Here is a 57401-nt window from a genome sequence, read left to right on the forward strand (position 1 = left end):
GTATGTTTCATAGCATCACTCAAGGATGAACACATGATGAAGAAACTCGTTATCTTATTAGCGTGCTTAGGTCTGGCTTCTCAGGTCACAAGCTGTACGTCTAAAGACAACCAAGCTGATACAGAAGTCACTGCCGATTATGATTCTGCGGATCTAGAGAAACTAGAAGGCGACGAAGCCCTTGAAATCGCAGGTGACGATTCTTTAGCTAGCGATCAACTTCCTGAAGACGCGTTGGGTGAAACAGCGGCTGCTGAAACAACAACAACGACCGAAACTACAACAACTACTACTGAAACGACGCTGGGCGAAGATCAAGCGACAACAGAACAAACAGATGTTGCGACTTCTTCAGAAACTTTGCCGGCTGATCCATTTGCTGAAACTACAACGATGGATGCTCCTCCCGCAGCCTCAACAACTATCGTAGACACAGCTCCTCCAGCGACAACAGAAGACAACACAACCATGGTTGAAAGTTCCACAAGAACAGAGACTTCAACAACGGTTGTAGAATCTTCTTCTGAAGAAGCTCCGAAAAAAGCCAACGTTCCTTTGCAAAAAGTGGCGACAGCTCCTTGGCAGGTTGGAAAAACTTGGTACAACACAGTTTATTTCGCAAGACCTGGTGATTCTTTAGCAAGCATCAGCCAAATGATTTATGGAGCTGATAAAACAAAAGAATTGAAAAAGGGAAATCCTACTTTCAACTCGCGCGATGTTCGTGCGGGCGATAAAGTTTACTACAACTCTCCAAACCGTCCTGACGATTCTTCTAAAATCGTGACTTACTATGAAGATAACGGCATGGCTCCAGAAGTTTATGTGGCTAAAGCTGGGGATAACATCCGTAGTGTTTCAAAAGATCTTCTTGGTTATGACAATGCTTGGAAAGAAGTATGGTCAAGTAACTCTGTAGACTCTAAAGGTGCGATTGCTGAAGGTACGGAACTTCGTTACTGGAGAGGCGGCCAAATGGCGCAAGCTCCATCCGCTCCTCAACAGCAACAACAAGCTCCTGCACAACATCAAGAAGTTGCAGGATCTATGCAGCAACCGCCGCAAGATTTCCCACCACCTCCACCTCAAGGTGATATGGCTCCGCCTCCACAGGATTTTGCTCAAGGAGAAATTCCTCCTCCGCCAATGCCTGACCAACAGATGGAAATGGCTCCGCCACCTCCACCACCACAGGATTTTGCAGAGCAAGCGCCACCACCACCGCCTCCTCCAATGGAAGCTGTCAACCCACCGGCTCCTCAACAAGCAGCTGCTGATGAAGCTCCAACTGGAATGGATAACGACACAACAGTCGCTTTGGGTGTTGTTGGTTTGGCAGCAGCCGGTCTAGCAATCTTGATCGTGCTTAGAAAGAAAAGAAAACAAAAAGAGCTTGAACAACAAGCTATGGACAACACTCACGTTGGTACGTAGGCCGGCAGGCCGCAGAGCGGAGGGCCTGAGGGCCCGAAGCTGAAGCAGCACTAACCTAAAATAAAAAAGAGCGAGTTCAAAACTCGCTCTTCTTAATTTTAAAAGCCAAAATTTAAATACCTAGCTGCCCCAACACAGCTGGTATTCTACGATTAGCCCACCTTTTTAAAGATCGTGTCCATCACGGAACGACGATCTTCGCGACTGTTCTCGACGAAATAAATTAAATCGTCGACGATCTGCACGTCGCGGTTATTTACAGGCATGAATTTCACTCCACAACCTGCAGAGTTTGTCCAGATCACGTGAGCCGCAACTTTGCGCTCGCGACCTGCGACGACAAACACCAGATGTAACTTCTCGTTGGCGCGGACCTCGCCACCCATAAACTCCAAAAAGGCTCCTGTGATGCTGATATTCTTAAGCGTGCCTTTGGTTTCTTCGCGCGCGTAATTGCGTTTGAAAGAGACCTCAAGATTTAGAGGGGTTCTTGGTGCCGGAACATTAACTGTGTCCTCCACGTTAGACTCCTTGTGCTTAACTAATTGGATACTATCCTTTCGGTATTACTTACGAAAAATTAATAGGGGGTCTGGCTGATTTTTATTAAAACCGCGCAAATGTTCGTGAAACCCGACCCTATCGGATCAAAGTTAAACACTTGAAAATACTTTCTTTTTTTACAACTTAATCTGTGCTTTAATAAGCTAACTTTAATTCGCAAAGGGACCCGATTGCCTGTTAAGTCTGGTTCAAACCCTGACTTAATCTCACTTTAAAACGCTTTAAATTTGATTTGAAAGCCCTTCCTGTCGTTTGGTTTTGAGTTGACAAGATCTGGACCCTTGGCGAAAGTTAGCTCAAGCACAACAGTTTAGTTCCAATCGGATCAAACTTCTTATCTTAAGATCCTCGTTTTCTTTTTTAATCCTACAAGGAGAATTTGTTTGTCTGACCCTAAAGATTCACAAGGCGTTGAAGTCGTTAAAAAGCGCACACGCACCAAACCTGTGGAAGAAACTCCGGCAGAGTCTGCTCCGGAAGCTGTAGCGGCCCCTGCGCCGGCACCTTCTGAACCACCTGCAGCAACTCCAGCCCCTGAAGCCACTGCTTCCTCAGCTCCCGCAGAAACCCCTTCTCAAGCTCCAAGACAAGAACGTCACCAAAACCAACAACGTCGCGAATTCAGACCTAATAGAGACAACCGTGATAATCGCGATCGTGACAATCGTGGGGACCGCAACGACCGCGGAGGCCATCGCCATGACAGAAACAACGGACCACGCCGAGATTTCCGTGGCGACAGAAACCGTGATGAAGGTCAGCCTGTAGGCGATGATTCACACGCATCAACTCCACCAGCCCAAACTCAAGAAGTTGATTTGGCGGATATCCAGCTTACTGATGAAGAAAAATCATGGCTTTCATCGAAAGACTTGAAATCCAAAAACATCACTCAATTAACTGAGCTTGCGACAAAATTGAAAATTGAAAATGCTGCCGGTCTTCGCCGTCAGGATATGATTTTTGAAATTTTGAAGCGCGCCGCGAAGTTGGGTCAGGACATTTATGGTTCTGGCGTTCTTGAAATCTTGCCTGACGGTTACGGTTTCTTGCGTTCTCCAGATTACAACTATCTTCCAGGTCCGGATGATATCTACGTCAGCCCATCACAAATTCGCCGCTTCGGTTTAAGAACGGGTGATACTGTGACGGGTACTGTTCGCCCTCCTAAAGAGGGTGAGCGTTACTTCGCTCTTCTTAAAGTTGATTCTTTGAACTTTGAGACGACTGAAAAGGGTAAAGATAAAATCCTTTTCGACAACTTAACCCCGCTTTATCCAAATGAAAGACTGAAACTTGAGCACAGCCCTGGCGAGTACACGACACGCGTTGTGGACTTGATGGCTCCGCTTGGAAAAGGTCAGCGTGCTTTGATCGTGGCACCTCCAAGAACTGGTAAAACAGTTTTGATGCAACAAATTGCTAATGCTATCACGCACAATCACCCCGAAGTGAAGTTGATCGTTCTTTTGATCGATGAACGTCCGGAAGAGGTGACTGACATGCAACGTACTGTAAAAGGTGAAGTTGTATCGTCAACATTCGACGAACCACCAACTCGCCACGTTCAAGTTGCAGAAATGGTTATCGAAAAAGCAAAACGTTTGGTTGAACACAAGCACGACGTTGTTATCTTGCTTGATTCCATCACTCGTCTTGCGCGCGCTTACAACACGGTTGTTCCTCCTTCAGGAAAAATCTTGTCGGGTGGTGTGGATTCCAATGCCCTTCACAAACCAAAACGTTTCTTCGGTGCCGCTCGTAACATTGAAGAAGGTGGATCTTTGACTATCATCGCAACAGCGTTGATCGACACGGGTTCTCGTATGGACGAGGTTATCTTCGAAGAATTTAAAGGTACTGGTAATGCCGAGATCCACTTGGATCGTAAGCTTATGGAAAAACGTATCTTCCCATGCATGGACATCAACAAATCAGGCACTCGTAAAGAGGACTTGCTAGTTGATAGAGGCGACTTGAACCGTCTATGGGTTCTTCGTAAAGTTCTTGCTCCGATGAACGTTGTCGACGCGATGGAATTCTTGATCGACAAAGTTCAAGGTACAAAAACGAACACAGATTTCCTTAAAGCGATGTCGGGCCCAGGCTAGATAGAAATTGGAAATTTGAATATTGAAAAGGGAGTCAAAAGACTCCCTTTTTTTATTTGTTAAAGCTACCGTCGGCTTTGAATGACATGATCAATCCGTCTTCGCCTAAGTTGGTCGTGTATAAAAAACTTCCGTCGTTCTTCATTAACAAAGTTCCGTAATTACTTAATTCAAAATAAGGATGAGACACGACGTTGTTTGAATTTCCGAAACCAGTGTCCCTTGTTCCATCCGCATTCAGTCGCAAGAATACCAACTCAGAAAGCCAAGTTTCTTTTTTCAGTCTTCCTACGATAAGAATTTTTCCATCGGAGGTCAGGTTGATTTTGTTAGCCAGAAAAGCATCGTAACCTGCGGGCAAATTGTCGATTAAAGTGACGCCCGCTGTCCCAAAAGACGAATCAAGGTTTCCCGCCTCATCGAAACGGAACGCAGCATACTGTGTTGGTCCAAAAGCATCTGTTTCAGCTAAGACCACCAGGCGGTTGTTTTCATCGACGAGGTTCGCCTTGGCATTATAGCTTTTACCGGCAACGGGATTGAACTTCAAAATACCACTATTCCCGAAACTTGAGTTGGGTACTCCCGCAAGGTCCAATTTGATGGCGGCGATTGCCAAGTCGCCAGAGACGTCGGCATTCAACGAAACATAGATAAAATCTTCTGTTACATGCAGTCCCTTAACATAACTTAGATTGTCGGCCATATTGCTGAGCCAATATCCATCTCCTCCACCGAAAGAAAGATCTAAACTTCCTGAGGGAAGAAACTTTGCGATAACAACATGCACATCCGAAGCTATTGTCAGTTCGCCGGCAATATAAAAGCTGCCATCGGCGAGTAGCTTCAGCTGATCAAAATAGAGTTCAGAAAGAGCATCGAGTTTCAATTCGCCATTAACACCAAAACTCGTATCAACGCTTCCCGATGTTAGATATCTTTGAAGAACAGGATAACTTGTGAAACCGTCATTGCTGTGAAAGTGCACCAGCAACTTTCCATCGGGGCCCTGATATAGATTGAGGATGTCCGTGATTTCATTGTCTGTTGTAAGTTCTGCCACACCACTAACACCAAAGGATGAATCTAAAGAGCCATCGGGATTGTGTCGGACTATTTTGTAAGTGGTATCGTCGTCGTTTCGAACCGAAAGAAGAGAAATGATTTTTCCGTCAGAAGAAAGCTGAGTAGAAAAAATGTATTCTTGAATATTAGAAAAATATGTTCTTAATGTACCTGAACTGCCGTAACTCCCATCAAATCCCGCTGTCACAGTCGACTTCACATTGAAAGAAACCCAGATGCTATTTATGTCCGTTCCCCCACCAATAATAATGACACTGTCATCTGGTAGAAGATATGAGCTGACAATGCCGTCAGAAACGGTGAGGTCGACCGATTGAAGCTTGTAACCAGAGACATGAAATCCTGAATCAATCGAACCGTCAGAATTAAGGCGTGCGCGAAAAACATCGCCAGACATCGTACCTATGAGGTCAATCTTCCCATTAGAGAGAATGTGTATGCGGTGACCTTTGACCACCGCCCCCGTAGTTAAAGGCGCATAACCATCCCCTGAAAATGAAGTGTCCGGCGTTCCGTCGCTATTGAAGCGATAGAGAAAAGGAACATCACTGACGTATTCATCAAAAATTCCTGCCATGATAATTTTGCCGTTGTTATCTATTTCAACATCATAAGCGGTGGATAAAATTCCTGGTGTTTGGAAAGTGATGGCTCCGTCACCTCCCCCAAAGCTTGTGTCTAAAACGCCGTCGGAAGAAATTTTTGCAACGCAGGCTGAGAACTCTCCGCCGGTCCATTGATAGCCGGCCAAGTAGAGTGAGCCGTTGCGCTGTTTTATTCGTAGGGGCGAATTGCCGGCAGTGGCGTAGCTTAGGATCAACTTTCCGGTGCCATTATTAAAACTCGAATCATAAGTGCCGTCGAGATTGATACGTTGGAAAACGTACTCAGAATTAATTGTTCCCGCGATAACAATACGGCCATCGGATTGAATCACGGTGCTTTTAATTTGTTTATCATCAGAGTTATCAATAAAGACTGTTCCGTTATTGCCAAAATCCAGATCGGGCAAACCCGATTCCGTGAACTGGTGCAAAGTATTCTGGGAATTACTTTCTTTCGCCGTGATCACGACGATTTTTCCGTCAGGTTTTAAATTCACAAAAATCTGGGTGCTTTCAGGAATGTCGAAGGTGGTAACTCCGTTTTTCTCACCAAAACTAGAGTCGATTGTGCCGTCAGCCTGATAACGGACTATAAAAGCCACGGAGGGAGAAAAGCCTACTGCCACGATTTTTCCATCTGTGGTTCTTGCGGTGTCGGCGATTTGTCCGTCGGCGTGATCGGTGTTTATAAAATCTTCGCGATATTTAACCCAACCGAATTTATGAAAGCTTGCAGGATCTAAAATTTCTGTCGATGGAGATGTCGTCGTCTTCAATGAGAGCTGGCGAAGATTCGCCTCGATGGTGCACCCCAAATTAAGGAGTAACCCTAATGTAATTCCGAAATGTACAAAAAAGCTTCGCATGACAAACTTATCGGTACGTCAGAACTCGCTCCTGACATACCTTACAGAGCTGTCATGAAAAAATCCCAATTTGAGCTGATAACAGCAATACTTCTGTTCCCTTTTAAATTGGAGGGAGCGTTTAAGGCATCCTCTTTTTCAAAGAGTCTGTTTCACAACCACCATACAGTTGTTCACTGATCACGCCCTCGAAAGGATAAATGAAATCACTCATTCCATCCGAACCTTCTTTATTCAGATACAAATCGAGATATTGCGTCAGTCCTTCGACTTCGAAACGGATGACTCCGCCCAGTTTGTATTTCACGATCGCATTAAGCTCCGCACCGCCATTATCAGGAGAAGTGATCTTAACTTTATTCGTGTCGCTGTTATAGCTGACCGATAGAAAAGGTTCCGTGAATGTGCAGTAAATGCTTTCGGCTTGAGCTGATGTGACTGAAAGCATAAGGGCTGCGCTTAAAATAACCGACTTCATAAGTCCTCCGTTATGCGCCTATGTTTAAAAGCGTCGCGCTAACTAAGCAACTTTCACCTTGTTAATGTAGAGAATATTGAGTCTGTGTAGAGGGAGTAGAGCCGGCCTCGGAATGGACCCTTTGGCCTCCTTTTGTTTATTGAAAGGTCCGGAAATTTGCGGAAGATTCAGACTAAAACGGAAGAATCTAAGAAAAACGGCATATCATAAAGCATTGATATGATTGGTTAATTTTGGTTAATTCTGCGGGTGTTGATCCATGAATCCCTGCCGAAAAAAGCAGCGATTAGTACTCGACACTAGGGACCCACTGTGTTAAACCAATCAATCTTACAGACCCATAGGTTAAATTATTTAGAAGGAATCAGGTCATGAAACAAAACCTACATCCAAAAGTAAATACAGTTGTATTTAAAGATATCTCTTGCGACTTCTCGTTCTTGGGAACATCTACTCTTCACTCTAACGAAACAGTTAAATGGGAAGACGGCAAAGAATATCCATTGATCAAAGTTGAGATCTCTTCTGCATCTCACCCATTCTTCACTGGAAAACAACGTGTGATGGATACTGAAGGTCGTATCGATCGTTTCAAAAAACGTTACGGCAAGAAATAAATTACGGCCCTCCGTTCGGAGGACGTTCTTGTATGAAATGCGGTTCACTCTTCGAACCGCATTTTATTTTTCGGTTCTGGCAATTTAAAAAATCATCCTGATGTACCAATAGATCTAGAGGCGGTTCGCATGTTCTCGAAGTTGAATGAGGTGGAATCTCGTTATGAAGAAGTCAATATGGCTCTTCAAAGACCCGATATTGCTTCCAATCAAACTCAATATCGCGCACTGATGAAAGAACTTGGCAATCTAGAGAAGATTGTACTGGTTTACCGAGACTTCAAAAAGAAAACAGAAAACTTAAAGGCCAGCAAAGAACTTTTGACTGCGGAACAAGACGCCGAAATGCGCGAGATGATCCGTGAAGAAGTGAAAGAGCTTGAAGCCGCTTTGCCAGAACTTGAGCACCAGCTAAAAATCCTTCTGATCCCGAAAGATCCTAACGATGATAAGAATATCATTCTAGAGATCCGCGCGGGTGCCGGTGGTGACGAGGCCGCTCTTTTTGCTGACGAACTTTTCCGTGGTTATGCTCACTATGCTTCTACTCAAGGCTGGAAAGTCGAAATGCTTTCTTATTCTGAAGGAAACGCCGGGGGAGCTAAAGAGATCATCGCTTCTATCACGGGCGAGTCTGTTTTCAGTAAGTTGAAATACGAATCCGGCGTTCACCGCGTTCAGCGTGTTCCTAAGACAGAAGCAGCCGGTCGTATTCATACCTCGACAGTCACGGTGGCGGTCATCCCTGAAGTGGAAGTGAACGAAATCAAGATTCCAATGACAGACGTGCGTATTGAGACCATGCGTTCTCAAGGTGCCGGCGGTCAGTCAGTCAATAGAACTGAGTCTGCAGTTCGTATCGTGCATCTTCCAACGGGCATCGATGTAAAGTGCCAAGAGGGTAAATCACAGTCTTCCAACCGTGAACGCGCCTTCCAGATCCTTTACGCGAAACTTCAACAAATCGAAGACGAAAAGGCTCGTAAAGAGGCTTCTGACACTCGTTTGGAGCAAATTGGGACAGGCGACCGTTCAGAGCGTATTCGCACTTACAACTTCCCGCAAACGCGCATCACCGATCATCGTATCGGCCTAACCATCCACCAATTGGACCAGGTTATGAATGGTTCTTTCGAGTATCTGATTGATCCATTGGTAGCGAACTTCCAAGCAGAAGCCCTCAAAAAACAAACCTCCGCTCAATAGGCGATTGAAAAAGGCCCATCGACTTCGTTGTCGGGCCTTTTGTTCCGCTCCTCCGCCTTGCGCTGAAACCTTTTTGAATCGCCTTCTTTCTTAGTTATTGAAATCCTTATAGATATTTTCGATGGCCTTCATTTTCCCCAACACTTCTTCTAAAAAGAGAGTAAGATGTGGGGGCATATATGAAGCTCAAAGAGATTCTTGATAAAACCACCGCCTTTTTTAAGGACAAGAAAATCGAGACCGCCCGTCTTGATGCCGAGCTTTTACTTGCGCACGGTTTGAAACTTGAACGCATTCAGCTTTACCTTAAATTCGACCAACCCATGAAAGATGATGAGCTCGTGATCTTGCGAGAGCTTGTTCGTCGTCGCGCATCTGGCGAACCCGTAGCTTATATCTTGGGATATCGCGATTTCTTTAAATATCGTTTTGAAGTTTCTCCGGCCGTATTAATTCCTCGCCCCGAAACCGAACACATCATTGAAGAAGTTCTTTCTTGGAATTCTGATAAAGAATCCGCATTGGGCTTTATGGATTTGGGTTGCGGTTCGGGTTGCATTGGTCTGACTTTGTTAAAGGAATATCCTCAAGCAAAACTTTTGGCAGTGGATCTTTCCGAAAAAGCTTTGGAAGTCGCTTCAAGAAATGCGGAAGCTTTAGGTGTTGCTGATCGCGTGAAATTCCTGCACGCAGATGCCGCGCAAGAAGATGTGCTTATGTCGACCTACATGGGCTTTGTTGGAAAAAACAAAGTCGACGCGTTGGTCTCAAATCCTCCATACATTGCGCATCAAGATAATCAGGTGGAAGAAAACGTCAGAAAGTTTGAACCTAATTCGGCTCTTTATGCGGATGATAATGGTTTAGCTCTTTTGAAAAGTTGGTCGCGAATCTATGGAAATCACTTGAGTCCTTCCGGACTGATGTTGATGGAAATGGGAATGTCACAAGGTGCGGCGATGAAAGAGCACTTTAATAGCTTAAAAATATTTAACGAAATCAATGTCGTCAAAGACCTCGCAAGTCATGATAGAGTCATTCGTGGAGTAACACATGGATAAAATGGTCGTCGTGGGCAATGGCCCTCTTCAAGGTACAGTATCTGCGAGTGGCGCAAAAAATGCGGCACTTCCAATTCTTTTTTCAACTCTTTTGGCTGAAGGTGAACACGTCTTCTCGAATATGCCAAAGCTTAAAGATATCGAGTCAACTGCGGCTTTACTTGAAAGCTTGGGCTGTGAAACTCGTTGGGATGGCGATAAGTTCATCGTTAAAGTGAGCCGCATCCAGTCTTATGAAGCGAGCTATGACCTTGTTCGTAAGATGCGCGCAAGCTTCCTATGTATGGGTCCACTTCTTGCGAAGTACGGTGAAGCCGTGGTTTCTCAACCTGGTGGTTGTGCTATCGGAAGTCGTCCTATTGATCTTCACTTGGAAGGTTTCAAAGCCTTGGGTGCAGAGATCACGCAAAAAGAAGGTTACGTTCATGCGGCTTCAAAGCGCTTGCAAGGGGCGAACTTTTTATTTGAAACTGTGACTGTGGGCGGAACTGAAAACGTGATGATGGCCGCTGCTTTAGCTCAAGGGCGTACAGTTCTTGAGAATGCGGCGAAAGAGCCCGAGATCGTGGATCTTGCTGAATATCTAATTAAGATGGGCGCAAAGATCACAGGTCACGGAACAAGTGTGATCGTTATTGATGGTGTAGATAAATTGCATCCTGCCGAGCACTCAATCATGCCAGACCGTATTGAGGCTGGAACCCTTTTAATCGCGGGCGCTATCACTCACGGCCAAGTGACTGTTGAAAAGTGCGTCCCTGCGCATTTGGAAACTTTGATTTTGAAAATGCGCGAAGCGGGTTTCAAAGTCGACACGACAAAAGATTCTATGACAGTCTTTAAAACAGATTCTTGGAATGCTGTCGATATCACAACAGCTCCACACCCACTTTTTGCGACAGATCTTCAAGCTCAATTCATGGCTTTGATGACTGTGGCACGCGGAACAAGTGTTATCACTGAAACTGTTTTCGAAAATCGTTTCATGCACGTTCAAGAGTTGATTCGTTTGGGTGCAGATATCACACCAAAAACGCGTGTTGCAGTTGTTCGTGGTAAACCCGGTCAATTAACAGGCGCACCAGTGATGGCGACAGATCTTCGTGCAAGTGCTTCTTTGGTTCTTGCGGGCCTAGTAGCTAGCGGAGAAACTGTCGTAAACCGTATCTATCACTTGGATCGCGGTTACGAAAAATTGGAAGACAAGCTTTCTTCTCTCGGCGCTAAGATCCGCCGTATCGATTAAAAAAACAAAAGCCCTGAGTAACATCAGGGCTTTTTAGTTTCGGGAGCTATAATCCTAAAGCATCCATCTTGTCTTTTTCGTATGTATCGTTTTCACCAGGATAGCGAAGGATGTTTTCAAACTTGCCGCTTTCCTTAGCTAATCCCCACAAGACACTTTGGCCTGAAGGCATGCTGTTGGGAAGCATTCCAAAAACAGGATCTTGAAAGGCCTTTTTGGCATCGACGACTTTCCAGCCCTGGCGCTTAAACATCGTTATCAAATCATCCAAAAAAAGCGCATTCAAAAGATTGTAGTGAACAAGAAGAGTATGTGTGACTTCTCGGCCCATGACCTTCTTTGAAAGATCATTGTAGTACTGTGCGCGTTCCCACATGTGTTGAAGATAAAAGTCTTTAAATTTATTAAGGTCAAATTTCGGGTCTGCTTGTAGCTTCTGGCGCAATCGCTGATCGATGTACCAATCGGAAGCATCAATCGTCACATGGCCAAAACGATAATCGTTTTTCTTTAACCAATCACGAACGGCATCGCGCTTCTCTACGGTGTCTCCTTCGGCAAGCATGGGGAAGCGGAATATTTTAACGTAACCCGCTTCGCCTTTAAGTCGGTCATGGCAAGCCTGAATATCGTTGATTTCATCTTCGACCAGAACTTTGGCGTCAAATTTTTTATGATTTACCGTGTGGCTGCCAACTATGTGGCCTGCTATCGCCCAATCTCTAAGAAGATTTTGATCTCGATCTGTTTTTAAGTGCTTGCAAGCCACGAACATTGCGGCCTTCGTGCGGTGCTTTTTTAAAATCGATAGTAGCTTCTTATTTCTTTCAGGCGCCGTGAGTAAAGTTTCTTCATGAACGTTGAAGTCGTCCATGGTGATACTGATCTTTGCGGCAAAAGAAGAAGACGTAAAAACCAAAAGGAAAACAAATAACAACTGTTGCATGCATCAAGACTAAAACAGGAATGATGTGAGGGCAAAAAAGAAAAAGGCCTACAAGGAGGGGGATCCGTAGGCCTTTTTTAGAGAAAAAAACTAGTCTCAGCCCGCGGAGGGGATGGGGCTGAGACCCTATGATCAGAGGTTATTATCTAACCTCGCTGATACCGAACACAAAGAAGACGACTGCTTTGTTCCCAGAACCGAAACTAGGGAGGGGGTCCACAGTTTCAAGCTCGAAGTTGGGAGCAAGTTGATGTTCAAGTTCAATACCGCTAACCATAACTTTAGAACCAACAAAAGGTGTAAGTTCGATTTGTGACTTCAATACGAAGAATGTCTGCTGATCTTCCATCGCCAACACAAGCGATCCATCAGCCAAAGCCACGATCTCACCAACGTGTGTTTTGAAGTTGTAGTTTTGAAGTTCCGTAGAAGTGATGTCTTCACCAAGAGCATTATTTGGAAGAACCCCTGCGCGAGCTACTGCTGAAATCGCAAGAACAACCAAGATGTAGACAGCAATCAATGCGTTACGAATCACTTACGTACTCCCCAAAAGTAACAACTAACGAAAGTCTATAAAGCAAGTCGTGTGCCAAACTGAGACAGTCCTGAAAGTGCTTTAATTTCGATTTGGAATCCGGTGGTTGTAAGTACCCAACTCAAATCGGAACCAAAGGTAATTCCATTCTGGAACGGGGGTTCTATTCTGGAACCATTTTAGAGGTATTTCCGGGACTAAAGCACAGACCTTGAGTCCTGGTCCCCAGGGCCATAGTCCTTTGTCAAAAACCTCAGTATAATCAGGTGTCTATGTCGCGCATACAAGTCACTTGGGTCGTAAAAACACGGAATGGTCAGGTTAAGGGACCGTATTCCACTGAAGCCATTCTTCGCATGATTGGTGAGGGTGTTTTTTCGGGTCAAGAGATGATCTCGAAATTACCTGATGGTCAGTGGACATTGATTTCGAAAGAGCCTGCATTTTACGACAAACTTCTTGAAGCTCTGGAAGGCATCGTCGATGTCGATCCAAAAAAAGCGCAGAAGATGGAAGCTGAAACTGTCATTGTGCAGCCTCCCCGTCCTTCAGCAAAAACGAATACACAAATTCCAACTCCGACACCGGATAGTTTTGCGAATATTAAAATCGATAAGCCAAAGCAGCAGGTGGATATCTATGAAACTCCGGCTTATGTGCCACCGGCAGCGAAAATTTCTTCGGTTTCAAACGCAGGCTCTGGAAAATCTGATTCTGTTATTGAGTTATCCAATGTCGATAACATGGAAGGCGGAGAGCTTCGTAAAAACTTAAAGCTGCCATTTATTATTCTTATTGCAGTCGTTGTGATTGGTGGAGCTTTATTATTCTGGGATTCCGGTCCCGATGATGGATCTAAAATTCATTTGTTAGCTCCGGGTAAGTCAGCAAATACGTTGTCTGATCAAGCTGTGAAAGAAAAATTAAACGAAGCTCTTTTCGCCATGGAGCAAGACACATTTGATTCTTACGTGTCGGCTCAAAATAAACTTGTCAGCCTTGTTGAGGGTGCGCCGATGAATATCGAAGTGCGTGCTCTTCTGTGCGTCGTTTATAAAGAGCTTTGGCCTTTTGCTGTTCAAGATGCTCAAGACATTAAGACTGTGGCCACAGCGACTCAATCGACGCGCGCTTTAAATGTCGTCAGTCCGTTTGGACAAGTTTGTGAAGCTGTAAAGCTTATGACTTCTGGAAGATACAAAGAAGCCAAAGGTGTTGTCGAAGCGACTCTTGAAAGCAGCGAACCGTTCTCTTTGCTTCCTGTATTGTACGCCTTCAAAGCGGAGTTGCTTGACGGCGAACGAGATTTTAACAATGCCATGCCTTACTACGAAAAAGCCGCCCAACTTTGGGATAAATGGCTAGGCCCCCAAGTAGCGCTGGGGAGAGTTTTCTTTGAGCAAGGTGACTTCACTTCGTCGTCAGCGATCTTAAATAACGTAATTAAGAAAAATCCTAAACATCGTGAAGCTAAAATCCTGTTAGGGATTGTTGAATATCGTGGTTTTAAAAAATCAGATACAGCCTACAGCTATTTAAGTACGGCATTAGATGCTAAGGGAAAAGTTTCTCAGCTTGTCGAAGCTGATGGTTATTCCGTTCTTTCAGAAATCTTCGTTCTTCGCGGGGAAAAGAAGAAAGCCCTAGAAGCGGCTCAAAAAGGTTTTGCGCTAAATCCTAATAATTCTGAACTTCGTCAACTCGTAATCCGCCTAGGTGGTTCTGACAAAGTGAAGGGCGACAAAGGCCGTAACAACGAGCTTCTTTATTTGGGTGACCAATACGTGCGCCAGGGGGACTTCTTGGCGGCGCAAGCGGAGTTCAAAGCGGCATTTGAGGTAGATCCTAAGAACGGAACTGCGGCAATGAAAGCGGCGAAATGTTTGTGGCAATTAAATCAAAGCTTTGAGGCGATTGAGTGGTTGAATAAAGCCATCAAGGCCGAGCCGAAGCTTGTGTCAGCTTATGTTTTACAGGCTGACTATATGTCGCAAAGATTTGATTTCGTTGGGGCGACACAGATTCTAACAAATGCTATTCGCATTGCTCCTAATAACTATGAAGTTTTGCGTGGTTTAGCTCTTCTTGAATTTAGAAAAAACAATATGGTTGGCACTGTGAACTATGCTCTTCGTGCGGTGAAAGCATACGACGGTGATATCGAAACGCACATCTTGTTATCTAAAGCGAATGCTTTGCTAGCGCGTTCGATTATTCCTTTGAATAAAAAGGAAATTGAACGAAAAGAAAATGCCGCCAAAGATGCCATCCGCTATGCCACAAAAGCAGTAGAGATCGATGCGACGAACCCTGAGGCGCAGATCACTTATGCTAAAATGCTGGCGCAAACAAATGGTGTCGATTCAGGGATCAACTATTTGAACGAATTGATCAAACGATTCTCTTACACTTTGGATTACCGGGTGGCGCTTGCAGAAGTTTACAAATCAGAAGACCGCTACAGTCAGTCCAAAGAGATTTATGAGCGTGTTGTTGAAGCCGATCCTAAGAATAAAAAAGCGTGGCTAGGGCTTGGCGAAAGTGAAAAAGCTTTGGGCCTAAACGACAAAGCTCTGAAAGCTTTCTTAAGCGCGGCCGTTCTTGATCCCACTGATGGCGAAGCCTTGTTCCAAGCCGGGAAACTTTATTTGGAAACAAGTCGTTTCGAAGAAGCCATTCAGCAGTTTAAGCGGGTTCAACGTTTAAATCCGAATTACCCAAGAACGCATTATTATATTGGTAAAGCGGCCTTTTCTTCAGGTGACTTTACGACAGCTCTTGAGGCTTCGAAGTCTGAAAAGAAGCTGAATCCTAATGTCGCTGACTCTTATATTCTGGCGGCAGAGGTATACACTGCTCGCAAGCAGTTTGCAGAATGTGCGGCGGAATATTCTCAAGCCATGAAGCTTCGTCCTCAAGGTGCGGATATTTATGTGAAGTCCGCGACCTGCTATCGTCAGTCCGGTTCTTTGGAAGTGGCTGAAGACATGTTGGCTTTGGCTTCTAGCCGCGAAAGCGGCTTTGCAGAAATTTATCGTGAGCAAGGGGCGATCTACGAACTTAAAGGGGATGCTCGCTCTGCGGCGCAGGCTTATAATAAATATTTAGGCCTCTCGCCAAACGCTCCAGATCGTGTTGAAATAGAAAACAAACTTTCACGGCTCGGCAACTAAGGACGGACGTCAGGAGAAATTCAGCCATGGGAATCGGCGACAAAATGAGAGGGCTGGCAAGCAGCGCTCAAGAGGGAGTCAAATCTAGTACTCTTTCTTTCTTCCACTTCACTTTGCGATTTATCACAGGGATTCTTTTAGGCCTTGTTTTAGGTTTAATTGGCCAAGAATTAATGGGCTACGGAACATTTGCCCTTATTTTCGTAATGGTGGTGGTGACGGCGATTATTCTTAAACTCCAATCGAGTTGGAGCTTTGGGCAGATTTTGATCTTTGACTTGATATGCGTTCTTGTAGGGATGCTACTAAGAATGTATATATTAGTGGCTCCTTGAGCGGTCGTTGAAAAAGGCCCATCCGACTGCGTTGTCGGGCCTTGTCCTCGCTCCGACGTACTAAAAGTACGCCTGCGCTGCGGGAAGACCCTCCGCCTTGCGGCTGAACCTTTTTGAACGACCTTGACGGTGGTTCGGAAAGGATTATGAAGGGTCTAAATTCAATGACTACTATCTTGTAGCTGACTTTGTGGTTCGTTTTAATTCTTTTATAAATTGAATCACTTTTAAATTTTGATTTTGTGTTTGTTAAGTGAAGGACGTTGACGATGATTGATATTAAACTTCTTGAGAAAAAAGCTGAAAATGGGACTTCTTACTTTGATGAGTATAAGCAGGGGTTGATCAATCGTGGGGCTTCGACGGATGTGCTTGAGCAGATCATGGAGCTTAATAAAAAACGTAAAGAGATGATCACTCAGGCCGAAACAGCGAAGGCGAATCAGAATAAATTGAGTGGTGAGATTGGTAAGCTAAAGCGTGAAGGTAAAGATGCTTCTGCGGTTCTTGCGGAAGTTGATACTTTGAAAACTCAAGTGAAAGAGCTTGAGGCAAAAGCGGCTGAGGCGGATCAACAAGTTTATAACTTGGCTTTGATTATTCCTAATAAACCGAATGCTTCTGTGCCGGTGGGTTCTTCTGAAAAAGAAAATAAAGTTTTAAAAACTTGGGGTGAGCCTCCGAAGTTTTCTTTTAAGGCGAAAGAACACTGGGAGTTGGGCGAATCTTTAAACATCATTGATTTTGAGCGTGCAGGTAAAACTACCGGAACTCGCTTTGCCTTCCTTAAAGGGGCGGCAGCACAAATGGAGCGTGCATTAATTCAGTTCATGATGGACATGCACTCGACTCGTCATGGTTATATAGAGATGATTCCTCCGTTCATGGTGAACAGTAACAGTTTGTTGGGAACAGGGAACTTTCCGAAGTTTAAAGAAGATGTTTTCCACTTGGAAGGTTCTGATCTTTATCTGATTCCGACTGCAGAAGTTCCGGTGACGAATTACTTCAATAACGAAATTTTGGATGAAAAAGATCTTCCTGCTAGCTTCTGTGCTTACTCTCCTTGCTTCCGTTCTGAGGCAGGCAGTGCTGGCCGTGATACGAAGGGTTTGATTCGTCAGCATCAGTTCGACAAAGTGGAATTAATGACGTTCTGTCATCCGGATAAGTCTTATGAAGTGCACGAGGCTTTGACGTCTCATGCGGAACAAGTATTGATGGATCTTGAGCTTCCGTTCCGTCGTATGCTTCTTTGTACGGGAGATATGGGTTTTGGATCAGCAAAGACTCATGACCTTGAAGTTTGGTTGCCAGGTCAGAACACGTACCGCGAGATCAGCTCATGTTCTAACTTCGAAGACTTCCAAGCTCGTCGCGCCAACATCCGTTTCCGTTCTGCAGGTGGAAAACCTCAATTCGTTCATACTTTGAACGGATCTGCCTTAGCTGTAGGCAGAACACTGGTTGCGATCCTTGAAAACAACCAACGTGAAGATGGCTCCGTCGCGATTCCGAAAGCACTTCAGCCCTACATGGGCGGTCGCAAAGAAATCCGCTAAAAGGTGCCTGCTTCTTTTTAGTACTGTGATGCGTTAAGACCAACAACTGCTTGAAGTCTCACGTCAAAACCCATAAAACGGTCGACGGAGAGTTGGTAGAGTGGTTGAATACACCAGTCTTGAAAACTGGCAGCCCTTCGCGGGGCTCGAGGGTTCGAATCCCTCACTCTCCGCCATTTAGGGCTTCCAGTCCGATTTAAAATCCCAAAAAATTAATGACCTCTACTGATCGCAGAACCGGTTTTATCAATCGTTTCGTCAGTTCGTATGCGTTTTGAAATTACGGATCCTTTGTTCTGATCAAGAAACTTCGAAATTTCTGAATTCAGTTGTTGTTTGTGAGTGATGAATAGTCCGTGGGGAGCTCCATCATACTTTTTGAAAATCGCTTGGGGTACTAGCTTAGCGGCCGCCTCACCTGAGGTTTTCAAAGGAACGATCTTATCGTCAGTACCGTGAATAATAAGTGTTGGAATATCAAACGCCTTCATGTCTTTGCGAAAGTCAGTGTGGCCGAATGCCGTGACGCAATCTAAAGTCGCTTTCAGCGAAGCCATCATCGCCATGTTAAAACACCATTGTTGAGTTTCATCCGAGACAGGATGTTTTACCACGTTCACGCCGAAGAACATTTTCGTAAACTGGGCAAAGAATGCGGGGCGATCCTCTTCAATTTGCGAAATCATTTGTGCGAAGACTTTCGGCTCCACTCCGTCGGGATTGCTATCGTCTTGCAAAAGATAAGGAGTCACCGCTCCTAAAAGAACGGCACTAGAGATTTTGGAAGAGCCGTAACGACCTAAATATCTCGCGATTTCTCCTCCGCCCATTGAAAAACCGACAAGGGATACTTTTTCGAGTTTTAAGTGGTTGATTAAAGAATCCAGATCATCCGCATAAGTGTTGTAGTCATTTCCGCTTGGGGTTTGTTCGGATCGACCGAACCCGCGGCGGTCATAGGTAATAACTCTAAATCCTTTCTTTAAGAGATCTAAAGTTTGATATTCGAACATGTCGGCGTTCAGCGGCCATCCGTGAATCAAAATCACGGGCGCACCTTCACCCATGTCGCGGAAAAAAATGCGGGCTTGATCTTTTGCCTTAAAGAATTCCATGTGAGCTCCTCTGTTTTTCGATGAAAATAATTGTTATGCGAGTTACGCCGACATGCCATTAAGGCGCCTAATTTGTGAGTAATTACATTCTTGCTGTGCGAAAACATTGAGTTTCGCCACTAAGTTCGACAAACTGGCGGCTCAACGGAAGGGCGATAAATGGGAACACTCATCGATATTATTTTGCACTTAGATCAGCATCTTGTGGAATGGATGGCTTTGTTTGGTCCTTGGATCTATGTGATCATGTTCCTGATTATATTCTGTGAAACAGGATTGGTCGTAACACCGTTCTTGCCGGGGGACTCTTTGTTGTTCGCATTGGGTGCACTGACTACGGTTGAAGGTGGATTGAATCTTTGGATTTTGCTGGTGAGTTTAACTATTGCGGGAATTCTTGGCGATACCGTGAATTATCATATCGGCAAATATTTAGGACCGAAGGTTTTTGAATCAGACAGCCGCTTCTTTAAAAAACAATATCTACTGCAAACTCAAGAGTTTTACGCGAAGTGGGGAGCATTCACTATCGTTGCCGCTCGTTTTGCACCGATTGTAAGAACATTTGCGCCCTTTGTAGCTGGAATTGGTTCAATGAATTACCGTAAGTTTGTTTCTTACAACATTATTGGTGCTATTGCGTGGGTCTTTATCTTTATTCTTGCGGGGCACTTCTTCGGTAACTTGCCAGTTGTTAAGCGCAACTTCCACATCGTGATCTTTGGAGTCATCGGCGTTTCATTAATTCCGGTAGTATGGCCCATGGTTAATGGCTACTTGAAAAAACTAAAAGGCGCCAATCACTAGGCGGCCTTTGGTTTTCTTAATCCCTGCATTTTAATAAGGAACGGATTCGTTTTTAAATATACCGGATCCAGTTCCCCATAATATTTCAGAATACTTTCTAAAGCGAAATCCCCTGAACTTCGATGACTGGCTTGAGTACTTGATAACAATCTGTGTAGCGCATCCCAAACATCGGCGTTGAGCTGTTGTTTTGCGACTTCAACGATAGTGTCAGCCGCGACACGGTTGTTCTTAGAAAACATATTTTCCCAGATCTTTCTTGCTGGGTATCCGTACTTACCAAGAACCACGATGGTGTTAGCTTGAACGCGGTAATCGTCGTGATCAAGAAGCTTGGCTAATTGATCTTCTAAAGTTTTAGTCCAATGTTCTTTAGGAATGATTCTTCCAATAAGACTGACATAAGCAGACAGCACCTTTGTGCTAAGAAGCTTTTCTTGTTCGCCCGTAAAGAAAGAATGAAATGTTGTTTCTGCTTCCTTCGAAATTTCTTCCATGGTGGTTTCAAATTTATGAAAGCGAAGGGCGTGAAGAATCTTCACCAGATCATCATCCCTGCGAGTGATGGCCATCAGTCTTAACTTCTTTAAGGTAAATAGCATGTGGGCATCTGCGCGGAAGTACGAAAGACGATCCCACATTGAGGACTCAAAAATCCACTCAATCGAGTTGAAGTCGCGAGCGCGGCAGATCATGGATTCTTCTTTGAATCCTTTTAGTTGATTCACCTTGCGGTCAAAAACAAACAGTAGTCCTTCAGTGTCTTGAGAAGCGTCCTGGAAGAAAGTTAAAACCTGATGGCTTTTGTCGTCGACCAATGAAAGCAGCCTTACTGATTCAATAAGGGGAAGTCCGCTAAGAGCATGTCCTTCATCCAATTTAATGAAACGCATAAGTCCGTGAGCGAAAGAGCCTTTCAATTTGAAGTAGTGATTCGCTTCTTCAGGAAGGCCGTTCTCAATCACAGTGGCTTCATAAAACAAATCGCGAATACAAGCCGCAGCTAATGACTCAGTAGAAAGCCCTGGCGCCATATCGTCTTTAAAGTGAAATACAATTTCGTCCCCGACAAATTGATAAATCAACCCATCATAACGTTGAATGACTTCCCTGGCGCGAGCGAAGTACTGGTTCAAGATAGTAATTAGATAAGTGTTATCCTTTTCAAGGAACATCTGAGTGTATCCGTTCAGGTCCACTCGACACATGGTCGCTTCGAAGTTGTAAGGCGCTTCTTTACCACTTTTCAGTTCGTGAAGAATCGCCGGTCCTACAGTTTCGCTATAGACTTCACTTAGCTTTTCTAAACGTACGCGCTCGCCTTCAAGCCCCATAGAGGCTTGAAGAATGGTTTCGGCTTCTTTGGATGTGGTTTTGATTTCGGCAATTTCACCGCGAGAACGACCAGCTAAAGTTTTGCTTAATTGAATGATGTCTTTGAGTAAAAGAAATCCAATTAAACCCAACATGATCGTGACTATAGCGATATCTTTCCCAAAAAGAGGGAGCATGATCATAAGGGTTTCCCAGATGATCTCTGCTTTCCCCGAGAATGTGCCCGCTGTAAGTTTGAAATCCATGACTTTGATGGTTTTAAATGTCAGGTCATCTGAAGTTATAAATTCATTAAATCGTTTGTAATTATGATTTAGATCATCAACGTTGCCAGTATTGTTTTCAAAGAAAACAACTTCGTCGGCATTCTGTAAAATATAGAAATCTATGAGGTGGAGTTTTCGGGCTCGAGATAACCTGTCCTGTAGGCTTTCTGGTCGCTCTTGAACTAGAGCCCCTATGGATGACTGAAGTATATAATCAAGATTTTCCCTGCGGTTTTCGATTTCGCGATCAGCAAGTTTGGATGCCTGGGTAAAAAACTGGTAGCCAGTGAGTCCTACGTAAAAGACCCAAAAGCTGAAGACCAGCAAAAATAAAATAGATTTCTTATTTTTGCCGAACAAATCTGTCTCCTTGGTCTACAAAAATGATTTGTCCTTTTGAAGCTCCGTAACCATTTCCCGCCAGGTCTATGACGGTGATACTATTTTGCTTCAGAGTATTGATGAAGTTTTGATCTTTTAGCTTTGAGCGCGCTTGATTATATGAGCCGCTCGTAAAGAATGAAACAACCTCATCTTGGCTTGGTATATACACGGAGGCTGTTCCCCTTTGAGCATTAGACTTGTTTGCTTGTCGTGCTGGAATGGTGGAGCTGCCTAGTGATCCACCCGTATTGCCCGAACTGCCTGAGCCTGATGACGGAAGCGATGCAGAGGCCCCGCTGGACGAGCCAGAGTTACCGACTTCAGATGCAGAAACTACTGGTGAAATTTTCGAACCGGAAGTAGATGCTATACTTCTTTGATTCATTGAAGCTGATGGACGCGTTTCTTGATTCGGGGCTGATGCCACGTAAGATGTTCCGCGGGTCAGGTCAATCTCTTCTTTAATGTACTCTCCGGCACCTAAACCATCAGAACCCATCTTTTTAAGATTTCTTGCAGCAGCTACTTCTGATCCAGTGACAACTTTGGTGTTCAATTTGTATTCGCTGGCCGGAGAACGCGAAGATGTACTGCGACTACTCTTTTCGGAAGAGGAATCGGACCCTTCGTACGAAGAAGCATAGGAAGAGACGGAGCTATTTGAAGCTCTATAGCTTTCATTAGAGATGTTATCCGAAGTTGAACTCGAACTGCCGCCCCCACCACCTGATGAGGCTAATCCATTCACAGGCACTTCTGCGGCCACGGCTGGGGATCCCGCTAGTACTTTTTCAGCCATTCTTATAACCGGGCTAGTCTGTTGTTGGCTGGCTTCTTTAACCGATTTTGCTCCGCCGGCATCTGCCAGTCGATTCATATCAGTTGGTGAACCTGCTTTAGGGAGGTCAGCGGGAGCTTCTGCAACAGCTCTATCGATTTTTTGTGGAGCTTTTTCCGTGGCATTCTTACTACCGATATTAACAAAATTTTTATTTGCAAGGATGCTTCTAAATTGGGAAGTAGATTTAGAGACCTCTACGCGATGGGAGTTCGGACTACAAATTTTTGTTAACTCAATCGGCAATTTCTCGTCTTCAATTGACGATTTATGCAATACCTCATGGAATATCTTATCGCGGAAATCCGTTGCAGATAACTTTTTACCTTCAGGCAAATTAATTAGTATTAGACCTTTTTCAGAGGTTTGCATGATTGGCGCCTTAGATTCCTTATCGACAGCCTTACAGACGAATGCTGGTTCTTTATTTTTGCCTTCAGCGATAGAAATGATAGCATTCTTGAAGCCGACGATTGCTTTTTGATGATTAGTTAATCCCTCTTTCTCTCCTAAGATTCCCACGAATATTGCTTTAGCCTTCTCGCTTTCAAGGCATTTCAAATATTCGTTACCCTTATTGTTATTCGAGGGTGGCTTTAGTACGCTTTCAATAGATTCAACAAGCGCCGCCGGTTCGCCAACATTGAAACATTCTTCGCTTAAAAAATTCTCAATGTTTGATTGGATTTTCGCTCTGCCAATACTCGAAATATCCGAGAGAAATTTTTTCCAGGGTGTGTTGTCAGTTGTGCAGACGGGCCCTTCGGTAGTGAAGTTGAAATAGCGTATGGGTCTTTGGGAAGATTCGATTTCAAATAGATCTTCACCCTTTTGAAGAATTAATTTTTCGGTAACACCGGAATTAGCAAAGAGTCTTATTCGATATTGTTTTTCTGATTCCGAACTCGTCACATCGATCAGTAGATTTCCTTTCTTGATTCTCCAAAACTCAAGATTTTTGTCCTGATCAATATCAATACGGGTATCTTCGTAGTTTCCGTCGACATAGGTGAACGCAGTTCTTTTATTTTCTTGTGAAAAATATGGCGAAACCCAGGCAAATGCGCTGCCTGCATAATAAAAGGTTAACAGTAGTGATATAAATGCGGGTTTCATTCGAAGCTAATATCGGATTTTCTGCGGAGTTTGTTTAGTAGGGCTTAGGCCTAGGACAAGGTCAGGCATTTGGTCGAGGTAAACAGACTCTTCTTTCATTGTGCCGATTGAAAACGCATCATTAAAATATGAAATCATTCTTTCTATTAGTTTTGTTGCTGCCCGTATTTTCTTATGCACAAGATGCGGCATTTCGCGGAATCGACCAATCTTATTCAAACATAAAAAGCGAAACCGAAATTAAAAACATGCCTCGAATTACTTCGCAAGACGGATTAGGAATTTGTTATGCGCATGTAGCGGCAACTTTGATGCAAGCTGAAAATTGTCGAGTGTTGAAGCAAGAGTGCTCTTCGCTTCCAGAGGAGGAGTTATTTTCTCCCTTGGACGTTTCGAGATTTGGAACCGCAAGAGATGAAAGCGAACCCCAAGATTACAGATCTACCTATGAAGGACTACAAGGTGTTTTGAGTGGAGGAAACCCTCACAATGCAGCGATAATTGGCGCTTTGGCTGTAGGCAGCTCCGCAAATGAGGCGTGTGTATCCCTAGATAAAATACTTAGCAAAATGAATTCTAGAGGTGAAACGGCAGAGGCCCAAGTGGCCCTGTGGAATCGACTCAAGGAAAGCTTTGATAAATATAAAAAGAACAAAGACTGCCCTACTTGTTTGAATGATATTTATGCTACTGCGAAGTCAGATATTGACGAAAATCTCAACCTTACAAAAACGAACGAAGAAGTTTTGAAAGCTTTCGCACAAGATACCTATGATAAATTTCTAGACGATCTTCTTGGTGCAAAAAAATGTGTGAGAGCTAAGCAGCAAGCCTTTTTTGAGAACCGAAATGCGACTTACGAAACGTATCCGGAGTCAAATCCAAAGAATCCAAAGAAATTAAAATCCCCGGTGTCAGCGGCCCAAATCAAAGAAAAGATTAAAGAGATTCTAAGAGGAGGTCGACCTCTGGCATTAGCAGGAGTCTGTCTTGCTGACGGAAAGGTCAACTCCTGCCCAGACGAAGCAAATCACGCAGTTGTCGTTGCTGGGTATAGACAGATATGCAAAGCGGACGGTAAATGCCGAGAGTCTCTGAAAGTCGTAAATAGCTGGGGAAAAGCTTGGCAGGACGAATTCAATGGTGGATGGGTCGATGCAGATACTTTAATGGCTCACACACAAATCAAACCCGATGCTCTTGGCTGGTTCGCTGATGGGAAGAAACAACAATGATGAATCTATTTTTTGCGGCGGTTGCAGGCTTCGCATTTGCCGCTAATTCGCCTTTGAAGCTCCGATACTTTCAAAACGAATCCTATAAACAAATAGTCACTGAAAAGGTCGGCCAATTTAGAGTCGATGAAAAATGTGCGAAAAGTAGTTCATGTAAAAGCTTGCAGATAGCTAAAGGTGGACCTTACAAAATCCACAAAACGAAAGCATCATTTATCGGCAATCCCGCCGCAAACTATTGTTGGGACGTGGGTGCAAAGAACAGGGTCCTTAAAGACGAAAAGAATAATCAATACGATTATTGTGTTTTCGAAGATGGCTCAATAATAGACGCGTGGACTCTTTATAGCAGTCACTTCCCAAGAGAAAAAATAAAGTAGTCTACTGCTTCTCAACGTAGATATTTTTAATGTTGTGGAAGATCTTGCCAAACGTTCCGGGTGCGCCCTCGACACCTGGTTCGGGTATACCCTTGCGCTGGAAAATATAAGCGGAGAATTCTGTTTGCTTATCAATAAAGAAAGAAAGTAATCCTGTATGTCCGCCACTCCTTCCGGAGGCTCCAACCATAGCTATCATCAAATTTCCTTGTCCTGTTTGTGAAGTAATACTGAGAAAGGATCCTCGTACGTCAATGTCCTCTTTAATGGGATCACCTGGATAACGAGTAATGATGTGAGAAGCCATTAGTGTCATAGGGCGATGATCGTCCATGACGATTAGTTTTTTTGCGCTAATTGAAAGAGCATGTCCGTTAGTTTTAATTCGTCCGTTCCTTAAAAAATAAAAACGTCCGTCGATGGTGATCGTATGGTCCTTAGTAAGTTCTACGAGTTCACTCACGACAAAATCACTCGGAACTTTTTTATATAATTTGAGAATCGAGTAAGGCTCCGTATCGAGATCATTGTAAGCCATTAATTCAATCTCAACCGTTCGTCCTGATATGACAAATGCCGTGTGGCTATTCTGCAGATTATTAGAATTGTAATTCTCACGAATTTTTTTATTGATGGAAACTTGAACGTGCTTGATGTGCTCAGGCCATGAAATAATCATTTTATATTCCATTGGCTCCGGTAGTTCTTGGAACTCCACAGAAACATTTTTCTCTGATAGTTTGCTATTGATGACTGTCTTTTCCAGTGTCCTTGGGACAGTTTCAATAACTTCACCACCGGCAGGGCTTGCCGGGCTGTTGTAGCCAGCATCTTTCTGAGAAGAACATGCTTGGGATATTAAAGCTGAAACAATCATTAACAGAAGTCGCGATTCCATGAAAATCTCCAGGCATTGCCGCATAGACATTTTTGTCGGGGCCTTTTTAGTTTCTCGCAGAAGACTTAATATTTATTCTGAAATAACTTGAATGATAACGTTCCCAGTTATGGTCCCTAAGTTGCTTGGCTTCCCACCGATACCATTCTTGCCATTTTCCCCGGGAAGGCCGTCTAAACCTTTACTGGCAGTTCTACACGGATATTGTGATGCACCAGGTTCTCCACCTTTGCCTCCGGGGTGCCCAGAGGCCCCAAGTCCACCAACTCCTGGTAGGCCACGTCTCTGAAAAACTTGTAGCTTAAAGTTTAAATGATCCTCAATAAAGACGGATATGCTTCCCGTAGGGCCGCCGTCTTGTCCATTTTCTCCGTCTTCCCCTTTAGATCCCTGTTCGCCTGGCTCTCCATCTTGAGGCTGTTTCTTGCAGATAGTAGTTATAGGCTCGCACCCAGTGATGTCAGGACCCATTTTTTTGCATGGCTGTCTAAGAGTTTGAATTTCGCCTGCTGAACCAGGCTTGCCATTTTTGCTTGGATCAATTCTCTGAATATTTAATAAACGTTCAATATCAACGCCATTTCGACCGTCATTTCCGTCTGCACCAACTAGGCCGACTTTTAAAAGTCCAATCGCTGATTTAACCTTGATGATAATCGGTAAATCAAAGTTATCTTCATCCTTCTTAATTTTGACAGAAGGATGACGAGTCAAAATGTGAGAGGAAAGGATGCTATTATTTTGGTAGCTCTCGTCACTCAAAACAATCAACTGCTGCGCGTTTATCGTTAAGGCATATCCATTGGTATATAAAGTATGACCGTCCTTAAAAAAAACGCGTTCGGCGTTCATTGTCGTATTTTGAATTAGGTTTTTGGGGCGATCGAACAGATAATCCAAAGGAGGTGTCTTCGTAAGTAGTAAGGAGGATATCGGTCCGCCGCTTATCGAATCGAAAGCGATAAGATTGATCTTTTGTACTTCCTCGGACTTCACAAGCTTTTCGTAATAATTTTGATTATCAGCGAGAGAAATAATAACGGGTGCATCATCATTAATATCTAGTTGAATGCGTTTAATCTGTTTTGGCCAAGTAATGATCATTTTATATTGGAGTGGATGAGACTGTGGCTCAAACTTCACAGAAACATTCTGCTCCGTAAGCTTACCCTCAAAGGCTTGCTTTTCCTGTTCCTTCTGGATAGTTTCTATAACATCGTTATTAGCAGGAACTGCAGGCGAAGCTTCGCTATCGTCCTTCTTAAAAGAGCACGCTTGAATCAATAACGCAGAAATAATTAATGATAGAAGTCGCAATGCCATGAAATCCCCTAGCAGCAGAGTTATAAATCAAATTATGTGTTTGTTCCTACTGTCAGTATTTTGTACAGGTACTTAATTCAATACTGACAAAGCAGTGGTCATTTTAGAGGACCAGTGGTGGTAGACGGCGATTCTTTTTATTTAAGGGAATTTAATATTACTGGACCGGCAGAAACCTGAGGACAACTCAAGCCAGGTTGCGGGGTTGACTAATTCCCCGAGTCCCGCCAGTATGGGTCCCCTATGAAAAAGGAATTCATGCTTAGAGCTATTGAGCTCTCTAGAAAAAACATGCAGGCTGGCGCTGGGGGCCCATTCGGAGCTGTCATCGTCAAAGATGGTAAAGTTATCGGAGAAGGTTGGAACAAAGTAACCTCTTCGAACGATCCCACGGCCCACGCGGAAGTTGTGGCGATCCGTAACGCTTGCGAAAGCGCAAAAAACTTCAGCCTGGATGGCGCAGAAATCTATACAAGTTGTGAACCTTGCCCTATGTGCCTTTCGGCAATTTACTGGGCGCGCATCGGTAAAATCTATTACGCCAACACCAGAAAAGATGCGGCAGAAATCAATTTCGATGACGACTTCATCTATGAAGAGATCCCCAAAGCCATTTCAGACCGCAAAGTCCCTATGGAACAATGTGCTCATCAGGAAGCCCTAGCGGTATTCAAAGAGTGGCAAACAAAAGCAGACAAAGTGCCCTACTAAAGACGAGGAATAGGACTTTCAGGACTCCTGCCCTCACATTAGTTTAGAGACAATAGAGGAATGAAATCATTGAGTTCATTCCTCTTTCTATTTTTGAGCGTTGTTGTTTTAGGATCTTGCACTCACAAAGAAAAGCAGATTCCTCGTGATATCGCTTCTTTGCAGGCCTCGGGCGGCATGGAAGGTATCTGGTTTTTACAAGGAACTTCCTCTACGCGTGGACCTTATAATGGTGAATTAGAGCTTCGTAAATCGAACGACGGCACATTCAATGTTGTGCGTGTCGTGACTTACATCAATTACTTTTTTGATGGATTAAGAGTGCAGGAAGTGTGGACCGGGAAAGCCGTCGCTTCGGCAAACACGCTGACGATTTCCTATGACATCAAACAAGCCGACTTCATCACAAAATTGGGAACATTAAAAAGAGATCCATCTGAATTTCGCGCTCCCGTCAGCATTCTTTCTAGATTTGTTACTTCAGCTGCCGGTCTATCAACAAAGTTCAGTGATAAAAAAGAATCTGAATACTCGGAGTGGATTACCACTCGAAGAAATTTGGAAGCTCGTCCTTTGTGGGTGAATGAGCGTAAGAACTTGGATGCCAAAGGCAAATCTATCCCGATCGCAGTTCGTGGCGTGATTAAGCTGTTCAAGATGGATATCGGATACGACAAAGATCCGTTAGTAAAATCCTATAAGAATCGTTCTGAGTTTAAGGATGAACATCCTTATATTGTTTTTGATCCAACCGATTTTGAATTTTACCGTAACAACAAAGATATCATCCGCGTAACTAATAAAATTACGGATGACATTAGCATCACAGAGGCTGTCGTTAAGCGTAATGCATACTCTCCAACCCTTCCCGACAAAGCACATGGCTACGACAAAAATGCCAAAGACTTTCATATCAACGAAGCAGGAATGGTTTCTCATGCGGTCCTGGATGAACAAGGAAGATTTATCTCTTACAGTCCCGATGGTGATTCAGCTTTGTGGACAGGCATGTATGTGGCATCTCAAGCGATGCGCTACTTAGACACCAAAGAGTCTGAAGCTCTTCAGAACGTGCGTAAATCCGTTAAAGGTCTTATGACATTGATGGAGATCACGGGTGACAATAAAGAATTCGCCCGCACTCTTGCTATCTACAACCCGCAAAACCCAATTCCTCAGAAATGGCATCGCGGTAAGGGAAAGCATGAGAACCTTATTTGGCTCGAGGGCGGAAATAACGACATGGTCAAAGGAATTACACATGGATTTCTTTGGGCAAGCCTTGTTATTCCAACTTCCGATACAGAAATTTGGAACGAACTTCGCGAAAAATCTCGCCATCTTCCCGATTTAAGAATCATGTCGGAAAAGCCCCAGAATATGCCAGCGGCGCTAGGACTTGCAACACTGTTTACTGGCGAATCTTCTTTCAAAGAACGCTATCTAAAGTCGTTTGATAAATTGAAAGTAAAAGTAGGATTGAACTTCGATACAACGTTTTACTGGCATGGCTCTGCCGACTGGAGCGGAATCAACTTGAGTATGGTTGGCGATGTCACTGACATCATGATCGCGGACATGCTTAAGGAAACAGAGCTTCGCGACAAAATGCGCGAGCGCTTGATGGATGCGTGGGTCACTTATCAGCCCGCACGACGACATCTGCTTACAATCGCAGCTTACGGATTCGCATATAGACACGGAACTCGCGGTGGGGACTTCCGCAAAGAAAGCAGCGAAGTTCGTTTCAGTGAGGCACTAAGAGAATCCGTTTGGGGATTAAGAGAGATTCCTTATCCTCGTCCAAACTTAGATGTGAATATTGATCATTCACTTCGTCCAGATTGGTGTATGTCGCCAATCCCAAGACTTTTCTGGAAGTCGCTAAAGAAACCCGAACCACCAGTTTCTTATTTCTATCAAGGTCTTTACAGCTATCCGGTGTTTGAACTCAGTGCTTTTTCGAGCGGATTTCTTTGGAAGGATTCAGCGTTTGCTTATACCGAAGCTCACAACCGTGGAGTTGAGCAGGCGGGCGTCGATTACCTTTATGCTTATTGGTTAGCACGATATTCTGGAGTGAGGGATGTTCAGTAGAAAAATCGCCCTGGGAATTTTTGTAACGGCGATTTCAATTTCAGCTTTTGCAAAAAAAGAAATTGTTTTTTTCGGCGGCGGGGGCGAACCCGAAGGTCAAACCACCATCTTTGATGCGACCTATGGAAACTTTGCGCCTTTTAAAGAAGGTAGCGGATGGAAGGCACGCTCTTATTTCGATGGAGGACACCATATTTCTGAAGCTCTTGCTGAAGACATGTTTAAAGGCGCCAACAAACCCATGACCGCTCAGAATATGAAGGCCGAGATTGCTTCACTTAAGCAACGAATTCAAAGCGGAGACTTAAAATCGGGAGATCAGCTTCTCATTACGGTGGCCACTCATGGAGCCAAACAAAAAGACGGCCAACGCACTCATAGCGTCACCACAACCGATACTGACTTCGACATGGATGAACTAAAGACTCTTCGAGACCTTGCTGAAGCCAAGGGTGTTCAGTTGGGAATCGTAGATATGTCCTGTCATTCAGGTCCCGTAACTTCTCTTGGTTCGGACAAGACTTGCGTGGTTTCAATGGGCGGCGAAGGAGTCGCTTGGAATATCTCTGGAGATAAGTTTGGCCAGCTTTTAACGAAAGGAAATTCATTAGAGAATGCCTTTTTAACCAGTCGCAAAGATCAGCGAGCTTTAGTTTTAGGTGCTCCCCAAATTTCAACTGATGCTGGAAAAAGAGCCTTCAATGCGACGAAATTTTTAACAGAATCATTAATGGGTTCCGACCAACTTGCAGATATACCTTTGAGTGAGATATCTTGCTATGGCTCCAGCTCTCTTCCTTTCCTGCGGCTCGTGAGTGACCTCAAAAAAGTTGATAAAGCTGCCGGATTTCAAAGCTACTATAAGTACGCACGAGTGCAAGTGGGCCTTGATAAAAGCAAAAATCAACCAGTCATTGATAAAATGAAGGCCGCATTAGATGACTACAATGCTGCTCGAGACAAGCTTATTCAATCTCAAGAGGAAGCAGAAAAGCTCAACAAGCGCGAGTGTATTAATGTTGCCGATACGAAAATGTGTGGAACGAAAGAGCAGTTTATTTCTGGCGTGACGGCACTTACAGCAAAGAAAAAATCCAATGGTCTTAGTCCAAAAGAAGCTATCGAATTGGCGACGTACCAAAAGTACATCAACACTGCCTCGTTTAAAAAATGGCAAACACTTCGTTCAAGCTTCCGGAATGATAAGACTTTACATGATAAAGCGATGAATGTCGCGAAAGCCGAGCGTGAAGTTTACGATGAACTTTACAAAATATATTCAGCGGAAAATAAAAAACCTAATCCGTGTAGGGACTTTAAGTTATGAAAAAACACCTGTGGAAAAGTCTGTTGATGATGTGGATTCTTTGTTTATCCGGCATTACTAATGCAGATGAAAAATTCAAATGCGGCGAATATGAGTTCAAAGGAATTATAAAACAACACGAAGGGAAATTCGTCCTCAAGCTCTATGAAGGCTCTATGAGCGAGACAATATTCTCTTTGGCTCCGGACCTAGCCGAAGTAGCAAGTGTCTACAAAGACACTGCAGTCACTTTGAAGGGGAAACTTTTTGAACCCGTAAAAACCTATCGGGGAAAAATAGAGTCGACGAAGACCGCTGAAGAAATTAAAGAGCTTACTTCTGAAGATAAACCTTATACGGCTCGCTTTATGAGAGATGATATCAAGGAGCGAGTTCCAGATCCACTTCATCCAGACATGGATTCAGGAATGAAGCTCGTAAAAGAGGAAAGCTGTGATAGGAAGGCTGAAAAATCCTCTTCCAAGAAGCCTAAAAAGAAGTAAGGCATTGCTATTCATCACCCATTGCAATAAAAGAGCGCCTATGAAAAAGAAAACTGGCCGAGACGCAAAAGAACTAGCTAACTTCGCCTTAGGCGAAAACCAAACTCAATATCCAGAGACATATGCTCCTGAGATATTGGAAGCTTTCGATAATAAGAATCCAGGCAAAATTGCTTGGACGACATTTGTTTGTACCGAGTTCACTTCTTTGTGCCCAAAGACTCGCCAACCTGATTTCGCTAAAATTTTTGTTAACTACATCGCTGACAAAAAGATGGTCGAATCAAAGTCGTTGAAACTCTATCTTTTCAGCTTCCGCAATCACGGTGATTTCCACGAAGACTGTGTGCAAACAATTTGTGACGATCTTGTGGCGCTCATGAAACCGAAATATATCGAAGTCGTTGGGGAGTTCACTCCGCGCGGGGGAATCGCGATTTATCCTTACGCGAGCTACGCGGTTAAAGATAAGTTCTTCCAAGATTTGTATAAGAAACGTTTGAGCGAATATGCTCCAGGCAAGTACTCCATGGAGCTTTCAAAGCTTTATTAGAATCTAGTAGTGAGGCGGCTTTTCGTGACCACGAATCTCAAGGCCGCTTTCATCCGTCATCAGCTCTTTTAGTTTCGCAGTTAATCCTTGAACCATCTTTTCCAGTTGGTCGATCGTCTTTTGTTGTTGGTAAAGAACTTGGTTTAGTTCTTCCACGATCATTTCTTGGTGAGCCAATTTAGTTTCGATATCGATAAAACGTTGTTCGTCCATGCGAGGTTTATAAGGCCAATGGCTACGACATCAAAGTAGTTTGTGTGCCTTTTTTATAGCAGTGTTGTTTCTTCAGGGATGTAAATAGAGATAAAGAAAATGGCGGAAAGGGCGGGATTTGAACCCGCGGTACACCTTTTGAGTGTACGAGCGTTTAGCAAACGCTTGGTTTCAGCCACTCACCCACCTTTCCGCGGTCGGTTTTAATTCGACTGAGAAACCAAACTGCCATAGCGAGCCCCTTTAATCAAGGATTTGGCCTTATTCTTTTTGTAAATTTAGCAAGAATGCTTGATTTTTCCCTGGCCGCAGTCTATCTATACTTCTCTTTCACAGTGCACTCGTAGCTCAGCTGGATAGAGTACATGACTACGAATCATGTGGTCAGAGGTTCGAATCCTCTCGAGTGCACCATTTTTTCTCCCATATATCGAAAATACCCCTAAAATTGAATACTTAGAAAAATCAAACTCCGTTTGTAGCTTCATTTGCGAACCATTGCGAACCGTCTAGTACACCCGACATCTTTTCATCGAACTTGTTCTGAGTTTCTCTGATTTGATGGGTTCGTACTTTGGCGTATCTTTCTGTGGTCTTGATGCTCTGATGTCCCGCCAGAAACTTTGTTTGATTGAGGTCCCTAGAAGTCTCTTGTGCTTCCGTCAGTGATGCGTGGCGCAAAATGTGGGTTGCAGACTGATTTAGACCCGCTTTTTGAAGGGCTTGGCTGTAACGATATTCAATCAAGCGATAGCGCGGCCATGCGCCTTTAAAAGCGAATAGTGGGCCGCTTCTGATGCCTGAGCGGACAGTCCATTCTCTGAATGTTCGACTCGCCATCTCTGACATCGGAAGAATCTTACCGCCATTAGCTTTTGAACCAGAGACCAAAATAGTTTGTTCCTTATGACTTCTTCCAAACATGATTTTCTTGCTCAGAGTGATTTCATTTCGGGCAAAGTTGAAGTCTTCATAGTGCAAGGCTGTCGCCTCTTGGATGCGTAAATAAGTGAAATACTGCATGAGTGCGAGATAGTAGACGAACTCCCATTTCGTATTCAGGCATACTTCTTTAAGCGCCTCTAAAAACTTCTTAAGCTCTTCGGGAGTTAAGTCTTTCACGACTAAAGCGGGTGCCTTTACTTTGATAGCTGCTCTGTGCTCTTTAATAAAGGGCATTCGGAAGTTGCGATTGATACGCGAAGTATAGGTATTCAGAATATTACGAAGGACCGTAAACTCTGACTTAAAACTGCAACGTGTAGAATGTTGAGTTGCCAGATACTCGGGGCGCTTCAACCAGGCAATCCAGTTGTCGATCGTGATCGTATCGATGGTCTCCACAGACATGCCGTTAAAAAATGCAAGATGCTTCTTATAGTGATGATAACGGGTTTGTGTAGAGGCCGCCTTATTCGACAGCGTGGCTTTCTCGTAAAGGGCAATAGCATCTTCAAATGAGAAGAAGTTTTTCGATGGAGACTCTTCTGGTTTGTTTTGTAACGGTAGGGGGCTGGAAACAGGTTCGAGCTTTTGGCGAAAATTCTTTGCATCCTCAAAAGTACGAAAATGTTTTTTTGATCTTTGAAGTGATTCGCCGCCGCCTTCGTAACGAGAAGCTGCATATCTGCAACCTCTCGTTGGTTCTTTCCAAGACTTACCGTCCTCTGACACGAGAACTTTATAGATTCCCGTGTTGTTTTTGACTGCTTCGTATTTACGTTTCATTTGATCTCTCTTTCCGCAATCCACGCGTTAAGAGAAGAAACACGAAAGCGAATTCCTCTTCCGACTTCGACGAATGGGATTTTACCCTTCGCTTTGAGTTTACGAAGATAGACTTCACTCAGGCGCAAATACCGAGCAGCCTCCTTATAGCTGAACAATTGATTGTCAAAGAGCTTGATTGGAAAGGCTTCTAACGTGCCAATGGCCTGTTGTGAAGCTGATTCTTTGTTTTTATCAATAGTCACTGTGGGACCGACCTTAGGCTCCGATAGAAAAATATTCTCTCGGAGGTTGTGGTAGTTGAATCTCAGCGATGAATTCATTTCGCACCTCACATGCCATCATTGGTTGAAGGTTCATCGTCAGTTTGAGAATCCTGATATTCTTGAGAATCTTGCTGTTCTTGATCTTCTCGATCTGTTGCCGATTCATTCCAATAGGGTTTATTATGCTGGAAGTTGTGACCTTCAAAAAAAACGATCCAGTATTTGTCATCTTCTTGTATGACCAGTTTGGAAGCGACCTTTGGTTTAAGTTTTTTCTTCGCTCTATTTAGAGTGCTCTTTGAAATAAATCTACTTTCTGCCAAGGCATCGAGATCGGTTGATTTCATTGGCCCATTTTTTAGTACTTCAAGAAGAAAGTTACATGCGAGATCCATCGCTCCAGATTGTTCGTCCTTCGCGTTTAGAACCTCCTCCATTGTTCCGCCCCAGGAGAATTTGTCTTGCTTCAGAAAGTAGGTAAATGGCTTTCCTTTTGCGGCAATATTACATTTTACATGTTCTACCTGACGTAATGATTTGTCTTTTTGATCTGGAGCTGTAACTTGAACAATTGATCTCACAGCCGCTGCAATATCAATTGATCCCAATCCACGTGAAACACCTTTTTGTTCAGTGTTCTTCGCCAAGTGACGATTTACTACAATGGCACAGTGATATCGTTTGGCGATGCCAGTAAGGCGCTTAAAGAACGGACGCATATCAACTGCCTTATTAACATCTGTCCCAGCTTTTAAGAGGGGTGTCATTGGATCTAAAATTACAAATGAAGCCTTTTCTCTAACAATAAGCTTTTCCAGTAACTCGAAACCTTTATCATCTAACGTGAAGACGTCAGAAGGAGCAAAGATCTTTGAAAGATCAGCATTCATGTTAAGAAGTCTTGGCTTTACGGTGTCTCCTAACCCGTCCTCTGCACTCATCAGCAATGTTTTTTGAACAGGCAGCGTATTCTTATTGGCAGGTAAGTCGCCGCCGCCTTTGGAAATCGATGCTGCGATGGCCAATGAAAGAAAACTTTTACCGATCCCTGGTTCACCCTCAATTAGAGAAACCTTTCCTAGGGCAATGTAAGGCTCGAAGAGCCAATCGATTTTTTCAGCTTCAACTTCATTCATATATACAATGTCAGAATGTATTTTCGACTCTTCGATTAAAGTCAGAACTCCGTCTAATCCATAATTTTTAAGCTCGTCCTGCAAATCGTGACCAGTCGGTCTCTCGATCCATTCTGCGACATGGACTTTGCAACCGAGAGCAGTAATTGATTGGACCCTTAAATCTCTTCCAGTATCGCCAGCAGCATCGTTATCCATCAGAATAACTACAGCAATTCCAAGATCGATAATTTCTTTGATGGCGCTTGAAAAATCATCATCCCAAGATCCGGCGCCACAAGTGTTTGTGATGGCGGGTAATCCGTATGAGAGGGCTGAAAGTGCATCTAGCTCGCCCTCACAAATAACTAAAAGTGGTACAAATCGTTGAGTCGACAGACTTCCAAGGTCATCAACTTTGTCAAGAATCTCAAGCTTTTCAAGGTTGTCATGGTAGAATTTTGCCTTCTTCAGCCAAGTCAAAACTTGATACGGGAAAAGCTTACAGCTTGGGTCCGTATTTTCATCGGGCAGTATTTTTGGTGTCTTTTTTGTTCTTTTATGTTTTGGAAGATGAAGACGAATATCTTCAACCTTTCCATCAGCACCAAATACAGGAATACTTAGACGATCTCCTTTTTTTCCCAATCCAAATGATGTAACCGTCTTCTGAGAAATGCCCCGATCTGCAAGATATTCTAACATTTCAGGTGTCATGGATTGGAAATAGCTTTTAGCTCTCTGAGTAACTTCCTCAAGATTGATTTCTTTCAAGTTATCTTTTTCTTTTTTTGTATTACCTTTTTTTGTTTTCACGCTCTGATCCTTTTTTGAGTTCCAAAGGCCCTTTGCCGTCAGTGCTTCAATGACGTCAGATTGCGAGCATCCGCTGAGACATTTGAATAGCGGTTTACCATTAGGAGCCTCATTGATTGAAAATGATGGGTTTTGATCGTCGTGGGCAGGGCAGCGAGCTATATACCCACTGCCTGTCTTTTTAGCTCCGAGAGCTGAAATAAAGTCTTGAAAGTTCATTTAGAACCTCCGCTGTTATCTTTTTCAGCGAAGATTTTTTGAACGCGTGCACTCAAGCCTTTATCACCAAAGGCTCTCAAAATTCTTGAACGAATTGAATGCCAGTGGGGAGAATCGTTGAGTTCAAATTGAATGGTATGCAGTACAATCGAGCGGCATTCTTGAATTGCTTCCTCGATGAGGTCTGCTTTTTTATCTTTATTCATGCTTCCTGCCTTCTGGTAGTGAGGCAGGTGTAAAATAGAAGTGTTTCCCATCCCGCCATCCAGCTCTCACTACCGTGCGCTTCTTTGCGCAGAGTTATTTAAGAGAACTACTTGTTTAAGTTCGCTGAATTTCGGTTGCAGCGAGGTGTGCAATTCCATGCACGGGGACGCTATTTCGTCAGCGACGGGAATACGACCATTTCGGCGGAAGAAGAAAAGTATTTCGGCACTCTTCTTGGACTTGATGCTGTTACATCAAAGTAGGCATCGTCAATTGAGTTTTGTAAAATTAGCGTTTGATGATTTGCTCTAATCAATTTGAAGAAGACTTCTCGAGAGTTTTCGGAGTGTTAGTTAATAATTTTTTCAGCAGACCAAGGTCTGAGCACATGTAGTCATTGCCGAAAAAATTTTAGTGCGATGGACGGTTCAGTAGAAAATAAAGGGAAGGCTCACCCCTCCCCCCCCCTTGTTTGTGGAAAATTTCTGATAGCTATTTGGGAAGTCTATCCGAAAAATTTTCTCGCGATAGGCATTCTTATTTAACGCATTTATCTCGCGCTTGAATTGTTTTGTCGATGAGGGCTCTTGCATCCTTTGTGAGCTGATTGTATCCACCGTCCTCTTTGGGGGTAATTGTAAATGCAATGTACCTCACGAAGTCGACTCCAGAAGGGCGATTTTCCGTAACACAGGAACAGAATACATCATTGCCGAAGGCTTTTAAGCATTGGGTGTGGAAATTCTTGCTCATCGTTTCTATGGCGACCTTCGCTTTTTTAATCTTATCGATGGCGTCATCGAAAGCCTCAGTTCTTTCAATGTCTTTCAATTTTGGGCTTGTTGAGCTGCTGTCTTCATCGGGAGTAAAGTCGATACCATCGACAGATTCAGTTTTATTTGAGGAGGCTGTGTTCTTTTTTGCAAACGTGTAGTTGGAAGAAACTAGAAATATTAAAGACGCAAATAGAAATACTTTAAACATGATATCTCCTTTTGGATTATTTCAAACGACGAATTTTCATTTCAAAGATACCGGAGAACCAGTCCGTGCCAGTTAGTTGTGGTTCGTCGGATTGCGAATGCAAGCCACTTCCAAAGCAAAGGTGGTCAATGGTGGTATCAAGCGTTTCGGCAACGCTTTTGATTTGCTCTAACTTTCTTGGGCTGCCACCTGCGAGCCACAAAGAGATAACCTGCTTGCTGACGCCGCTTCTTTTCGATAGCTGCGTCGCAGACAGTTCTTTATGCTCTAAAAAAAGTTTTAGCTGGTTCTTTAAAATCATCGTTTGTCTATGTCGGCAAAGTTCTTTCAGTTTGAGGAGTCCTAATCAACGACTAGCCCTAATAAATCAACATCACTTGTTTTTAAGTCAATGCTGATTGATTTCCGCTACGGTCAGGGGTTTCCAAAACTAATGTTTTTTCAACCGTCGTTTTTAAAAATTCAGGTTTAGTATTTTCAATAGTTTGCAGAGTCGATTTTTTTAAGGTTTTGGAAACGGCTGACTTTGTTACTTTCAAGCGCTCTGCAATTTGTGATAGCGACAATCCTTGTCCTCGTAAAAGAAGAACTTGCTCGCTGTTAATGATTTTCGGGCGTCCCAGGATTTTTCCTTTTCTTCGGGCATTCTCGAGCCCTGCCATTACTCGTTCATTGATTAGCGATGCCTCAAACTCAGCGAATGCAGCTAGGAGATGGGTCATTAGGCGCCCCGACGCTGTTGTCATGTCAATACTGTCTTTAAGAGAAATGAACTCAATGCCAAGTTCATCAAACTCTTGTAGTGTGCCCACCAAATCTTTCAGAGAGCGAAATAGTCGGTCCATTTTCCAACATACAATGATGTCGTGCCTTCTTAGTCGTGCGTTTTTAAGCAGCTCCTTAAGAGCTGGACGAGTCGCCGTGGTTCCTGTGCATTTGTCTTCATAAACTTGATAATTACGCCAGCCGCGTGCCGCTAAGAAAGATTGAATTTCAGCGACCTGTAGTTCGGTATTTTGACCTTGGGTGGAAACTCGCAAATATATAGCAATACGTTTGTCCATATTTGGTGCTATATTCTTCGTATTTCATAAACACAATATAAAACGTATTGTATAAAAATATTGTACAAATTATCAGGAGGATAATATGAAAAAGGTCGTGTCTAAGGACGTGATTAGAAAAATTAAAGATAAAGAACAGGCGCAAAAGAAGTCGAACTATACCTTTCGATTGTCTGACTCCATGATGCAAGAGCTGAAAGCTAAGTGCGAAAAAAGTGGTGTTTCAATGGCGTCCGTAGTCGAGGAGCTTGTTCAATCATTTGTTGACGGAATCTAGCTGTGTAAAGGAATCAGTAAGGTCGTAATTACAATCTGAAGTAAGTCATTAGTTATTTCAGATAGTTAGATCAAACCCAATCAATTTTAAACTTGCTCTAGACTAGAGCGATAGACGGTCAACTGTCGCGCCATCGTCTAGGAAAGGAATAAATAATGGCACTTAAAGAGGATAGCGTTCTGCACTATAACCTGGGGAAACTCGCCTACTTTTCATCAAAGAAACTGTTTTCTGATCCGACTAGAAAAGACCAGGATGATTTTATTTTGTCGCTTTCACTTGCTCATAATGATTTCAAAGCACTTCTTTTTTTCTGGGAGGTTGTTGGTGAGTTTCCACCAAAGTCGCCAAATAATGGATATGTTTCTGCAAGATTTGGACAGTATTCGAGTTATAGATGGATGCTTTATCGCTATCTCGCAGGGGCTCTAAATGAAGTTCTTGTTTTGTTAGAGAAAAAGAAAGAGGTTCTGGAGGATTCAGAAATAGCGAGAGCGATGGCAAAATTAGATACTAGCTATCAGCATACATGGGAGCAACTTAAGAGCCTTGCAAGAAACATAGTTGATGAGCGTGATGAAGAAACTAAGCAGCTACGAAATAAGATTTCAAATGTAAGAGATAATATTTCTTTTCATTATTGTGATAACAGTCATTTATCGGATAATTATAAAAAAGCTTTTTTTAATTCAACTATCCGTCCCGACGGGCGAGCCTATTTTACGAATGGATCAAGTCTCGAGCAAATAAGTTTTCTTTTTGCGGATGCAGCCGTGGAAACTTTTTTGATTGAGAAAATGGGAATGACACCTTCAAATCCAGATACAGATCCGCTCCGGAAATTCGTAAAGGCAGCTTATATATCCATTGGACAATTAGTTCTTCAATATCTTAAGCAAGTACAGGCAGATGTTGTTACCCTTGGGCCATCTGACCGTGAATATGAGGTCGGAGAGCCCGTCTCATAGATGTTTTTAGTGCGCAGTGTTGTATCGTTAGCAGATATGCTTATATTTATCAGCACTAATGATGACTTTGCTACTAAAGGTCCAGAGATATTCACAACTGTTTTTTTTCAATGGACATAAAACAGCAAATTAAGTTTATTACGGGGCGTGAGGTTTTTGATGGAAAAAATTGTTTATAGAATTCTTTGCGATGAGAGTTGTCATCTTGAACACGATGATCAGCCTGCTATGGTTCTGGGAGCGCTTAAGGTTCAGCGCTCTAAAGCTAGAGAGTTAAACGAGAAGTTACGAAATCTCAAAGCCAAGCATGGTATACATCCAAATCAAGAACTTAAGTGGAACTTCGTCAGTCAGCAAAAACTGCAACTTTATATCGAAGTCATAGATCTATTTTTTTCGGAGCCATCATTGTCTTTTCGGGCGGTAGCCGCTCACAAAGAGGGACTTAATCACGCAAAGTTTGATCAAACTCACGGCGATTGGTTTTTCAAAATTTACTATCTTTTATTGGGCAAACTTTTGAATGCAAATGAACACTACGAAGTCTTTATGGACCCCGTAGATACCGCTAGCCCATACAGAGCACAAGAATTAAAGGAGTTTTTAAATAATAGCTTTGGCGGGAAAGAGGTTATTACGCGATTTCAAGTGCTCGATTCTAAGAGAAGCCCATTGATGCAGATTTCAGATCTATTTGTTGGAGCTATCGGGTACAAACTAAGGGGTCTTCAGACGAATAGTGCTAAACTCCAAATCATCGATGAAATTCAGAAGCGAGCGTCGTTGGATTTAAAATCTAACTCTCGTTATTCAGCGAATAAATTTAATTTGTTTCATTGGGATATGGGCAAAAAGTAATGAGCCATCATTCCTTTTTGTCACCACTGCTAACCCTATCTGGCGATGAGTCTGCGGATAAGCCGATTTTGGCAGCTGAGTATGCCAAGCTGTATACATCGGGTACGACGTATACTTTTGATGGGAAGCCTGTGAGCATTCTAAATTTCCCGTCAAATGTATGGACTGGGCATCCATATTTTTTGCAGCATCTCTGTACTCGAGAAAATGCCATAAAGGGAACAGGCCGCCCTTATTGTAAAGATCGATCTGAACGAATGCTTTGGAGCCGCGACTTGCTGTTAAATTATAAAGCAGCGGGTGTTTTGCTCTGGAAAGCGAATTATAAAGTTAAATTCCGTCGTGCATTTGTTTATGCATCTGAGTGTAGATATGTATTGGTCCTTGAAGACAATAACTTCAATCCCAATCCAAAGTTACGAGCAGATAAGTATACTTTCGTTTCTGCTCATATAGTTACTGATGAAACTGAACACAGGAAATTGATGGCATCGTATAGCGAAAAAAAAATACCGGTGTGGAAACCGGTATAATGAGCAAATAAAGAGCCCTGTCGCGTGCCACCAAAGGCGCGGGGAGGGCATTCTCTTTCTATCATAGATAGGTGAGCTGCTTACAGTATATCGGATATTTGCCTAAAATAATCAAGAGACATTTTTCGCGCAATTTAACAGGGTTTCATCTCGAAAATACCCACCTTTGGCTTATTTTGGGGCGTCATCAGGCCCTCCCTATTCGAGTTTATAAATGACAGCCAATCCCCCGTAGTCTATCTAAAGCTCATTTGGGAGAAGTAATGTTAACATTAGCCAGAACTAATTCCGCTCTTGCCATGGGCTCCTCTAATGAAATTCTCATGGAAATTGAAGATAGATGCCAGATGGTTTTTGTCCCATATGAACAATGGCAAAGCCGTAAGGGGCCGATTATTTCTAAGGATATTTGGCCATTACTTGATTTTATTCAGGCTAACTACCCTTCCGTAAACGCGGACATTTTGATTGATACTGACCAGTTTATTGAACTGGGTCTTCACGGAACCTTAGTTAATTTAGGAAAAATTTTATTAAAGCCAACTAAGGAAGTCACCATAGGGGTATTGATTGGGTTGTTGACGGTATATGCCACTAAGGCTTTAGAAGGCGACCCAAAGGGAGAGGTTCGTATCGAGGTAGTGCGAGAGTTAGCCAGTGGAGAAAAAATATCTATATCCTACAGTGGCCCGCCTTCTGAGATGGAGGGCAAAATTTTGGACGTGATAACTCAAATCGACTCTCGAAAGCATGACAATCTTGATCAACTAATTGGAATTATCCATGATGAAAATATCACTAATAGATGCTCAGACAGCGATCATAAATTATAAAGATACATTCAAATCAAGGTCTGCTCGCCATATTCTTGAATCGCTGAGAGGCATGAAAGCTTCCGCAATTGCTTCAAATGATAAATCCAAACTTCGAGAGGTTCGAGGTTGGATCTGTCTTTTGCAGGCACAAGAGCATTACTTCTCAGCTTTCGAGAAATGTTTGCAGAGAGAGTATTACAAGGCATGGTGCGATCTTGAAGTTTCGATTACTTTCATAGAGAGATTGCCATCTTCTTTAGATGTAAAAATTCTTGAGTGTATCGATTTTTTAAAAAAGAAAATTAGTAAGTTACAAACGCTATATCCATATAAAATGTTTGGAAGTCCGGAGTACATTTTTAAGAGAAAATGCACGATATGCGACAGTTATGTTAATTATAGAAAAAAATGCGAACATCTTCCTGGCTCAATTTACGATGGAAAGCTTTGTAAATATGCAATGACCGATTTTGAGTTTCTAGCGATGGCATTGGTGGAAAATCCTGTGCAGAAATATTCAGTGCCGTTCGCAAAAGATGAGGCAACTGGAAAGCATTTTGATCATTATGATTATAAATTGCTAGATTATCTATTTTCTGGAATCCGAAATCCGTTTGAACACTGGGATTACGAGATACAAAGCAAGGCAGTCCCGACGTCCAAATTTAAGGACCTTAAGGACGATGTTAGCTGTCCCTGTATATCAGATAAAAAATATGGTGAATGCTGTAAAGGTAAGGAAGTTATCGTTATTCAGAACTTAGAATTTGTAATTTCAGAGTTTGCGGCGCGGCGAATTAAGTCGCTCGGAGGCAAATGGAGGGTTAAACCGCCTGCGAGAAATATTGGACGTGAGTTCCATATTGCGATCTTTCATACCACTCATGAAGACTTATCGTGAAATGCGAACCATTTGCGAACCGTATCAGGCTACAAGGGGCTACATCAGTATCGCTTGGTATCTCTTCGCAAAACGCTAAGTGATTGCAATTATTGATTTGTTAAATCATCTCTAACACTTACAAAGGTGCACTGGCATTCCTCTCGAGTGCACCATTTTTTTCCTTATTAAACTTCACGTTATAACTAGACCGTTTTCAACTCGCCGAGTTAACTTAGCGTCATGAAGATTTCTTTCTATTTTAAAATCGCCATGATGATCGTTTCTTTGGGCGTAGTCCTTTACGCGATCCGTGCTTTGCAAACCCGCGAGTTCAAACAAAAACTTTCTGATCCACAAAGTGCGCTGGGCATTTTGATCGGCAGCGACTACCGCCCGATGAACTGGTGCCCGCCCGAAACCGCTAAAGTTGAGATTTATTCGCTGACCGGAGAGCTCAAAAAGACTCTTACAAGTTCTTCAGAAATCAGCAGCGTTTGTGAAATTATGCTGGGCGGTTTCACGAGTGAGGGTGTCGATGAAGCTGCCTATAAAAAGCGTCTAGTGGCTTTAACTTCGTCTGGAGAGTCAAAAACCCTGGAACAGAACGAAAAAATCCCGGTTTTTAGAGCCCAAGGGATGCCTTTTAGTTCCCCGATGTTGACCAAGGCTTTGGAGCGGCTAGAGGCTCCGTAACCGCGATTTCTGTTTGACAAGAAACGCCCAAAGCCCTAATTATAGTTCTTCACCGAGTTCAGAAGTAGCTCAGTCGGTAGAGCAAGCGGCTGTTAACCGCTGGGTCGGGGGTTCGAGTCCCTCCTTCTGAGCCATTTATTTTCTAAATAAATGTGATTAAGAAAACCAAGTCCACAAGGCTTGGTTTTTTTATTTTCAGCGCCTTAGATAATCTGTCCCTCTTCACCATTGATTTGTTAACTGCTCTGGATCGTGGCTTTAGACTTGTCTCGATAAAACTATTGTTCGAAGTGAATCCAACAATTGTTACTAAAACTTAAACATTGAACGATGAAATCATCCAAATCTTGATTACGATCAGAGTGTATTCACTTTCCTTAAACAAAGCTCAACTTCCGCTAAGTAATTCCCGAAAAGAAAGTAACTTCTTACCAAGGGATTTTCGCCATGAAAGCTATCTTTTCGTTCTTAGTTATCACCACAATTTCCCTCTCAATATTTGCGAATGATCACGCTCCTGCCGGGGTGGATGCAGATACATCTTTGCGTTGGCTGCAAAATGGAAACAACCGTTTTACGGGTGCAAAACTTCGCAGTGATGGTCAATCACAAGGTGATGTGCATCGTTTAAGTACGGGGCAAAAACCTCATGCTATCGTTCTAAGTTGCAGTGATTCGCGTGTTCCGCCTGAGGTCGTTTTCGACCAGAAATTAGGAGAGATTTTCGTCGTCAGAACGGCCGGTGAAGCTCTTGGTGATAATGCGATCGGAAGTATTGAATACGCTGTGGAGCATTTGGGATCAAAGCTTTTGGTAGTTATGGGACACACTTCTTGCGGAGCTGTGAAGGCCGCGCATAGTACTTTGAATGGTTCCAGCTTAGGAACGCCAGCGCTTGATAATTTGGTGAAAGACATTCAGCCGCGTATCTCTCAGTTCAAAGATAAAAAACCAAGTAAGAATTTTGAAACAGAATCATGGGCAAATACAGAGGGCGTAGCGAAAGACCTTGTTACTCGTTCTGAATTGATTCGCAAAAAAGTTGAAAGCGGTGATCTTCGCATTGTTTCTTCTCTTTATGATTTAGAGTCTGGTCACGTAGCATTTAAGAACGAACCGACTTTGCAAATGCGTATTCCGGCAAGCGTTGATGAACCTAAAAAGGAAGAATCTCATTCTCACGAAAAGGCCGGTCACACTTGCGATAAATGCAAAGAAAAAAAGAAAGCCGAAGTGGCGAAACACAGCCATGGCGAAGAAAAGAAAACGGATAAAAAAGCTCACGACGAGCACGCTCCTGACGCGCACTCAGAGCACAGCCACTAACCTTCAATGTAGGTTTTTCCTGTAAAGCCAATTTCGTCTCAAAGTAACACATTTGGGCCCCAAAAGGGGCTCAGGTCTTTTATATTGCAAATGAGACATGTTTCCCTGGGCACAACCCTTGTAATAAGCCTCCTTGGAATTGTGGACGTCTGTTGGAGGAGCCAATGAGCTTTCTTAAAATTTTACCTCTTATCGCCTTTTGGTCTATGACCGCTTTCGCTATGAAAGCGGGCGCAGAGGTAAAAAGCTATCGCGAATGGAAAACGGAGCGCGTTCAGCTCGCTCAAGCTGACGTCATGAACTTAAAAGCGCAAATCGACCTTAGAAAAGCGTCTCGCGCAATGGCGCAAGGAACGGACCCAAACCTTTCCAATAAAGCGACTATTGAAGCCGTATCGTCTACGGATATGGGAGTTGAAAAACTCGAGCGTCGCCTTCGTGAAGAACAATACGATTTAGAAGTAGCTAAAGACCTTTCCGTGACCGATTACTTTGTAGGTTACCTCACAAAAGTTCAGGACAAAAAGGCAGCCTTTAATGAGGTTGCTGGCAAACTAAGCCCCGAGGAAGTAGCTGAACTTATGACGGCTTACGCGAACTCTGTCTTTGGGGCCCACGCCTCTGATTTGCCTGTCAGCGCTAATAATGTGGGTAAAGAACCGAAATAATTTTCTGGATAATATAAGTTCCTGAAATTTCTGAAATTAATCGGCGTGTCATGAGAAAAATTGGGCACCCGACCTTGACTCCTATCCCAGCCGATTCATATTACCTTCGTTGTTACAATCATAACGGAGGCATACATGGCTAAGAACGAAATTGGCGTTCGTCCACTTCATGACAGAATTCTAGTTCGCAGAATGGCGGAAGAAGAAAAAACCGCTGGCGGACTTTTCATCCCAGATACAGCAAAAGAAAAACCACAACGTGGCGAAATCATCGCTACAGGCAAAGGCCGTATCACTGAAGACGGAAAAGTACTTCCTCTTGAAGTGAAAGTTGGCGACAAAGTGCTTTTCGGAAAATACGCAGGCACAGAGTTGAAACTTGAGGGCGACGAATACCTAATGATGCGCGAAGAAGACATCTTGGGCGTATTCAACTAATTCAATTAAATAATAAAACGGAGTAAACCATGTCTAAAGTATTAACATTCTCAGAAGACGCTCGCGCGCACATCTTGAAAGGTGTGAACACTCTTGCGAACGCAGTAAAAGTAACTTTGGGACCAAAAGGTCGTAACGTAGTTATCGACAAATCTTTCGGTTCTCCTCTTATCACTAAAGACGGTGTCACTGTTGCCAAAGAAATCGAATTGGAAAACAAATTCGAAAACATGGGCGCTCAAATGGTTAAAGAAGTTGCTTCTAAAACCAATGATGAAGCCGGTGACGGTACAACAACTGCAACTGTTCTAGCACAAGCTATCTATCGCGAAGGTGCTAAACTTGTTTCTGCAGGCCACAACCCAATGTCAATCAAACGTGGTATCGACAAAGCGGTAGCAACTGTTATCGACGAGTTGAAATCAATGGCGAAACCTGTAAAAGGTTCGAACGAAGTTGCTCAAGTTGGTTCTATCTCTGCAAACAACGATAAAGAAATCGGTCAAATGCTTGCAGACGCTATGGACAAAGTTGGCAAAGAAGGCGTTATCACTATCGAAGAATCTAAAACTGCGAAAACAGAAGTAACAGTTGTAGAAGGTATGCAATTCGACCGTGGTTACCTTTCTCCATACTTCGTAACTAACGCAGAAAGAATGGAAGCAGTTCTTGAGAACGCTTACGTTCTTGTTTACGACAAAAAAATCTCTTCAATGAAAGATATGATCGGTATCCTTGAAGGCGTTGCTAAGCAAGGTCGTCAATTGTTGATCATCGCTGAAGACGTTGAAGGCGAAGCACTTGCAACTCTAGTTGTGAACAAACTTCGTGGCACTCTTCACATTGCTGCAGTTAAAGCTCCTGGCTTCGGTGACCGTCGTAAAGCTATGCTTGAAGACATCGCTATCTTGACTGGCGCAAAAGTGATCTCTGAAGATATCGGTCGCAAACTTGAGCAAGCTACTGTAGCTGACCTAGGTATCGCGAAACGTATCGTTGTAGATAAAGACAACACAACTATCATTGATGGTTCTGGTAAAAAAGCCGACATCCAAGCTCGTGTTGCTACAATCAAATCTCAAATCGACGAAACTTCATCTGACTACGACAAAGAAAAATTGAAAGAGCGTTTGGCTAAATTGGCTGGCGGCGTAGCTGTTATCCACGTTGGTGCTCCTTCTGAAGTAGAGATGAAAGAGAAAAAACACCGCGTAGAAGACGCTTTGAACGCGACTCGCGCTGCTGTTGAAGAAGGTATCGTAGCTGGTGGTGGTACTGCTTTGCTTCGCGCTTCTCAAAAAGTTGATAAAACTAAATTCTCTGAAGAAGAGTCTTTCGGTGCGATGATCATCAAACGTGCTTGTGAAGAGCCAATTCGTCAAATCTCTGCAAACGCAGGTCTTGATGGCGCGATCGTTTTGGATCGTATCCTTCAAAACAAATCTGCTACTTGGGGATTCAATGCTTACTCTGACGAATACACTGACCTAATCAAAGACGGTGTTATCGATCCAGTTAAAGTTGTTCGTTGTGCATTGACTAACGCTGCTTCTGTAGCTTCTTTGATGCTTACTACTGAAACAATGATCGCTGAAGCTCCTAAGAAAGATGCTCCAATGCCTGCTGGTGCTCCTGGCATGGGCGGTATGGGTGGAATGGGCGATATGATGTAATCGGCTTGCCGAACATCTTCGTTCTTTTTCGAAAAGCCTGGGATTATTCCCGGGCTTTTTTTATTTGTGGGTCGTGTGTTGGCTCCGAGCGGGGGATTTTCCAAGGAGATACTTCCTGGGAATAGTCTCTTCGGCGGGCACGGCATCCGGGCTCAGTTGCCGCCGCACTTCGTGCGGTTCGCGCCGTCGTGGCGCCGGCAAAGGCCCTTCTTCGGACTATCCCCAGGAAGTATCTCCTTGGAAAATCTTCGTAGAATCCAGCAAACGCATCAAAAACAAAAAGGCAGGAGTGATTCCTGCCTGTGATTAAGTTTGATGTTCGGGCCTTATATCGGTGTTTTTTTTTTGGAAGGTGCTTTGCACCTTCTTTTTTAAAACAAGTATTGTACGCCGCCCATCAAGGTTGTCATTTTGTGGCTGGTGCTTGTGGCTGGGTCGGTTCTTTGGCCGGTGCCTGAGAAGTCGGATGTGTAGTTTTCTAGGAGGAGTTCTCCTCTGATTTTGAAGCGGGTTTTTAGTTTGTAGTCTACGAAGAAGCTGAAGCTGTTGATTTTGTTGTCGGACGAGGCTCCGCTGGTTTTGTTTTCGCTTAGGGATGGGTTTAGGTAGAAATCTAGTTTGCCACCGATGTCTACTGGGAGTTCTTCGGATAATGGGAATTGGCCGGCTACGCTTAAGGCGAAGCCGCCGTATTTCATTGTTGTGTAGGCTGTTGGTGTGCTGTCGTCCACGCTGAAGTTTGTGTTCGTGTAGCCGCCGGCGATTTGTAGTTTTGGGCCGAAGAAGTCGTTTGTTAATAGGAAGTTGTAACCGAAGTTAACGCCGTATTGGCCCATCGACATGTTTAAGCTTCCTGGGGAGGATCCGGCTAGGTCGTTATCCATTGAGAATACGGATTGGCGTAATAGGACGCCTACGTACCATTGCGGGTTTAACCAGATTTCCCCGCGCACTAAAATATTTGGAGCGAGGCTGCTGCTGCCGCTGATCGAGCCTGCGGTTTGTAGGTTTACGTTTTGCGTGTAGCTTGAAAAGCCCGCCATCAACTCGATTTTTCCGAATTGAGGCGGCATTGTTGGAAGCCACTCTTGGGGGTCCTCTCCGAAGGCGACTTCTTTGTCAGGTCTTGTGGAAATATCCTGAAGAACTTTTCCTGACGGTGTTGTCACGGGGACGGAGTATTTCACAAATTCATCCGGCATGACTTTCGAACCTACGGCGATGACGCCTGGTTCTTTTTCCATTTCGACGTATCCGAAGCTTAAGTACGGCTCCACTTTAAAAAGCTTCACGCGGCCCAGAACTTCTTTTTCTGTGCTGACCATGAACTTCAATTTTGGATGACGATTTACTTTGATGATTTGAACAACGGACACACGGCTTTCAGGTTTTAGACCGTAAGCGCTTCCTAAGTTCAATGTCACTTGCTGACCACGACGACTTAAGATCGTCGAGCGAAACGGCATTCTGTATTTTAAATTCTCAAAAAGTTTTCTGGCTTCGTTTCTGATTTCCGCCGTTTCAAAACCTTTGTAGTCGTTTAATGATTCCTGCAACAACGGCAAACCTTCGCGGCCTACAAAAAGTGTTAACGTGATCGAAATTCCTCGAGGACCGCGAATGATTTTTGAAGTCAAAGCCGCTTCGCTTTTTGAGGCTTCTAAAATTTTTTGAACGTCTTGAGGCCTCTCATCAAGCAGTGCCGAGTTCACCTTGATGTCAGAGGGATAATTCGCCAAAGACCATTGTTTGTCTTCATTCAAAACTTTTCTTAGTTCTTCTTCGACGGGGCGAGAATAAATTCCACCAACGTTGTCGGTGGTGGGGACAAGTACGATGGACTTAATTGCTAGATCTTGGTCAACAGTGCTGACGTAAGTATTCTGGGCAATAGTCTGGCCGAACGCCGTCGAGGATATAGAAATGAAACAGGACGCGACGAAGAGGAAACTAAGAAGAAATGATTTCATAAATTTATTCTGCACTGCCTCTGAAAACTCGTCAATTTGGCGTCAAGTAATTCGGACCGAGAGCCGAAGAATTTCCTATGAAAATCTTTGTTTCAATCTTCACTGCCGTGTTCTTGTTAGCATCAGCTGAGACCTCTTTTGCACAAATGGGTCTTGAAGGCTTTTCTTCTGGACGTTATGAAGTTCGTAAAAAAGCTTCGCGTAAGCCTGCGTCTGAAGGTGAAGCGACTCCCGTTGTGACTGATGCGGATGGAGTTAAAGTAAGAACGCTTAAAGAAAGCGAACTGGAAGCTGAAAAGAAAGCCGAAGAAGCTGCAGAGCTTGCAAAAGCCGAAGCTGCACGTAAAGAGGCTGAAAAGAAGGCGACTGAAGAAAAGCTAGCGAAAGAAAAAGCGACGCAACTCACGGCTCCTCCAGCTGTGACGTCTAGTCCTGCTCCTGCGCATCCGCCGATTCCAGTGAAAGAACTTACCGTAGACGCTGAGGTCCAGGAGCCGACTTTGTCAGAGCACGCAGAGAGCTTGTTCTCAAGCCAAGCGGATCGCATTTATGATTTTTACCGTGAACAAATTCACCCAGATGACATTCGTAACAATAAAGTAGAATTAGATGTAACTCCCGTTGTTGCTTATAACGAATCTCAATCCAACTATTCTTTCCGCGACTATCAAAGCTTCTTTAATGCTTTAAAGTTAAAAACTAACGTTTGGTTCACTCCGCGCATCGGTGTGAGTGGACAAATGATGTTTTCTTTGGCGGCAGATGTGGATTCTTTAGTGGATAGCTCTCGAATCCCTGCAAAGTATGAGTATCTGGATTTGGGTTTGAACTTTAGAAAGTTTTTCGGGGTTTCACGCAAATCAAGCTCTGTCGAATTCTCAGTTCTATTTAGCGAAAATAAAATGAACGTGCCTAGCGACAATACGTCTCGCGCTCGTCTTAAAACTTCGGGTGTCGGTGTCGGTCTTAAAGCGCGTATTCCAACATCGGTGAATCATTCTTGGGTTGTCGGGGGAACTTTCTTCCCTCGGTTACAACACTCTGAATCGGTTACGGGTGCTGACATGAGTTCCGGTTCTTCTGAAGAATCCATCCGCATTGGTGTGGACGCTGGGGGCGAATGGAAGTTTTCCCGCGAAGGGCAGATGATTTGGAATCTGGGTGTGAGTGCAGAAAGAAATGTCTTTGATGGTGCTGCGGCTCTTCCCGACCCTAGTACGGGGGCCACGCCTTCGAATGTCAGTGTCACGAACTCGCTTTATATGTTCTCCCTAGGCTATCGTTGGGGTCACTAAAATCCTCTCATCAAACTAAGAACTAAAATCTATACTGAGCGGTATGAAGATACGTTTTGCTGTTATCGACGATGCCGCTTTCTTGCGTGAACTGGTGAAGAATATTGTCACTTCGGCCGGTGGCGTTTGCGTCGGCGAAGCCGCCAATGGTGATGAAGCCGTCACGCTTGTTGAATCCACCCTGCCTGAACTTGTATTTCTTGATATGGTCATGCCTCTTCGAAACGGCATTGAAACCGCCAAAGTTTTAAAAGAACTTCATCCAGAAATTAAAATCATCGGTTGCTCTACAATCGATCAAGAGGCCTATGTGCAGAAGGCTTATGAAGCCGGCTTTGATGCTTACGTGACGAAGCCTTTCAGCAAAGAACAAATCTTAGAAGCTATTTCCAAAGTATTACCGCAGCAGGGAGAGTCCACTCATGGAAGAACTTAAATTTGTAGCCAAATGCTTGTGCTTCACAATGCTTTTGATCATGCTTATGCAGGTCAAAATCGGCGGCGCTTCGATCGAATATCATTCGTTCCGCTGGTTGCAAAGGTCGACGGTTTCTGAATATGTTCAAAGTGCTGCGGCTGGTGGCGCGATGGCGATTCGTAACTTGGGCCGCACATTGAAAGATGGCGTAGCAAGTACAGTGGATGGATTTCAAGAAGGCGCTCACGAAAAAGCTGTGCGCTAGGTCTTAAAAAAGGGAAAGGAAGAGCATCCAAGGGGGGGGATAGACACTCTTCCTTCGGGGGCATTTCGAATTCAGGTCGATTACTTCTGACCTGAGGCTGCTGCTTCAGCTCCAGCTTTCGCCGTCGATTTAGCAACTCTTACTTTTTCCGGGTTCGTGGATGCAAAGCGACCGCTCTTCGTTTGGTGATTGCACACCGCAGATGTACCGGCAACAGACAGAGATGCTGATGCAATAATAGAAAGAGCAATAATAGATCCGAACATCTTCTTCATAGAAAACTCCTTATCACGAGTATCAAAAAATAAAATCTACTCAAAGAAGGTTCATTGCACTGGGTGTGCCAGCAAAGTCTTGTTCAGATGTCTCAATTTGAGAAGGCAGGATCAAATAAGGAAGGAATAAGGACAAATAAAAAGGGCCTTGGATTCCAAAGCCCTTTTACGTTCACCGAGTGATAACAGATTAGACAGTCTATCTATTACCATCAGCAGGTGAGCCAGAACCATTAGCTCCTGGAGCTGCAGTTCCTTGAGGTCTGTAAGTCGTATCATCATTAAGGCGTGTGTGCTTCATACGAGCGGTACACTCGGGGCAGATGCCCGTAGAAGCCACGTCAGCCTCTAAAGGCTTAGGGCTTTTGGCTTCATTGGGGTCTTCCCCAGGGTTTACCGTGCGTCCCGCATCTTCTTGTGCAAAAGAAGAGGTGGCTACGAAAGAGGTACCTAGAGCGGCTAACAAAATAGATAAGGCTAAAAGTCTTTTCATATAATCACCTACTCCTTTATAGATACATTTCTGCGGTTGCAGGGGCAATAATATCTAACAAGTTATTAAAGGTACTAGCGACTTGCATTGCAACTGAAGGACCTTCTTTGCTGTCTACTTTGTTGATTTCGCCATTTGGTTTATAGCTTACCACAATAGTTCCCAAGCCAGGGCGGGTTACGATGGAAGGCTTGCCGTAGCGCTCTTCGTATTCGATTTTAACCACTTTCTTAGCTTGGTCGGTGATTGTCGCAATACGACCACGGTTATCGTAAGTCATATTGATTTTCTGACCATCACTGTTTTGAGCATAAGCCAGGTTGCCTTTACCGTCCCATTTGAACTGAGTGGTTTTAGTAGCAACTTTTGCACCTTTTTCGTTAAAGAAAGTGCTTGTTACTGAGCTTACCTTTTTAACTTTTGGATCATATTCGTAAGCCATACGAACATTGGGTGCTGCCTTTACTTTTACTAGTCCATCTGGATAGTACTCGTAAGAAACGCGGTCTGCATTTCTACGGATAGAAACCGGTTTACCGAACACTTCGTGATAAGTGATGTCTGTCACGTTACCGCTGACAGTCGTCATCACACGTTGCAAGAAGTACTGACCATCAGCGCGTTGCTGATGCCAGAATTCGTATTTATTGTCGGCCATCACTTCTTTGCCGCAAGTTTTCTTTACTGTCGACCAGTAGTGATTTTTAGGATCGTTTGTAGAGGATTCGTACTTATAAGACTCGATACATTTATCGCGGTCTGCGAAAGCGACAACCCAGTCATTCTTTTTATCGTATTTGATAGAAACGAATGTTTTATCCGGCCAAGAAGCTTTTGTTAAGTTGTGAAGCTCATCGTATTCGTAAGTGTACGTTTTCAACCAAGCATTCTTTACAGAAGAAAGATCATCAAGGTTTGCAAACTTATATTCCGCCATCAAGCCATTCGGACCCGTGATGGATTTTACTTTTTTGTTTTGATAATACTTAAAGCCCAAACGACGACCGTTGTTATCCTGAATAGAGGCGATAACGTCTTTGTCGTAGTCAAACTTCAGGTAGTTTCCGTTTTTATCGTAGATGTGAGTCAGTTTTCCTTGAGGGCTATAGCGCTGAGCACTGCCATCGGGAAGATTACGAGTGTAGTAAGTCTTATTGAAGATGAAGTGCTCTACTTCGCGGCCGTTAGCATAAAACTTCGTGCCTTCTTTAACTGGAACTTTGATTCCATACTGAGCAGCGTATTCAGAACGAACGTTGTCATCTTCAAGCATTTGCGTTTTCAAGTTATTGATCGCTGCTTCCGTCAATCCGACTTTCTTTTCAGCCTTCATACGGCTGATGATTTGAGCAATAGTGCTTTCAACATCTTTACGAGTTACTTCGCGAGGAGAGAATGTTACCTCTAAACCACCGCCGCACTCTTTTACTTTGATGTTGCCTTCGGCATTTACTTCCATGGAAGTTTCAAAATCCGAACACCAGCCGAATCCGAACATACCATTGAACAAAGAACGGCTGTTGTAAGTGCGAATGATCTTAAGATCATAACCACTTCCGGGAACGTCCATATCAATCCATGTATTGGAATAGTTGGCATTTTTCATATCCACAAGAGCATAAGCTTGTGCTGAAAAAAGAAAAGCGAACGCCAATATTGCTTTCTTCATTATAATTTACCTCTTCCTTGAAACTGACAAACTACACTTTGATGGTAACAAGTTTTTTAATTACTACGCCACCAATTACTTGCAACGCTAGCATCACGAACAGCAACACTAGACCTAGGGTTGTGCTAAACATGGGTTTGATGAAACCCGGATCCACCATGAAAAAGACGCCCATCAAGATGAACGGAATCAGAGTGACGATGATCCCTTGCATGAGACCTTGCGCAGTCAGTGCTTGAATTTTTTTCTCTACCTTTTGTCTTTCACGAATTGTTAAGACGATGGTCTGGAAAGTCTCTGCCAAGTTACCGCCGGTCTCTTTTAAGATATTGATTGCGGTCACAAACATCTGAACATCAGGACGGGGAATGCGCGTACCTAAGTCATTCAGAGCACCTTCGAAACTATCACCGACTTGCATCTGATATAGAACTTGTGCGAATTCCTGGCTGATCGGGTTTCCCATGATCTCTACGACACGCTTCATCGATTCTTGTGGATTCGATCCGGCTTTAATACCGTTGGCCATGATCGTAAGACCATCCACCATCTGATCGGTGAATTTAGAACAGCGCTGCTCATATGTCAGGCGAACTAAAAGAAGTGGAAGCTGCCAACCAGCGACCGTTAACGAAGCACCGAAAACAAATCCCATCAAAACACTGGGCCACAAAGCTAAGAATGCCAAGGCACCCACGCCGAAGCTCATAAGAAGGATCAAGATCGTGATCTTTCTTTCATCCACTTCATTTCCCATCAAACGAAGAAGACGAATGACTTCATCTCTTTGGCCCAGACTGCGCTTATGAAGCCAGTCGATAGCTTTGTCCGCCCATAGGATAACTATGACGAACACGCACACGCCAAAAAGAGGAATCATAATCCATTCGTTAAACAGAAAACTCATACACTATCCCGATTTCTTTACCGGAGCGACGCCTGGCATTTTTGGCATTGCTGCTGCGATAGGTGGTTTTTGCGACGCTGCTGGTGCGCCTGGTGTATTCGTCGTTGGATCATTGGCAAAGATCTCTCGAGGAATTACGACACCTTTGTCGCTTAGTTTTTGGATAAAGCTTGGAATCGTTCCTGTTGCCTGGAAGACACCATTGATTTTTCTATTCTTATCGTAACCTGTTTCTTTGAAACGGAAGATCTCTGCTAAAGTCACGACATCACCTTGCATACCCGCAACTTCAGTGATGCTTAAGATTTTACGGCTACCGTCAGACAGACGAGAAATCTGCACAATCAAATTTACCGCACCCGAGATCTGTTCACGGATCGCGCGAACGGGAAGTTCCATTCCCGACATCATACAAAGAGTCTCAAGACGAGCGATACACTCACGCGGACTGTTGGCGTGAGTCGTAGTCATTGAACCATCGTGACCTGTGTTCATCGCCTGCAACATGTCTAGAGCAGCGCCGTCACGGCACTCACCGACGATGATGCGGTCAGGACGCATACGCAGGGCATTCTTGATCAAATCACGAATAGTAACGGCGTTGGACCCTTCCATTGAAGGAGGACGAGTCTCTAAACGCACGACGTGTTCCTGTTGAAGTTGCAGCTCGGCCGCGTCCTCGACAGTGATCACGCGCTCATTAGATGGAATAAACGAAGAAAGCATATTCAGAAGCGAGGTTTTACCGGAACCGGTACCACCAGAGATCACCACGTTCAGACCGTTTTCCACGCAGATGCGAAGGAAGTCGATCATGTTCTTCGTGATACTTCCGTAGTTGATATACTTTTCAGGAGTAATACCACCTTTTTTAAATTTACGAATAGTCAGAGCCGGTCCGTCAATCGCCAAAGGTTCAATGACGGCGTTCACACGCGAGCCATCTTTAAGACGGGCATCCACGTAAGGAGTTGAATCATTGATCTGACGTCCCAGCGGAGTCACGATACGCTCGATAATACGACGCAAGTGATCGTTGGATGTAAATGTGACGGGACTCAGCTGAACCTTACCACTTTTCTCGATAAAGATTTTTCTAAAACCATTTACCATGATCTCGGATACGTCGGCATCCGCTAATAAATCTTCTAAAGGCCCTAAGCCCAAAGCTTCTTCCAAAACTTCTTTAATGATCTTAGAGCGCTCATCGCGAGCCGTATCCGGGGCTTCGCGGTCGACAATCAAAGTGATTTCACGTTTTGTTTTTTCGCGAATCTCTTTTTCTTTTCCTTCGTCTTGTTTGGTATCAAGAAGAAGTTTCTTTAAATCGACAGTTCTGATGAGCTCATTATGCACGCGAATTTTTAGAAGTGTGCGCGGATCCATTCCATTGACAGGAAGGGCAGCGCCAGCGGCATTCGATGATGAGTCAGCGGCCGGAGCCGGCTTCGGACGAGAAATTGACTTTAATCTTTGTAAGATACCACCGCTGAGTTTACGAGCGACATCATAATACGCAGCCGTGATAGGTGCTTTCGGCGCGGCTAGTACGAACGGCGTATACTTTTGCAAAGCCATCATTGAAGTCGCTTCGTCTTGAGGAATGATTCCCAAAAACGGAAGTTGCAATTGATTCGAAATAGTTTGTGGTGACAAGCCTGTCGGAGAAG

The 57401-nt window shown here is 43.7% G+C and carries 56 protein-coding genes and 4 tRNA genes (1 of these 60 cut by a window edge); 35 read left to right on the forward strand and 25 right to left on the reverse strand.

What is annotated here, in order from left to right:
- Positions 1-33 precede the first annotated feature (33 nt).
- Positions 34-1434 carry a hypothetical protein gene (locus tag ACLWBD_RS00290; RefSeq protein ID WP_413569160.1) on the forward strand — a complete coding sequence of 467 codons (1401 nt, stop codon included), beginning with the start codon at positions 34-36 and terminating at the stop codon, positions 1432-1434.
- A gap of 152 nt (positions 1435-1586) precedes the next feature.
- Here ACLWBD_RS00290 and ACLWBD_RS00295 read toward each other — a convergent pair whose 3' ends face one another.
- Positions 1587-1955 (reverse strand): PilZ domain-containing protein, encoded by a 369-nt coding sequence (locus ACLWBD_RS00295; protein ID WP_063205860.1) that lies wholly within the window; start codon positions 1953-1955, stop codon positions 1587-1589.
- Between the two features lie 426 nt (positions 1956-2381).
- On the opposite strand from ACLWBD_RS00295, the gene rho reads away from it, so the two are divergent.
- The gene (gene rho / locus ACLWBD_RS00300; RefSeq protein ID WP_155724063.1) at positions 2382-4109 is read left to right on the forward strand and encodes a transcription termination factor Rho; all 1728 of its coding nucleotides are present in this window, start codon (positions 2382-2384) and stop codon (positions 4107-4109) included.
- A gap of 52 nt (positions 4110-4161) precedes the next feature.
- Here the strand turns inward: rho and ACLWBD_RS00305 are convergent, their stop codons facing one another.
- Positions 4162-6615 carry a hypothetical protein gene (locus ACLWBD_RS00305; RefSeq protein ID WP_413569161.1) on the reverse strand — a complete coding sequence of 818 codons (2454 nt, stop codon included), beginning with the start codon at positions 6613-6615 and terminating at the stop codon, positions 4162-4164.
- Positions 6616-6787: 172 nt separating this feature from the next.
- Positions 6788-7144 (reverse strand): hypothetical protein, encoded by a 357-nt coding sequence (locus tag ACLWBD_RS00310; protein ID WP_413569162.1) that lies wholly within the window; start codon positions 7142-7144, stop codon positions 6788-6790.
- Positions 7145-7515: 371 nt separating this feature from the next.
- On the opposite strand from ACLWBD_RS00310, the gene ACLWBD_RS00315 reads away from it, so the two are divergent.
- The 4 genes from ACLWBD_RS00315 (at position 7516) to murA (ending at position 11274) form a co-directional block, all read left to right on the forward strand.
- Positions 7516-7761, forward strand: coding sequence for a type B 50S ribosomal protein L31 (locus ACLWBD_RS00315; protein ID WP_063205867.1), 246 nt, complete (start codon positions 7516-7518; stop codon positions 7759-7761).
- 129 nt (positions 7762-7890) lie between these two features.
- Positions 7891-8967 carry a peptide chain release factor 1 gene (prfA, locus tag ACLWBD_RS00320; RefSeq protein ID WP_063205868.1) on the forward strand — a complete coding sequence of 359 codons (1077 nt, stop codon included), beginning with the start codon at positions 7891-7893 and terminating at the stop codon, positions 8965-8967.
- A gap of 179 nt (positions 8968-9146) precedes the next feature.
- Entirely contained in the window at positions 9147-10028 is an 882-nt protein-coding gene (gene prmC / locus ACLWBD_RS00325; protein ID WP_413569163.1) for a peptide chain release factor N(5)-glutamine methyltransferase, read from the forward strand.
- Positions 10021-11274, forward strand: coding sequence for a UDP-N-acetylglucosamine 1-carboxyvinyltransferase (gene murA, locus ACLWBD_RS00330; RefSeq protein ID WP_063245016.1), 1254 nt, complete (start codon positions 10021-10023; stop codon positions 11272-11274). Before prmC ends, murA begins: the two co-directional genes overlap by 8 nt.
- Before the next feature lie 46 nt (positions 11275-11320).
- Here the strand turns inward: murA and ACLWBD_RS00335 are convergent, their stop codons facing one another.
- Positions 11321-12220 carry a polysaccharide deacetylase family protein gene (locus ACLWBD_RS00335; RefSeq protein ID WP_413569164.1) on the reverse strand — a complete coding sequence of 300 codons (900 nt, stop codon included), beginning with the start codon at positions 12218-12220 and terminating at the stop codon, positions 11321-11323.
- Positions 12221-12362: 142 nt separating this feature from the next.
- Complete coding sequence (locus ACLWBD_RS00340) at positions 12363-12758, reverse strand: hypothetical protein (RefSeq protein ID WP_063205873.1); 396 nt, start codon at positions 12756-12758, stop codon at positions 12363-12365.
- Positions 12759-13030: 272 nt separating this feature from the next.
- Between ACLWBD_RS00340 and ACLWBD_RS00345 the strand changes: the two genes are divergently transcribed.
- From ACLWBD_RS00345 to ACLWBD_RS00360, 4 genes are all read left to right on the forward strand, one after another.
- Positions 13031-15931, forward strand: a complete 2901-nt coding sequence (locus ACLWBD_RS00345; RefSeq protein WP_373998627.1) for a tetratricopeptide repeat protein — start codon at positions 13031-13033, stop codon at positions 15929-15931.
- 26 nt (positions 15932-15957) lie between these two features.
- Positions 15958-16266, forward strand: coding sequence for a hypothetical protein (locus ACLWBD_RS00350; RefSeq protein WP_063205879.1), 309 nt, complete (start codon positions 15958-15960; stop codon positions 16264-16266).
- Positions 16267-16535: 269 nt separating this feature from the next.
- The gene (serS, locus tag ACLWBD_RS00355) at positions 16536-17828 is read left to right on the forward strand and encodes a serine--tRNA ligase (protein ID WP_413569165.1); all 1293 of its coding nucleotides are present in this window, start codon (positions 16536-16538) and stop codon (positions 17826-17828) included.
- 86 nt (positions 17829-17914) lie between these two features.
- Positions 17915-18004, forward strand: a tRNA-Ser gene (locus ACLWBD_RS00360).
- 36 nt (positions 18005-18040) lie between these two features.
- On the opposite strand, the gene ACLWBD_RS00365 is transcribed toward ACLWBD_RS00360, so the two are convergent.
- Positions 18041-18943 (reverse strand): alpha/beta fold hydrolase, encoded by a 903-nt coding sequence (locus tag ACLWBD_RS00365; RefSeq protein WP_413569166.1) that lies wholly within the window; start codon positions 18941-18943, stop codon positions 18041-18043.
- A gap of 159 nt (positions 18944-19102) precedes the next feature.
- Here ACLWBD_RS00365 and ACLWBD_RS00370 point away from each other — a divergent pair, with 159 nt between their 5' ends.
- A complete protein-coding gene (locus ACLWBD_RS00370; RefSeq protein ID WP_063205883.1) occupies positions 19103-19750 on the forward strand; it encodes a DedA family protein in 648 nt (215 codons plus the stop codon).
- Here the strand turns inward: ACLWBD_RS00370 and ACLWBD_RS00375 are convergent.
- Together ACLWBD_RS00375 and ACLWBD_RS00380 are read right to left on the reverse strand one after the other, a co-directional pair.
- Positions 19747-21330, reverse strand: coding sequence for an adenylate cyclase (locus tag ACLWBD_RS00375; protein WP_413569167.1), 1584 nt, complete (start codon positions 21328-21330; stop codon positions 19747-19749). The genes ACLWBD_RS00370 and ACLWBD_RS00375 overlap by 4 nt on opposite strands.
- A 364-nt stretch (positions 21331-21694) precedes the next feature.
- A complete protein-coding gene (locus ACLWBD_RS00380) occupies positions 21695-23689 on the reverse strand; it encodes a hypothetical protein (protein ID WP_413569168.1) in 1995 nt (664 codons plus the stop codon).
- Between the two features lie 128 nt (positions 23690-23817).
- On the opposite strand from ACLWBD_RS00380, the gene ACLWBD_RS00385 reads away from it, so the two are divergent.
- Together ACLWBD_RS00385 and ACLWBD_RS00390 are read left to right on the forward strand one after the other, a co-directional pair.
- A complete protein-coding gene (locus ACLWBD_RS00385) occupies positions 23818-24924 on the forward strand; it encodes a hypothetical protein (protein ID WP_413569169.1) in 1107 nt (368 codons plus the stop codon).
- Entirely contained in the window at positions 24921-25304 is a 384-nt protein-coding gene (locus tag ACLWBD_RS00390; protein ID WP_413569170.1) for a DUF333 domain-containing protein, read from the forward strand. The genes ACLWBD_RS00385 and ACLWBD_RS00390 overlap by 4 nt, the downstream gene beginning before the upstream one ends.
- Before the next feature lies 1 nt (position 25305).
- Here the strand turns inward: ACLWBD_RS00390 and ACLWBD_RS00395 are convergent, their stop codons facing one another.
- Together ACLWBD_RS00395 and ACLWBD_RS00400 are read right to left on the reverse strand one after the other, a co-directional pair.
- The gene (locus tag ACLWBD_RS00395) at positions 25306-26202 is read right to left on the reverse strand and encodes a hypothetical protein (RefSeq protein ID WP_413569171.1); all 897 of its coding nucleotides are present in this window, start codon (positions 26200-26202) and stop codon (positions 25306-25308) included.
- A gap of 72 nt (positions 26203-26274) precedes the next feature.
- A complete protein-coding gene (locus ACLWBD_RS00400) occupies positions 26275-27525 on the reverse strand; it encodes a hypothetical protein (protein WP_413569172.1) in 1251 nt (416 codons plus the stop codon).
- 243 nt (positions 27526-27768) lie between these two features.
- Between ACLWBD_RS00400 and ACLWBD_RS00405 the strand changes: the two genes are divergently transcribed.
- Genes ACLWBD_RS00405 through queF form a run of 5 tightly spaced genes read left to right on the forward strand, consistent with a single transcriptional unit; the run spans position 27769 to position 32695 of the window.
- Positions 27769-28236, forward strand: coding sequence for a nucleoside deaminase (locus ACLWBD_RS00405; RefSeq protein ID WP_063205892.1), 468 nt, complete (start codon positions 27769-27771; stop codon positions 28234-28236).
- Between the two features lie 60 nt (positions 28237-28296).
- On the forward strand, positions 28297-30333 hold the full coding sequence (locus ACLWBD_RS00410) for a hypothetical protein (protein ID WP_413569173.1): 2037 nt from the start codon (positions 28297-28299) through the stop codon (positions 30331-30333).
- Entirely contained in the window at positions 30323-31660 is a 1338-nt protein-coding gene (locus tag ACLWBD_RS00415) for a hypothetical protein (protein ID WP_413569174.1), read from the forward strand. The genes ACLWBD_RS00410 and ACLWBD_RS00415 overlap by 11 nt, the downstream gene beginning before the upstream one ends.
- Complete coding sequence (locus tag ACLWBD_RS00420; RefSeq protein ID WP_413569175.1) at positions 31657-32142, forward strand: hypothetical protein; 486 nt, start codon at positions 31657-31659, stop codon at positions 32140-32142. Before ACLWBD_RS00415 ends, ACLWBD_RS00420 begins: the two co-directional genes overlap by 4 nt.
- Positions 32143-32182: 40 nt before the next feature.
- A complete protein-coding gene (queF, locus tag ACLWBD_RS00425; RefSeq protein ID WP_063205900.1) occupies positions 32183-32695 on the forward strand; it encodes a preQ(1) synthase in 513 nt (170 codons plus the stop codon).
- Positions 32696-32698: 3 nt separating this feature from the next.
- Here the strand turns inward: queF and ACLWBD_RS00430 are convergent, their stop codons facing one another.
- Both ACLWBD_RS00430 and ACLWBD_RS00435 read right to left on the reverse strand, forming a co-directional pair.
- The gene (locus ACLWBD_RS00430; RefSeq protein ID WP_063205902.1) at positions 32699-32908 is read right to left on the reverse strand and encodes a SlyX family protein; all 210 of its coding nucleotides are present in this window, start codon (positions 32906-32908) and stop codon (positions 32699-32701) included.
- Between the two features lie 100 nt (positions 32909-33008).
- A tRNA-Ser gene (locus ACLWBD_RS00435) sits at positions 33009-33101 on the reverse strand.
- A gap of 144 nt (positions 33102-33245) precedes the next feature.
- On the opposite strand from ACLWBD_RS00435, the gene ACLWBD_RS00440 reads away from it, so the two are divergent.
- A tRNA-Arg gene (locus ACLWBD_RS00440) sits at positions 33246-33322 on the forward strand.
- Positions 33323-33373: 51 nt separating this feature from the next.
- On the opposite strand, the gene ACLWBD_RS00445 is transcribed toward ACLWBD_RS00440, so the two are convergent.
- Genes ACLWBD_RS00445 through ACLWBD_RS00460 form a run of 4 tightly spaced genes read right to left on the reverse strand, consistent with a single transcriptional unit; the run spans position 33374 to position 37258 of the window.
- Positions 33374-34636 (reverse strand): tyrosine-type recombinase/integrase, encoded by a 1263-nt coding sequence (locus ACLWBD_RS00445; RefSeq protein ID WP_413569176.1) that lies wholly within the window; start codon positions 34634-34636, stop codon positions 33374-33376.
- Entirely contained in the window at positions 34633-34959 is a 327-nt protein-coding gene (locus tag ACLWBD_RS00450; RefSeq protein WP_413569177.1) for a helix-turn-helix domain-containing protein, read from the reverse strand. The genes ACLWBD_RS00445 and ACLWBD_RS00450 overlap by 4 nt, the downstream gene beginning before the upstream one ends.
- 8 nt (positions 34960-34967) lie before the next feature.
- Positions 34968-37052 (reverse strand): AAA family ATPase, encoded by a 2085-nt coding sequence (locus ACLWBD_RS00455; protein WP_413569178.1) that lies wholly within the window; start codon positions 37050-37052, stop codon positions 34968-34970.
- Positions 37049-37258 (reverse strand): hypothetical protein, encoded by a 210-nt coding sequence (locus ACLWBD_RS00460; RefSeq protein WP_413569179.1) that lies wholly within the window; start codon positions 37256-37258, stop codon positions 37049-37051. The genes ACLWBD_RS00455 and ACLWBD_RS00460 overlap by 4 nt, the downstream gene beginning before the upstream one ends.
- A gap of 111 nt (positions 37259-37369) precedes the next feature.
- On the opposite strand from ACLWBD_RS00460, the gene ACLWBD_RS00465 reads away from it, so the two are divergent.
- On the forward strand, positions 37370-37522 hold the full coding sequence (locus tag ACLWBD_RS00465) for a hypothetical protein (RefSeq protein WP_413569180.1): 153 nt from the start codon (positions 37370-37372) through the stop codon (positions 37520-37522).
- Positions 37523-37796: 274 nt separating this feature from the next.
- Here the strand turns inward: ACLWBD_RS00465 and ACLWBD_RS00470 are convergent, their stop codons facing one another.
- The 3 genes from ACLWBD_RS00470 to ACLWBD_RS00480 form a co-directional block, all read right to left on the reverse strand.
- Positions 37797-38243, reverse strand: a complete 447-nt coding sequence (locus ACLWBD_RS00470; RefSeq protein ID WP_413569181.1) for a hypothetical protein — start codon at positions 38241-38243, stop codon at positions 37797-37799.
- Between the two features lie 16 nt (positions 38244-38259).
- Positions 38260-38544, reverse strand: a complete 285-nt coding sequence (locus ACLWBD_RS00475; protein WP_413569182.1) for a helix-turn-helix domain-containing protein — start codon at positions 38542-38544, stop codon at positions 38260-38262.
- An 82-nt stretch (positions 38545-38626) separates the two neighbouring features.
- Positions 38627-39307, reverse strand: a complete 681-nt coding sequence (locus ACLWBD_RS00480; protein ID WP_413569183.1) for a recombinase family protein — start codon at positions 39305-39307, stop codon at positions 38627-38629.
- A gap of 85 nt (positions 39308-39392) precedes the next feature.
- On the opposite strand from ACLWBD_RS00480, the gene ACLWBD_RS00485 reads away from it, so the two are divergent.
- The 12 genes from ACLWBD_RS00485 (at position 39393) to groL (ending at position 48439) form a co-directional block, all read left to right on the forward strand.
- Complete coding sequence (locus ACLWBD_RS00485; RefSeq protein WP_413569184.1) at positions 39393-39584, forward strand: hypothetical protein; 192 nt, start codon at positions 39393-39395, stop codon at positions 39582-39584.
- Positions 39585-39739: 155 nt separating this feature from the next.
- Positions 39740-40552 (forward strand): hypothetical protein, encoded by an 813-nt coding sequence (locus ACLWBD_RS00490; RefSeq protein WP_413569185.1) that lies wholly within the window; start codon positions 39740-39742, stop codon positions 40550-40552.
- A 159-nt stretch (positions 40553-40711) separates the two neighbouring features.
- The gene (locus ACLWBD_RS00495) at positions 40712-41410 is read left to right on the forward strand and encodes a DUF3800 domain-containing protein (RefSeq protein WP_413569186.1); all 699 of its coding nucleotides are present in this window, start codon (positions 40712-40714) and stop codon (positions 41408-41410) included.
- A gap of 17 nt (positions 41411-41427) precedes the next feature.
- Positions 41428-41943, forward strand: a complete 516-nt coding sequence (locus tag ACLWBD_RS00500; protein WP_413569187.1) for a hypothetical protein — start codon at positions 41428-41430, stop codon at positions 41941-41943.
- 263 nt (positions 41944-42206) lie between these two features.
- Positions 42207-42776 carry a hypothetical protein gene (locus tag ACLWBD_RS00505; RefSeq protein ID WP_413569188.1) on the forward strand — a complete coding sequence of 190 codons (570 nt, stop codon included), beginning with the start codon at positions 42207-42209 and terminating at the stop codon, positions 42774-42776.
- Complete coding sequence (locus tag ACLWBD_RS00510; RefSeq protein WP_413569189.1) at positions 42727-43659, forward strand: hypothetical protein; 933 nt, start codon at positions 42727-42729, stop codon at positions 43657-43659. The genes ACLWBD_RS00505 and ACLWBD_RS00510 overlap by 50 nt, the downstream gene beginning before the upstream one ends.
- 222 nt (positions 43660-43881) lie before the next feature.
- A complete protein-coding gene (locus tag ACLWBD_RS00515; RefSeq protein WP_063205904.1) occupies positions 43882-44334 on the forward strand; it encodes a hypothetical protein in 453 nt (150 codons plus the stop codon).
- A 58-nt stretch (positions 44335-44392) separates the two neighbouring features.
- Positions 44393-44468: transfer RNA gene (locus ACLWBD_RS00520), tRNA-Asn, on the forward strand.
- Between the two features lie 313 nt (positions 44469-44781).
- Positions 44782-45660, forward strand: a complete 879-nt coding sequence (locus ACLWBD_RS00525) for a carbonic anhydrase (RefSeq protein WP_413569190.1) — start codon at positions 44782-44784, stop codon at positions 45658-45660.
- Positions 45661-45824: 164 nt separating this feature from the next.
- Positions 45825-46328 carry a hypothetical protein gene (locus ACLWBD_RS00530; protein ID WP_413569191.1) on the forward strand — a complete coding sequence of 168 codons (504 nt, stop codon included), beginning with the start codon at positions 45825-45827 and terminating at the stop codon, positions 46326-46328.
- 150 nt (positions 46329-46478) lie between these two features.
- Complete coding sequence (gene groES, locus ACLWBD_RS00535) at positions 46479-46766, forward strand: co-chaperone GroES (RefSeq protein WP_041872753.1); 288 nt, start codon at positions 46479-46481, stop codon at positions 46764-46766.
- Between the two features lie 29 nt (positions 46767-46795).
- Complete coding sequence (gene groL, locus ACLWBD_RS00540; protein WP_063205910.1) at positions 46796-48439, forward strand: chaperonin GroEL; 1644 nt, start codon at positions 46796-46798, stop codon at positions 48437-48439.
- 371 nt (positions 48440-48810) lie between these two features.
- Here groL and ACLWBD_RS00545 read toward each other — a convergent pair whose 3' ends face one another.
- Entirely contained in the window at positions 48811-50409 is a 1599-nt protein-coding gene (locus tag ACLWBD_RS00545; RefSeq protein WP_413569192.1) for an outer membrane protein, read from the reverse strand.
- Positions 50410-50486: 77 nt separating this feature from the next.
- Here ACLWBD_RS00545 and ACLWBD_RS00550 point away from each other — a divergent pair, with 77 nt between their 5' ends.
- From ACLWBD_RS00550 to ACLWBD_RS00560, 3 genes are read left to right on the forward strand one after another with little or no spacing between them, the layout of a single operon-like run.
- Positions 50487-51704, forward strand: a complete 1218-nt coding sequence (locus ACLWBD_RS00550; RefSeq protein WP_413569193.1) for a hypothetical protein — start codon at positions 50487-50489, stop codon at positions 51702-51704.
- Positions 51705-51747: 43 nt separating this feature from the next.
- Positions 51748-52140, forward strand: a complete 393-nt coding sequence (locus tag ACLWBD_RS00555) for a response regulator (protein ID WP_413569194.1) — start codon at positions 51748-51750, stop codon at positions 52138-52140.
- Complete coding sequence (locus ACLWBD_RS00560; RefSeq protein WP_063205918.1) at positions 52127-52387, forward strand: hypothetical protein; 261 nt, start codon at positions 52127-52129, stop codon at positions 52385-52387. The genes ACLWBD_RS00555 and ACLWBD_RS00560 overlap by 14 nt, the downstream gene beginning before the upstream one ends.
- Before the next feature lie 80 nt (positions 52388-52467).
- Here the strand turns inward: ACLWBD_RS00560 and ACLWBD_RS00565 are convergent, their stop codons facing one another.
- The 5 genes from ACLWBD_RS00565 to ACLWBD_RS00585 form a co-directional block, all read right to left on the reverse strand.
- Positions 52468-52662, reverse strand: coding sequence for a hypothetical protein (locus ACLWBD_RS00565; protein WP_413569195.1), 195 nt, complete (start codon positions 52660-52662; stop codon positions 52468-52470).
- Positions 52663-52861: 199 nt separating this feature from the next.
- Positions 52862-53155: a hypothetical protein gene (locus ACLWBD_RS00570; RefSeq protein WP_063205920.1), complete on the reverse strand. Its 294-nt coding sequence runs from the start codon at positions 53153-53155 to the stop codon at positions 52862-52864.
- A 16-nt stretch (positions 53156-53171) separates the two neighbouring features.
- On the reverse strand, positions 53172-54824 hold the full coding sequence (locus ACLWBD_RS00575; protein WP_413569196.1) for a DUF6531 domain-containing protein: 1653 nt from the start codon (positions 54822-54824) through the stop codon (positions 53172-53174).
- Between the two features lie 31 nt (positions 54825-54855).
- On the reverse strand, positions 54856-55731 hold the full coding sequence (locus ACLWBD_RS00580; RefSeq protein WP_063244990.1) for a type II secretion system F family protein: 876 nt from the start codon (positions 55729-55731) through the stop codon (positions 54856-54858).
- A gap of 3 nt (positions 55732-55734) precedes the next feature.
- A protein-coding gene (locus ACLWBD_RS00585; RefSeq protein ID WP_063205926.1) for an ATPase, T2SS/T4P/T4SS family crosses the window boundary here: on the reverse strand, positions 55735-57401 show its 3' portion. 553 nt of this gene lie beyond the right edge of the window; the window shows 1667 of its 2220 coding nt (coding positions 554-2220); its start codon lies off the right edge, out of view; its stop codon occupies positions 55735-55737.

It is taken from the genome of Bdellovibrio sp. HCB117, assembly GCF_047305915.1.
In the GTDB taxonomy this organism is placed as follows: domain Bacteria; phylum Bdellovibrionota; class Bdellovibrionia; order Bdellovibrionales; family Bdellovibrionaceae; genus Bdellovibrio; species Bdellovibrio bacteriovorus_B.

Bases quoted from the DNA above. Each gene is read 5' to 3' on its own strand.
- ACLWBD_RS00290 (WP_413569160.1), top strand. From the start codon at position 34: ATGATGAAGAAACTCGTTATCTTATTAGCGTGCTTAGGTCTGGCTTCT.
- ACLWBD_RS00310 (WP_413569162.1), bottom strand. From the start codon at position 7,144: ATGAAGTCGGTTATTTTAAGCGCAGCCCTTATGCTTTCAGTCACATCA.
- ACLWBD_RS00315 (WP_063205867.1), top strand. From the start codon at position 7,516: ATGAAACAAAACCTACATCCAAAAGTAAATACAGTTGTATTTAAAGAT.
- prfA (WP_063205868.1), top strand. From the start codon at position 7,891: ATGTTCTCGAAGTTGAATGAGGTGGAATCTCGTTATGAAGAAGTCAAT.
- prmC (WP_413569163.1), top strand. From the start codon at position 9,147: ATGAAGCTCAAAGAGATTCTTGATAAAACCACCGCCTTTTTTAAGGAC.
- murA (WP_063245016.1), top strand. From the start codon at position 10,021: ATGGATAAAATGGTCGTCGTGGGCAATGGCCCTCTTCAAGGTACAGTA.
- ACLWBD_RS00335 (WP_413569164.1), bottom strand. From the start codon at position 12,220: ATGCAACAGTTGTTATTTGTTTTCCTTTTGGTTTTTACGTCTTCTTCT.
- ACLWBD_RS00345 (WP_373998627.1), top strand. From the start codon at position 13,031: ATGTCGCGCATACAAGTCACTTGGGTCGTAAAAACACGGAATGGTCAG.
- ACLWBD_RS00350 (WP_063205879.1), top strand. From the start codon at position 15,958: ATGGGAATCGGCGACAAAATGAGAGGGCTGGCAAGCAGCGCTCAAGAG.
- serS (WP_413569165.1), top strand. From the start codon at position 16,536: ATGATTGATATTAAACTTCTTGAGAAAAAAGCTGAAAATGGGACTTCT.
- ACLWBD_RS00365 (WP_413569166.1), bottom strand. From the start codon at position 18,943: ATGGAATTCTTTAAGGCAAAAGATCAAGCCCGCATTTTTTTCCGCGAC.
- ACLWBD_RS00370 (WP_063205883.1), top strand. From the start codon at position 19,103: ATGGGAACACTCATCGATATTATTTTGCACTTAGATCAGCATCTTGTG.
- ACLWBD_RS00375 (WP_413569167.1), bottom strand. From the start codon at position 21,330: ATGGATTTCAAACTTACAGCGGGCACATTCTCGGGGAAAGCAGAGATC.
- ACLWBD_RS00380 (WP_413569168.1), bottom strand. From the start codon at position 23,689: ATGAAACCCGCATTTATATCACTACTGTTAACCTTTTATTATGCAGGC.
- ACLWBD_RS00385 (WP_413569169.1), top strand. From the start codon at position 23,818: ATGAAATCATTCTTTCTATTAGTTTTGTTGCTGCCCGTATTTTCTTAT.
- ACLWBD_RS00390 (WP_413569170.1), top strand. From the start codon at position 24,921: ATGATGAATCTATTTTTTGCGGCGGTTGCAGGCTTCGCATTTGCCGCT.
- ACLWBD_RS00395 (WP_413569171.1), bottom strand. From the start codon at position 26,202: ATGGAATCGCGACTTCTGTTAATGATTGTTTCAGCTTTAATATCCCAA.
- ACLWBD_RS00400 (WP_413569172.1), bottom strand. From the start codon at position 27,525: ATGGCATTGCGACTTCTATCATTAATTATTTCTGCGTTATTGATTCAA.
- ACLWBD_RS00405 (WP_063205892.1), top strand. From the start codon at position 27,769: ATGAAAAAGGAATTCATGCTTAGAGCTATTGAGCTCTCTAGAAAAAAC.
- ACLWBD_RS00410 (WP_413569173.1), top strand. From the start codon at position 28,297: ATGAAATCATTGAGTTCATTCCTCTTTCTATTTTTGAGCGTTGTTGTT.
- ACLWBD_RS00415 (WP_413569174.1), top strand. From the start codon at position 30,323: ATGTTCAGTAGAAAAATCGCCCTGGGAATTTTTGTAACGGCGATTTCA.
- ACLWBD_RS00420 (WP_413569175.1), top strand. From the start codon at position 31,657: ATGAAAAAACACCTGTGGAAAAGTCTGTTGATGATGTGGATTCTTTGT.
- queF (WP_063205900.1), top strand. From the start codon at position 32,183: ATGAAAAAGAAAACTGGCCGAGACGCAAAAGAACTAGCTAACTTCGCC.
- ACLWBD_RS00430 (WP_063205902.1), bottom strand. From the start codon at position 32,908: ATGGACGAACAACGTTTTATCGATATCGAAACTAAATTGGCTCACCAA.
- ACLWBD_RS00445 (WP_413569176.1), bottom strand. From the start codon at position 34,636: ATGAAACGTAAATACGAAGCAGTCAAAAACAACACGGGAATCTATAAA.
- ACLWBD_RS00450 (WP_413569177.1), bottom strand. From the start codon at position 34,959: ATGAATTCATCGCTGAGATTCAACTACCACAACCTCCGAGAGAATATT.
- ACLWBD_RS00455 (WP_413569178.1), bottom strand. From the start codon at position 37,052: ATGAACTTTCAAGACTTTATTTCAGCTCTCGGAGCTAAAAAGACAGGC.
- ACLWBD_RS00460 (WP_413569179.1), bottom strand. From the start codon at position 37,258: ATGAATAAAGATAAAAAAGCAGACCTCATCGAGGAAGCAATTCAAGAA.
- ACLWBD_RS00470 (WP_413569181.1), bottom strand. From the start codon at position 38,243: ATGTTTAAAGTATTTCTATTTGCGTCTTTAATATTTCTAGTTTCTTCC.
- ACLWBD_RS00475 (WP_413569182.1), bottom strand. From the start codon at position 38,544: ATGATTTTAAAGAACCAGCTAAAACTTTTTTTAGAGCATAAAGAACTG.
- ACLWBD_RS00480 (WP_413569183.1), bottom strand. From the start codon at position 39,307: ATGGACAAACGTATTGCTATATATTTGCGAGTTTCCACCCAAGGTCAA.
- ACLWBD_RS00485 (WP_413569184.1), top strand. From the start codon at position 39,393: ATGAAAAAGGTCGTGTCTAAGGACGTGATTAGAAAAATTAAAGATAAA.
- ACLWBD_RS00490 (WP_413569185.1), top strand. From the start codon at position 39,740: ATGGCACTTAAAGAGGATAGCGTTCTGCACTATAACCTGGGGAAACTC.
- ACLWBD_RS00495 (WP_413569186.1), top strand. From the start codon at position 40,712: ATGGAAAAAATTGTTTATAGAATTCTTTGCGATGAGAGTTGTCATCTT.
- ACLWBD_RS00505 (WP_413569188.1), top strand. From the start codon at position 42,207: ATGTTAACATTAGCCAGAACTAATTCCGCTCTTGCCATGGGCTCCTCT.
- ACLWBD_RS00510 (WP_413569189.1), top strand. From the start codon at position 42,727: ATGATGAAAATATCACTAATAGATGCTCAGACAGCGATCATAAATTAT.
- ACLWBD_RS00515 (WP_063205904.1), top strand. From the start codon at position 43,882: ATGAAGATTTCTTTCTATTTTAAAATCGCCATGATGATCGTTTCTTTG.
- ACLWBD_RS00525 (WP_413569190.1), top strand. From the start codon at position 44,782: ATGAAAGCTATCTTTTCGTTCTTAGTTATCACCACAATTTCCCTCTCA.
- ACLWBD_RS00530 (WP_413569191.1), top strand. From the start codon at position 45,825: ATGAGCTTTCTTAAAATTTTACCTCTTATCGCCTTTTGGTCTATGACC.
- groL (WP_063205910.1), top strand. From the start codon at position 46,796: ATGTCTAAAGTATTAACATTCTCAGAAGACGCTCGCGCGCACATCTTG.
- ACLWBD_RS00545 (WP_413569192.1), bottom strand. From the start codon at position 50,409: ATGAAATCATTTCTTCTTAGTTTCCTCTTCGTCGCGTCCTGTTTCATT.
- ACLWBD_RS00550 (WP_413569193.1), top strand. From the start codon at position 50,487: ATGAAAATCTTTGTTTCAATCTTCACTGCCGTGTTCTTGTTAGCATCA.
- ACLWBD_RS00555 (WP_413569194.1), top strand. From the start codon at position 51,748: ATGAAGATACGTTTTGCTGTTATCGACGATGCCGCTTTCTTGCGTGAA.
- ACLWBD_RS00560 (WP_063205918.1), top strand. From the start codon at position 52,127: ATGGAAGAACTTAAATTTGTAGCCAAATGCTTGTGCTTCACAATGCTT.
- ACLWBD_RS00565 (WP_413569195.1), bottom strand. From the start codon at position 52,662: ATGAAGAAGATGTTCGGATCTATTATTGCTCTTTCTATTATTGCATCA.
- ACLWBD_RS00570 (WP_063205920.1), bottom strand. From the start codon at position 53,155: ATGAAAAGACTTTTAGCCTTATCTATTTTGTTAGCCGCTCTAGGTACC.
- ACLWBD_RS00575 (WP_413569196.1), bottom strand. From the start codon at position 54,824: ATGAAGAAAGCAATATTGGCGTTCGCTTTTCTTTTTTCAGCACAAGCT.
- ACLWBD_RS00580 (WP_063244990.1), bottom strand. From the start codon at position 55,731: ATGAGTTTTCTGTTTAACGAATGGATTATGATTCCTCTTTTTGGCGTG.